At 73.5% G+C, this 43,716-nt stretch carries 40 protein-coding genes and 2 pseudogenes (1 of these 42 running past the window's edge); 23 read left to right on the top strand and 19 right to left on the bottom strand.

Going from position 1 to position 43,716, the window contains the following annotated elements:
- Positions 1 to 223 precede the first annotated feature (223 nt).
- The 5 genes from ACFWIC_RS07835 (at position 224) to ACFWIC_RS07815 (ending at position 7,130) form a co-directional block, all read left to right on the top strand.
- Complete coding sequence (locus ACFWIC_RS07835) at positions 224 to 1,747, top strand: pyridoxal phosphate-dependent decarboxylase family protein (RefSeq protein ID WP_380516774.1); 1,524 nt, start codon at positions 224 to 226, stop codon at positions 1,745 to 1,747.
- 31 nt (positions 1,748 to 1,778) lie between these two features.
- Positions 1,779 to 3,230 carry a GNAT family N-acetyltransferase gene (locus tag ACFWIC_RS07830; RefSeq protein ID WP_329947752.1) on the top strand — a complete coding sequence of 484 codons (1,452 nt, stop codon included), beginning with the start codon at positions 1,779 to 1,781 and terminating at the stop codon, positions 3,228 to 3,230.
- Between the two features lie 471 nt (positions 3,231 to 3,701).
- Positions 3,702 to 4,964 carry a MurT ligase domain-containing protein gene (locus tag ACFWIC_RS07825; protein ID WP_329885027.1) on the top strand — a complete coding sequence of 421 codons (1,263 nt, stop codon included), beginning with the start codon at positions 3,702 to 3,704 and terminating at the stop codon, positions 4,962 to 4,964.
- A gap of 52 nt (positions 4,965 to 5,016) precedes the next feature.
- Positions 5,017 to 5,745 (top strand): glutamine amidotransferase, encoded by a 729-nt coding sequence (locus ACFWIC_RS07820; protein ID WP_329885026.1) that lies wholly within the window; start codon positions 5,017 to 5,019, stop codon positions 5,743 to 5,745.
- A gap of 359 nt (positions 5,746 to 6,104) precedes the next feature.
- Positions 6,105 to 7,130, top strand: a complete 1,026-nt coding sequence (locus tag ACFWIC_RS07815) for a 6-phosphofructokinase (protein WP_329885025.1) — start codon at positions 6,105 to 6,107, stop codon at positions 7,128 to 7,130.
- Positions 7,131 to 7,240: 110 nt separating this feature from the next.
- Here ACFWIC_RS07815 and ACFWIC_RS07810 read toward each other — a convergent pair whose 3' ends face one another.
- Both ACFWIC_RS07810 and ACFWIC_RS07805 read right to left on the bottom strand, forming a co-directional pair.
- Entirely contained in the window at positions 7,241 to 8,068 is an 828-nt protein-coding gene (locus tag ACFWIC_RS07810; RefSeq protein ID WP_329885024.1) for a tyrosinase family protein, read from the bottom strand.
- 45 nt (positions 8,069 to 8,113) lie between these two features.
- On the bottom strand, positions 8,114 to 8,521 hold the full coding sequence (locus ACFWIC_RS07805) for a tyrosinase cofactor (RefSeq protein ID WP_380361155.1): 408 nt from the start codon (positions 8,519 to 8,521) through the stop codon (positions 8,114 to 8,116).
- A 320-nt stretch (positions 8,522 to 8,841) separates the two neighbouring features.
- Here ACFWIC_RS07805 and ACFWIC_RS07800 point away from each other — a divergent pair, with 320 nt between their 5' ends.
- A complete protein-coding gene (locus ACFWIC_RS07800) occupies positions 8,842 to 9,837 on the top strand; it encodes a 2-hydroxyacid dehydrogenase (RefSeq protein ID WP_380361156.1) in 996 nt (331 codons plus the stop codon).
- A 367-nt stretch (positions 9,838 to 10,204) separates the two neighbouring features.
- Here the strand turns inward: ACFWIC_RS07800 and ACFWIC_RS07795 are convergent, their stop codons facing one another.
- A complete protein-coding gene (locus ACFWIC_RS07795; protein ID WP_329885021.1) occupies positions 10,205 to 10,411 on the bottom strand; it encodes a hypothetical protein in 207 nt (68 codons plus the stop codon).
- Positions 10,412 to 11,331: 920 nt separating this feature from the next.
- On the opposite strand from ACFWIC_RS07795, the gene ACFWIC_RS07790 reads away from it, so the two are divergent.
- Together ACFWIC_RS07790 and ACFWIC_RS07785 are read left to right on the top strand one after the other, a co-directional pair.
- Positions 11,332 to 11,709, top strand: a complete 378-nt coding sequence (locus ACFWIC_RS07790; RefSeq protein WP_380516767.1) for a MerR family transcriptional regulator — start codon at positions 11,332 to 11,334, stop codon at positions 11,707 to 11,709.
- A gap of 1,250 nt (positions 11,710 to 12,959) precedes the next feature.
- Entirely contained in the window at positions 12,960 to 13,244 is a 285-nt protein-coding gene (locus ACFWIC_RS07785; protein ID WP_329948268.1) for a MerR family transcriptional regulator, read from the top strand.
- A 547-nt stretch (positions 13,245 to 13,791) separates the two neighbouring features.
- Here ACFWIC_RS07785 and ACFWIC_RS07780 read toward each other — a convergent pair.
- From ACFWIC_RS07780 to ACFWIC_RS07760, 5 genes are all read right to left on the bottom strand, one after another.
- Positions 13,792 to 14,130, bottom strand: coding sequence for an RNA polymerase-binding protein RbpA (locus ACFWIC_RS07780; protein ID WP_329885019.1), 339 nt, complete (start codon positions 14,128 to 14,130; stop codon positions 13,792 to 13,794).
- A 306-nt stretch (positions 14,131 to 14,436) separates the two neighbouring features.
- Positions 14,437 to 14,604 (bottom strand): hypothetical protein, encoded by a 168-nt coding sequence (locus ACFWIC_RS07775; RefSeq protein WP_380516764.1) that lies wholly within the window; start codon positions 14,602 to 14,604, stop codon positions 14,437 to 14,439.
- A gap of 373 nt (positions 14,605 to 14,977) precedes the next feature.
- The gene (locus ACFWIC_RS07770; protein ID WP_380361159.1) at positions 14,978 to 15,355 is read right to left on the bottom strand and encodes a CBS domain-containing protein; all 378 of its coding nucleotides are present in this window, start codon (positions 15,353 to 15,355) and stop codon (positions 14,978 to 14,980) included.
- A gap of 134 nt (positions 15,356 to 15,489) precedes the next feature.
- Positions 15,490 to 17,037 (bottom strand): DEAD/DEAH box helicase, encoded by a 1,548-nt coding sequence (locus ACFWIC_RS07765; RefSeq protein WP_380361160.1) that lies wholly within the window; start codon positions 17,035 to 17,037, stop codon positions 15,490 to 15,492.
- Between the two features lie 365 nt (positions 17,038 to 17,402).
- Positions 17,403 to 17,606: a cold-shock protein gene (locus tag ACFWIC_RS07760; protein ID WP_030918248.1), complete on the bottom strand. Its 204-nt coding sequence runs from the start codon at positions 17,604 to 17,606 to the stop codon at positions 17,403 to 17,405.
- 280 nt (positions 17,607 to 17,886) lie between these two features.
- Here ACFWIC_RS07760 and ACFWIC_RS07755 point away from each other — a divergent pair, with 280 nt between their 5' ends.
- A complete protein-coding gene (locus tag ACFWIC_RS07755; protein WP_329880038.1) occupies positions 17,887 to 18,114 on the top strand; it encodes a hypothetical protein in 228 nt (75 codons plus the stop codon).
- Positions 18,115 to 18,396: 282 nt separating this feature from the next.
- Positions 18,397 to 18,759, top strand: coding sequence for a hypothetical protein (locus ACFWIC_RS07750; RefSeq protein WP_329880041.1), 363 nt, complete (start codon positions 18,397 to 18,399; stop codon positions 18,757 to 18,759).
- A gap of 240 nt (positions 18,760 to 18,999) precedes the next feature.
- On the opposite strand, the pseudogene ACFWIC_RS07745 reads toward ACFWIC_RS07750, so the two are convergent.
- Positions 19,000 to 19,053, bottom strand: a pseudogene (locus ACFWIC_RS07745) (ABC transporter permease); the annotation flags it as partial.
- Between ACFWIC_RS07745 and ACFWIC_RS07740 the strand changes: the two are divergent.
- The 3 genes and pseudogenes from ACFWIC_RS07740 to ACFWIC_RS07730 all read left to right on the top strand — a co-directional run bounded on the left by ACFWIC_RS07740 (position 19,040) and on the right by ACFWIC_RS07730 (position 20,999).
- Positions 19,040 to 19,444, top strand: coding sequence for a hypothetical protein (locus ACFWIC_RS07740; RefSeq protein ID WP_380516759.1), 405 nt, complete (start codon positions 19,040 to 19,042; stop codon positions 19,442 to 19,444). The pseudogene ACFWIC_RS07745 and the gene ACFWIC_RS07740 overlap by 14 nt on opposite strands.
- A 48-nt stretch (positions 19,445 to 19,492) precedes the next feature.
- Positions 19,493 to 19,864: pseudogene (locus ACFWIC_RS07735) on the top strand (NAD(P)-dependent oxidoreductase); the annotation flags it as partial.
- A 160-nt stretch (positions 19,865 to 20,024) separates the two neighbouring features.
- The gene (locus ACFWIC_RS07730) at positions 20,025 to 20,999 is read left to right on the top strand and encodes a cytochrome c oxidase assembly protein (RefSeq protein WP_329880121.1); all 975 of its coding nucleotides are present in this window, start codon (positions 20,025 to 20,027) and stop codon (positions 20,997 to 20,999) included.
- A gap of 129 nt (positions 21,000 to 21,128) precedes the next feature.
- Here ACFWIC_RS07730 and ACFWIC_RS07725 read toward each other — a convergent pair whose 3' ends face one another.
- Positions 21,129 to 21,836 (bottom strand): TetR/AcrR family transcriptional regulator, encoded by a 708-nt coding sequence (locus ACFWIC_RS07725; RefSeq protein ID WP_329951021.1) that lies wholly within the window; start codon positions 21,834 to 21,836, stop codon positions 21,129 to 21,131.
- A 140-nt stretch (positions 21,837 to 21,976) separates the two neighbouring features.
- On the opposite strand from ACFWIC_RS07725, the gene ACFWIC_RS07720 reads away from it, so the two are divergent.
- Positions 21,977 to 23,449 (top strand): MFS transporter, encoded by a 1,473-nt coding sequence (locus tag ACFWIC_RS07720; RefSeq protein WP_380516756.1) that lies wholly within the window; start codon positions 21,977 to 21,979, stop codon positions 23,447 to 23,449.
- Positions 23,450 to 23,556: 107 nt separating this feature from the next.
- On the opposite strand, the gene ACFWIC_RS07715 is transcribed toward ACFWIC_RS07720, so the two are convergent.
- The 3 genes from ACFWIC_RS07715 to ACFWIC_RS07705 form a co-directional block, all read right to left on the bottom strand.
- Positions 23,557 to 25,776 carry an NADP-dependent isocitrate dehydrogenase gene (locus tag ACFWIC_RS07715; protein ID WP_329880047.1) on the bottom strand — a complete coding sequence of 740 codons (2,220 nt, stop codon included), beginning with the start codon at positions 25,774 to 25,776 and terminating at the stop codon, positions 23,557 to 23,559.
- A 187-nt stretch (positions 25,777 to 25,963) separates the two neighbouring features.
- A complete protein-coding gene (locus tag ACFWIC_RS07710; RefSeq protein WP_329951018.1) occupies positions 25,964 to 26,344 on the bottom strand; it encodes a DUF4180 domain-containing protein in 381 nt (126 codons plus the stop codon).
- The gene (locus tag ACFWIC_RS07705; protein WP_380516752.1) at positions 26,337 to 26,774 is read right to left on the bottom strand and encodes a helix-turn-helix domain-containing protein; all 438 of its coding nucleotides are present in this window, start codon (positions 26,772 to 26,774) and stop codon (positions 26,337 to 26,339) included. The genes ACFWIC_RS07710 and ACFWIC_RS07705 overlap by 8 nt, the downstream gene beginning before the upstream one ends.
- A gap of 233 nt (positions 26,775 to 27,007) precedes the next feature.
- On the opposite strand from ACFWIC_RS07705, the gene ACFWIC_RS07700 reads away from it, so the two are divergent.
- Positions 27,008 to 27,328 carry an SAV_915 family protein gene (locus tag ACFWIC_RS07700; RefSeq protein WP_355409266.1) on the top strand — a complete coding sequence of 107 codons (321 nt, stop codon included), beginning with the start codon at positions 27,008 to 27,010 and terminating at the stop codon, positions 27,326 to 27,328.
- Positions 27,325 to 27,636, top strand: coding sequence for a hypothetical protein (locus ACFWIC_RS07695; RefSeq protein WP_329951016.1), 312 nt, complete (start codon positions 27,325 to 27,327; stop codon positions 27,634 to 27,636). The genes ACFWIC_RS07700 and ACFWIC_RS07695 overlap by 4 nt, the downstream gene beginning before the upstream one ends.
- Positions 27,637 to 27,722: 86 nt before the next feature.
- On the opposite strand, the gene ACFWIC_RS07690 is transcribed toward ACFWIC_RS07695, so the two are convergent.
- A complete protein-coding gene (locus ACFWIC_RS07690; RefSeq protein ID WP_380516747.1) occupies positions 27,723 to 28,607 on the bottom strand; it encodes a DMT family transporter in 885 nt (294 codons plus the stop codon).
- Positions 28,608 to 29,017: 410 nt separating this feature from the next.
- Positions 29,018 to 30,643 carry an FAD-dependent monooxygenase gene (locus ACFWIC_RS07685; protein ID WP_329951014.1) on the bottom strand — a complete coding sequence of 542 codons (1,626 nt, stop codon included), beginning with the start codon at positions 30,641 to 30,643 and terminating at the stop codon, positions 29,018 to 29,020.
- Positions 30,644 to 30,960: 317 nt separating this feature from the next.
- Here ACFWIC_RS07685 and ACFWIC_RS07680 point away from each other — a divergent pair, with 317 nt between their 5' ends.
- The 7 genes from ACFWIC_RS07680 (at position 30,961) to ACFWIC_RS07650 (ending at position 36,316) form a co-directional block, all read left to right on the top strand.
- The gene (locus tag ACFWIC_RS07680; protein ID WP_329951013.1) at positions 30,961 to 32,127 is read left to right on the top strand and encodes a SchA/CurD-like domain-containing protein; all 1,167 of its coding nucleotides are present in this window, start codon (positions 30,961 to 30,963) and stop codon (positions 32,125 to 32,127) included.
- A gap of 62 nt (positions 32,128 to 32,189) precedes the next feature.
- The gene (locus ACFWIC_RS07675; RefSeq protein ID WP_329880056.1) at positions 32,190 to 32,624 is read left to right on the top strand and encodes a cupin domain-containing protein; all 435 of its coding nucleotides are present in this window, start codon (positions 32,190 to 32,192) and stop codon (positions 32,622 to 32,624) included.
- On the top strand, positions 32,621 to 33,880 hold the full coding sequence (locus ACFWIC_RS07670; RefSeq protein WP_329880057.1) for a beta-ketoacyl-[acyl-carrier-protein] synthase family protein: 1,260 nt from the start codon (positions 32,621 to 32,623) through the stop codon (positions 33,878 to 33,880). The genes ACFWIC_RS07675 and ACFWIC_RS07670 overlap by 4 nt, the downstream gene beginning before the upstream one ends.
- A gap of 5 nt (positions 33,881 to 33,885) precedes the next feature.
- Positions 33,886 to 35,130: a beta-ketoacyl synthase N-terminal-like domain-containing protein gene (locus ACFWIC_RS07665; RefSeq protein ID WP_329951012.1), complete on the top strand. Its 1,245-nt coding sequence runs from the start codon at positions 33,886 to 33,888 to the stop codon at positions 35,128 to 35,130.
- A gap of 115 nt (positions 35,131 to 35,245) precedes the next feature.
- On the top strand, positions 35,246 to 35,506 hold the full coding sequence (locus ACFWIC_RS07660; protein ID WP_329951011.1) for an acyl carrier protein: 261 nt from the start codon (positions 35,246 to 35,248) through the stop codon (positions 35,504 to 35,506).
- Between the two features lies 1 nt (position 35,507).
- Entirely contained in the window at positions 35,508 to 35,963 is a 456-nt protein-coding gene (locus ACFWIC_RS07655; RefSeq protein WP_329880061.1) for an SRPBCC family protein, read from the top strand.
- Complete coding sequence (locus ACFWIC_RS07650) at positions 35,960 to 36,316, top strand: TcmI family type II polyketide cyclase (protein ID WP_329880062.1); 357 nt, start codon at positions 35,960 to 35,962, stop codon at positions 36,314 to 36,316. The genes ACFWIC_RS07655 and ACFWIC_RS07650 overlap by 4 nt, the downstream gene beginning before the upstream one ends.
- A 69-nt stretch (positions 36,317 to 36,385) precedes the next feature.
- On the opposite strand, the gene ACFWIC_RS07645 is transcribed toward ACFWIC_RS07650, so the two are convergent.
- The 4 genes from ACFWIC_RS07645 to ACFWIC_RS07630 form a co-directional block, all read right to left on the bottom strand.
- The gene (locus ACFWIC_RS07645; RefSeq protein ID WP_380516740.1) at positions 36,386 to 39,433 is read right to left on the bottom strand and encodes a condensation domain-containing protein; all 3,048 of its coding nucleotides are present in this window, start codon (positions 39,431 to 39,433) and stop codon (positions 36,386 to 36,388) included.
- Positions 39,430 to 41,382, bottom strand: a complete 1,953-nt coding sequence (locus ACFWIC_RS07640; RefSeq protein ID WP_380516737.1) for an amino acid adenylation domain-containing protein — start codon at positions 41,380 to 41,382, stop codon at positions 39,430 to 39,432. The genes ACFWIC_RS07645 and ACFWIC_RS07640 overlap by 4 nt, the downstream gene beginning before the upstream one ends.
- Positions 41,383 to 41,458: 76 nt before the next feature.
- Complete coding sequence (locus ACFWIC_RS07635) at positions 41,459 to 43,342, bottom strand: non-ribosomal peptide synthetase (RefSeq protein ID WP_380516734.1); 1,884 nt, start codon at positions 43,340 to 43,342, stop codon at positions 41,459 to 41,461.
- Between the two features lie 41 nt (positions 43,343 to 43,383).
- Positions 43,384 to 43,716, bottom strand: partial view of an acyl-CoA dehydrogenase family protein gene (locus ACFWIC_RS07630; protein WP_380362278.1) — the end only. The gene runs 849 nt beyond the window's last position; only the last 333 of its 1,182 coding nucleotides appear in the window; its start codon lies beyond the right edge, outside the window; it ends in the stop codon at positions 43,384 to 43,386.

The raw sequence follows: 43,716 nt of genomic DNA, 5'->3' as shown, positions 1-43,716 counted from the left end.
TTTTGGGGGGTGTGGGGGGGCGGGGGGGGCTGGACCTCCTCGACGCCGGCGGGCCGCGGGCGTCCCCGCGCCCCGACGGGGCGCGCGGGCCCCCCCCCCCCCCCCGGCGACCCGGTGCTCCCTGACCCGCCGACCCGGTGCCCCGCCGGCCCGCCGGAACCGTTCCGTCCCAGGTGGTGGGCCCGCGCCGCACGGCGCGGGCCTTTCTCGTACGATCGGCCCGTTGATCCCAGGTGCGCCGAGGACGCCGCGCCACCAGGCCTCCTCCCCCACCCGCTGGAGCACCGCCGTGACCCCCGAGGACTTCCGCGCCGCCGCCCACACCGCCGCCGACCTCGTCGCCGACCACCTCGCCGAACTGCCCGGCCGCCCGGTCTGGCAGCCGATGGACGACGACGCCCGCCGCACCCTGCTGGACGCCCCGCTGCCGCGGGACGGGCGTCCGCTGGCCGAGCTGCTGGCGGACGTCGGCCGGGACGTGCTGCCGTACCCGATGGGCAACGGGAACCCGCGGTTCTTCGGCTGGGTCAACTCGGCCCCGGCCCCGGCCGGCGTGCTCGCCACCTTCGCCGCCGCCGCGATGAACCCCAGCTCCGCCGGCGGCGACCACGCCGACGTCCACCTGGAGCGGGCCGTGGTGCGCTGGATAGCCGAGCTGGTCGGGTTCCCGCACCCGGCCGGCGGCGGGCTGCTCACCTCCGGCACCTCGATGGCGACCATCGTCTGCCTGGCCGCGGCCCGCAACCGGGCCGCCCGCGAGGCGGGCCGGGACGTCCGCGCGGACGGACTGGCCGGGATGCCCCCGCTGGTCGGCTACGTCACCGGCGAGACCCACTCGTGCGTCCGCAAGGCCGCCGAGCTGCTCGGCCTCGGCAGCCGGCACCTGCGGACCGTGGCCACCGGCCCGGACGGCCTGCTGGACATCGCCGACCTGCGGGCCGCCGTCGCCCGCGACCGGGCCGCCGGGCTGCTGCCGTTCCTGGTGGTGGCCTCCGCCGGGACGGTCGGCACCGGCGCGGTGGACGCCTTCGAGCCGATCGCCGACCTCTGTGCCGAGGAGCGCCTCTGGCTGCACGTGGACGGCGCGTACGGCGCGTTCGGCGTGCTCGACCCGGCGATCGCGCACCGCTACGCGGGGTTGGAGCGGGCCGACTCGCTCGCCCTCGACCCGCACAAGTGGCTCGGCGTCCCGGTCGACTGCGGCTGCGCGCTGGTCCGCGACACCGACGAGCTCCGCGCCGCCTTCAGCCTCGTCCCCTCCTACCTGCGGGACGAGGCGGCCGGCGAGCTCGGCTGGTTCTCCGAGTACGGCACCGAGCAGACCCGCCCGTTCCGCGCGCTCAAGGTGTGGGCGACCATCGCCCACCGGGGCCGCGACGGCGTGGCCGCGGACATCGCCCGGTGCACCGCCCTGGCCCGGCGGCTCGGCGAACTGGTCGCGGCGGACGAGGAGTTCGAGCTACTGGCCGAGGTGCAGACGTCGATCGTGGCGTTCCGCCTCCGCCCCCCGGGGCTGGACGAGGCCGCGCTCGACGAGCTCAACCACCGGTTGCCGGCCGCCGTCCAGCGGCGCGGCCGGGTCTTCGTCACCGGCGCGCGCCTCGGCGAGCGCGAGATGCTCCGCGCCTGCCTCCTCAACGCGGGCACCACGGAGGAGGACCTGCTCCTGCTCCTCGACGAGGTCCGGGCCGCCGCCCGTGAGAGGTCGGTCGGCACCATTAACCGTCAGGTCACGGGGGATTCGTGACCGTGAAACACCCAGGCGGCAGATTGATGGCATGGAGCACACGGAGCAGCTGACGACCGAAACCGCCCAGGACCGGAACCCGACCCCCTCCCGTGCCCAACGGCGCGGCGCCCGCACGCACCGCTGGCGCCGCGACACGGTGGAACTCGCCGCCGTCTTCCTCTCGGTGACCGCCGCCGACCTGGTCGCCAAGTTCGTGCTGCACGGCCCGGACGGCCCGGTGATGCTCGCCGCCTCGGCGGTCGTCCTGCTCGCCACGGCGCTGTTCCACACCTGGTGGTCACACCGTCACCACCTGCACGGCCCACCGGCGCCGGACGCGCCCGCGCCTCCGCGGGCCACGGCCGGGCAGGCGACGGGATCCCCGGCGGAACCGGCGGGAGACACCCTGCGGGGCCCGCTGCACGACTTCGAGGAGACGGCGCTCTGGCGGGTCCGCACCACGGTGCAGGACTCCCCCGGCAGCCTGGCGCGGGTGTGCACGGCCTTCGCCGGGCGGCAGGTGAACATCGTCTCGATGCAGTCCCACCCCCTGCCGACCGGGGCCGTCGACGAGTTCTTCGTCCGCGCGCCGCGCTCACTGGGCCGCACCGAGCTCGTCGCCCTCGTCGCGGCGGCCGGCGGGCACGACATCTGGACGGGCCCGGCGGACGCGCACGACCTGGTGGACGTCCCCACCCACGTGCTGGCGCTGGCCACCCGGACCGCGCTCGACGCGGCCGAGCTGCCGATCGCGCTGCGGCAGCTGTTCGGACAGTGCAGCATCCGGCAGTACCCGCGGGCGGCCGAACGGTCACCCGCCGGGGTGGACGGGCACGTGATGCGCCTGCCGGTGCCGTCCGGGGACCTGATCGAGCTCACCCGCCCGCACCTGCCGTTCACCCCGACCGAGTTCGCCCGGGCCCAGGCCCTGGTCGAGCTGGACACCCTGCTCGGCCCCCGGGTGCCGGACGTCCGGGCCCGGCTCACCGTGCCGACCGGAGCCGACGTGACCGTGCGGCGCGCGGACGCCGACGACAAGGCGGCGGCGCTGGCGATGCACCACCGCTGCTCCCCCGACACCCTGCGCAAGCGGTACCACGGACCGGTCCGGGACGCCGACCGCTACCTGGACCACCTGCTGGACCCCCGGCACGGCCAGACGCTGGCGGTGGAGTCGGCGGACGGGCGGATCGTCGCCCTAGGGCACCTGATGTGGGACGACGACAGCGCCGAGGTGGCCGTGCTGGTCGAGGACGCCTGGCAGCGGCGCGGGCTGGGCCTGGACCTGATGCGGCGGATGTCGGCGCTGGCGCTGGAGGCCGGGGTGGAGACGGTGTACGCCGTCACGCACTCCTCCAACACCGGGCTGATCGCCACCATGCGCAAGCTGGCGGCGCCGCTGGACTACCAGGTCGACGAGGGCACCCTGGTGATCACCGCGCACCTGGCGGAGGCCGCCGAGGAGCTTCCGGTGCCCTGGCAGACCAGGCCGGGACGGTAGGGCTGGACAGGAGGGTTGGACGGTAGGACGGGGCGGTGGGACGGGGCCGCCCGTTCCGCCGGACCCGCGCCCGGACGGGCCGGAGCGCCGGCCCCGGTGCGCGGATCCGGCGCCCAAGCGGTCATCGGAAGGTCATTTTTTCACCACATCCTCACCAAGGACCACACCCGCCCCGGGCCGGACGGCACCCCCGCCGTCCGGCCCGGGGCGGTCGTGCCCGGCCACCGGACGCCCGGGAACCGCCGGGCCCGGGAACCGCGTCCCCGACGGCGAACGGCCCCTCCGTACACCGTCGACCCTGACGTCGCGTCAGGACGTCCCGACCGGGTCCTCCGGGGGCGTCGCAGCAGGCGGCGCGGGGTCCGGAGCACCGACCCGGGTGGCGGAGTCGGTAGGCTGATCCCGTCCCCGCCGCCCGACGACCCGTTGTCCGGTCCCGGGCGGTGCCGCAGCAAGGAGGAACCACTGAGCATGGCAGGCACCGAATCGGAGCCCACAGGCGCACGCGACGCCTCGCTGCCCGCCCGCGCCAAGATCGCGGTCACGGCCGGCAAGGTGGCCGCCGCCCTCTCCCAGAAGGCGGGCCGAGGCAGCGGCTCGGTGATCGGCGGCAAGATCGCGCTGAGGCTCGACCCCGATCTGCTCGCCACCCTCGCCGACCACCTGGACGTGGTCCTGGTCAGCGCCACCAACGGCAAGACCACCACCACCCGGCTGATCGCCGAGGCGCTGCGCGCCGCCGGCCCGGTGGTCTCCAACGCTCTGGGCGCCAACATGCCGGCCGGCATCACCTCCGCCCTGGCCGGCGGCTCGGAGGCCCGCTTCGGCGTCATCGAGGTCGACGAGAAGTACCTGGCCGGTGTCGCCCGGGACACCCGTCCCAAGGCCATCGCCCTGCTCAACCTCTCCCGCGACCAGCTCGACCGTGCCGCCGAGACGCGGATGATGGCCGAGAAGTGGCGCGAGGGGCTGCAGGACACCGAGGCCGTGGTGATCGCCAACGCGGACGACCCGCTGGTGACCTGGGCCGCGTCCTCCTGCAAGAAGGTGGTCTGGGTGGCCGCCGGACAGGCGTGGAAGGAGGACGCCTGGTCCTGCCCCGCCTGCGGCGGCGTGATGCAGCGCCCCGGCGACGACTGGTTCTGCCAGGAGTGCGGCTTCCGGCGCCCCAACCCGCACTGGGCGCTCCAGGGCACCCACGTCATCGACCCGCAGCGCGGCGCCTGGCCGATCCGGCTCCAGCTGCCCGGCCGGGCGAACCTCGCCAACGCCACCAGCTCGGCCGCCGTCGCCGCCGTCTTCGGCGTCTCCCCGCAGGTCGCGCTGGAGCGGATGCAGTCCGTCACCGCGGTGGCCGGCCGCTACGACGTCGTCCAGTACCAGGGCCGCGACATCAGGCTCCTGCTGGCCAAGAACCCGGCCGGCTGGCTGGAGACGTTCTCGCTGATCGACGGCCCGCCCGCGCCGGTCATCCTCTCCGTCAACGCGCTCGACGCGGACGGCACCGACACCTCCTGGCTCTGGGACGTCGACTACGAGCGCCTCGCGGGGCACCCGGTGTTCGTGATGGGCCAGCGCAAGCTGGACCTGGCCGTCCGCCTGGAGGTCGCCGGGCTGCAGTTCCACGTGGTGGACTCGCTGGAGCAGGCCGTCCGGATGGCCCCGCCCGGCCGGATCGAGGCGATCGCCAACTACACCGCCTTCCAGCAGCTGCGGAAGGTCGTGGCCGGCTGATGCCGGTCCAGCAGCCCACAGCACGCACGTCACGCACGGAAGGCCTTCGAGGATGAGTGAGAGCAGCCTGCGCGTGGTCTGGGTCTACCCGGACCTGCTCAGCACGTACGGCGACCGGGGCAACGCCCTGGTCGTGGAGCGCCGGGCCCGCCAGCGCCACCTCAACGTGACCCGGATCGACGTCCGCTCCGACCAGGCGGTCCCCACCAGCGGGGACATCTACCTGATCGGCGGCGGCGAGGACCGACCGCAGCGACTGGCCGCCGAGCGGCTGCGCAACGACAGCGGCCTGGTCCGGGCCTCGGAGAACGGCGCGATCATCTTCGCCGTCTGCGCCGGCTACCAGATCCTCGGCCACGAGTTCGTCAACGACCTGGGGCAGCGCGAGCCGGGCCTCGGCCTGCTCGACGTCTGGACCGCCCGCGGCGAGGGCGCCCGGTGCGTCGGCGACGTGCTCGCCGACGTGGACCCGCGGCTCGGACTGCCGCAGCTGACCGGGTTCGAGAACCACCAGGGCGTCACCCACCTCGGCCAGGGCGTCCAGCCGCTGGCGCGGGTCACCGCGGGCCGGGGCAACGGCACCGGTGACGGCACCGAGGGCGCCTGGCGGGACACCGTCTTCGGCACCTACCTGCACGGCCCCGTGATGGCGCGGAACCCCGCCGTCGCGGACATGCTGATCAAGCTGGCACTGGACGTCAACGCCCTGCCGCCGGCCGACACCACCTGGTACGACGCGCTGCGCACCGAGCGCATCGCGGCCACTTCGCGCCCCGCGTAGTACGTCCACGGTCCGTTCGCGACGGACCGGGTGCCCGCCATGCGGGCACCCGGTCCACAGGCGGGCCCGAACGTACGACAATGGGGCTGCCGGCTGCACACCCTCCTCGGCAGCAGGCTGCACTTCCGCGCGGGGGCGCCGACGGCGCCGCTCCCGCGTCGGCTCCTGCCCGGCCGGACGCAGGGGTCGTATGCTCGACTGCACGGCCGGTTTCGGATGTTCTGTCCGGATCGGCCGGTCCTTCACCCCACGGCCATCTCCCCGTCGATCCGGCGTGGGAGGCGGCGGTTACGGTGGCGGTTCGTCGTACCAGCCTGTAGTCCGGCCGTTCCTCGGTTCTGCTCGGGAGTTGCAAAGCAATGCGTATTGGAGTGCTGACCAGCGGCGGTGACTGCCCCGGCCTGAACGCGGTGATCCGATCCGTGGTCCACCGGGGGGTGGTCGACCACGGCGACGAGATCATCGGGTTCGAGGACGGCTGGCGCGGTTTCCTTGAGGGCCACCACCGTCCCCTGACCCTCGACTCGGTGAGCGGCATCCTCGCCCAGGGCGGCACGATCCTCGGTTCCTCCCGGGTGCAGCCGAGCCACCTGCGCGACGGCGTCGAGCGCGCCAAGCAGTACTGCGCGGACCTCGGCCTGGACGCGGTGATCCCCATCGGCGGCGAGGGCACCCTGAAGGCCGCCAAGCTGATGAGCGACGCGGGCCTGCCGATCGTGGGCGTGCCGAAGACCATCGACAACGACATCGCCTGCACCGACGTCACCTTCGGTTTCGACACCGCCGTCTCGGTCGCCACCGAGGCGCTGGACCGGCTGAAGACCACCGCCGAGTCGCACCAGCGCGTCATGGTGGTCGAGGTCATGGGGCGGCACACCGGCTGGATCGCGCTCAACGCGGGCATGGCGGCCGGCGCGCACGCGATCGTCGTCCCGGAGCGCCCGTTCCACATCGACAAGCTGACCGCGGTCGTCCGCGAGCGCTTCGACCGGCAGAAGAAGTTCGCCATCGTGGTCTGCGCCGAGGGCGCCAAGCCCGAGGCCGGCACCATGCACTGGGAGGAGGGCAGCCGTGACATCTACGGCCACGAGCGGTTCACCGGGATCGCCACCCAGCTCTCCCGCGAGCTGGAGCACCGGCTCGGCAAGGAGGCCCGCCCGGTGATCCTCGGCCACACCCAGCGCGGCGGCACCCCGACCGCGTACGACCGGGTGCTCGCCACCCGCTTCGGCTGGCACGCGATCGAGGCCGTGCACAAGGGCGCGTTCGGGCACATCACCGCCCTCCAGGGCACCAGCATCAACCTGGTGCCGCTGGGCGAGGCGGTCGCCGAGCTGAAGACCGTGCCGGCCGACCGCTACCTGGAGGCCGAGACGGTCATCTGACCGCTCCGCCCGTCCGGCCGCTCCGCCCGCGGACCGGTGCCCCGGCCCCCGAGTGCATGCTCGGGGGCCGGGGCCTTCGCGTTCCCGGCAGCCGCCCTACCGGGAGCGGATCAGAAGCCGGTGTCGTACGTGTACAGGCTGCTGTGGTCGAGCAGTCCGGCCGGCGTGACGGTGTTCCACGGCTTCATGGTCTCGTTCAGGTCGACCACGTCGGGCGTGCCGGCCGTCGGCAGGTAGGTCGCCCCGGGGTGGCGCTTCTGCCACTCCGACCAGAGCTTGTCGACGAAGCAGTGGTGCAGCCAGAACACCGGGTCGTTGGGCGACATCCCGGTGGCCATCTGGCCGCCCACCCAGACGTGCACCCGGTTGTGCAGGTTGACGCCGCGCCAGCCCTCCAGGTTGTTGCGGAAGCCGGACGAGGAGCTGTTCCACGGCGCGGCGTCGTAGGTGGTGATGGCGAGCACCGACTCGGCGTCGGCCCTGGTCGGCAGCTGGGCCACCCCGGCGCCGAGCTGGCGCCGCAGGTAGGTCCGGCTGTCGATGTTGACGTTGAGCGGCCAGCTGCCCCCGGAGAAGGCGAACGCGCCGGTGGTCACCTGGTTGTCGCCGCTCCTCCCGTTGCCGCCCAGGAAGTCCGCGCCCCAGAGGGACGAGGTGGTCGAGCGGTCGGCCGTCCAGTCCCAGTACGGCAGGTTCACGCTCGGGTCGATGGCCTGGAGCGCCCGCTCGAACTGGAGCAGGTACTGGCGGTGCCACGGCAGGAAGGACGGCGAGCGGTGGCCCGTCCGCTCGCCGTTGTCCACGTCGCTGACGATGAACTGGTTGTGGGTGGTGACGAACGGGTCGTAGCCGCCGGACGCCTTGAGTGCGAGCACGGCGTTGACGAAGGCCCGCTTCTCCTGGGCCGTCAGGGTCGCCTGGTTCTTTCGGACTGCCATGAGTCCCCCCTCGATGATGGTGTGCGGTACGGGTGGCGGACGGACTCAGGCGGTCACGATCGGGACGAGCGTGGCGCCCTGAAGATCGCTGACGGCGGCCCGGGCGAGCGAACGCGGCGTCACGAAGGTCTGGTAGTGGTTGACGACGCTGATCCAGGTGCCGTCGGCGTTGCGCATCATGTGCAGCTCGTCGCCGTCGATCCGCACCTCGTAGCCGGTGCCGGTGCCCCCGTGCTGGTGACCGCCCCCGGTGACGGGGCGGCCCTGGATGCGGCGCCCCTGGAAGACCTCGTCGAAGGTGTCGGACGCGCCGGGGTCGGCGGCCGTGGCCGACCCGCCGCCCGGGCCGGCCACCCCGATCACGACGGTGCCGGCGGCGACCGTCAGCGCGGCCGCGGCCCCCTGCAGCATCCGACGACGCGTGAGCTCCGACGCATGGGTCTCTTCGGACATGGTGATACCCCCCTCAGGTGCCCTGCATTGTTGTTAGGGCACCGTTCACGAACGATTGTTTAATCGTTAATCAGAGGCGATTTCGTGATCGCACTCCCTGTTTCGATGCTCGCAAGGCTTTTTGACCTAGGGAACAGCCACTCGGCGGGGGTGCGGATGGTTGCGTACGAATCCAGTCAAATTTCGGTCGCGACCGAACGGACCTCGAACCGGAACGGACGGACACCGGCGGGCCGCACGGTGCGACGCCCGTCACGTCCGGCTAGCGTGACGATGCGCCGGACCACCGCCGGCGCAGGCCACCCGGGAAGGAAACAGCGATGAAGATCCTCGCGTACGGCGTCCAGGCGGACGAGCGGCCGCTCCTGGAGGAGGCGTTCGCGGACCGGCACGAACTGCGCTGCCTGGACCTCTTCCTCAACCGCGACACCGCCCCGCTGGCCGCCGGCCACCCTGCGGTGAGCAGCAGCGTCAACGCCGAGCTGGACGCCGAGACGCTCGCCCTGCTCGCCGCCGGCGGGACCGAGCTGATCGCCCAGCGCTCCACCGGTTTCAACAACATCGACCTGGAGGCCGCCGCCGAGCTGGGACTGACGGTCGCCCGCGTCTCCTTCTACAGCCCCTACGCGGTCGCCGAGCACGCCTGGACGCTGGCCCTGGCCGTCAACCGCCGCCTCACCCGCGCCGCGAGCCGCTCGCGCGAGTTCGACTTCCGGCTGGACGGCCTGCTCGGCCGGGACGTGCACGGCATGACGGTCGGCGTGATCGGCACCGGCAAGATCGGCGAGTGCTTCGCCCGGATCGCGCACGGCTTCGGCACCGAGCTGCTCGGCTGGGACATCGCCCCCAACCCGGCCTGTCTGGATCTCGGCATGACCTACACCGAACTGCCCGAGCTCCTCTCCCGCGCCGACCTCATCAGCCTGCACGTCCCGCTGCTGCCGGCCACCCACCACCTGATCGACGCCGCCGCGCTGGCCCGGATGAAGGACGACGCCATCCTGGTCAACTCCAGCCGCGGCGGTCTGGTCGACAGCGCGGCCCTGGTCGAGACGCTGCGGGCCGGCCGGCTCTCCGGCGTCGGCCTGGACGTCTACGAGGAGGAGACCGGCGTCTTCTTCACCGACCGCTCGATCCAGGGGATCGCCGACGACACCCTCGCCCGCCTGGTCACCTTCCCCCAGGTGCTGGTCACCTCGCACCAGGCCTACTTCACCCGCACCGCGGTCGGCCAGATCATCGACGCCACCGTCCGCAACGTGGACGACTACGCCGCCGGGCGCCGCGGCGAGAACGTCCTCGTCCCGAAGAAATGACCCCACAGGCGTTGCTCAACTGCGGTGAAAACATGGGACGTTGACGCTCATCGTGAAGATCCAGGGTCGATCGGACTCGAACCCGATCGATACCCAGTCGGGTTCACGTTCGTACATAGATGCCCGCCCGAGCACGCCTTCGCGGCGGCCGACTCGGAGCCCCCGCCTTGGCCGCAGCCTGGTCCTCACGAAGGCGACGCAAAGCGGCACCCCGCCCTGGTGGGCAAGTGACGGGGGTCGGCGCCGTGACGCACGCCTCGCCCGAGTGGGCAACCTGCGGCAAGGACTTCCCTGCTTTGCGGCCCCGGCCGATGGCGAGTCCCGTGTCTCCGTTCCCGAGGTCCCCGACTCGGGGTGGGGTGGGGTTCTATCGCTTGCCATCACGGGTGCGGGGCTGGAGGGCTCGGCGCAGGGCGGGGAGGTCGGCGAGGGTGGCCTGCTCGGCGAAGCGGGCCAGGAGCCTGCGCAGCGCACGTTCGTCGCGGTCGTGGACGGCCTCGGCCAGGGCGGTCAGTAGGGATGCTTGCGTGTGGACGGGTGTGCGAGCCGTCGCCACATTCTGTGCGTCTTCCATGGTCACCCGCCTGCTCGTTGCCCCTGGTCGGCCGGGGCGTGGTTCGCTTCTACGTGCGGGCCGCAGGCTACCTCCCCTTCGAACATCGAAAAATCTATGCCGGACAGAGTAGACATTGGCGAAGGGTCTGGTTAGTGTTTCTCTCGTAGCAAGCAGTCAGCGGGGCCCGCCAGACACGAACTGGCGTGAGCAGTACGGAAGTTCGCAAGTCTCGGTGCGGTTGCGGAGTCCTGAAGCCAGGGTTGGTGCAGTACGGCGGCAGGGCTGGCGGCCGGGCCGGGTGGCCCGCAGTGATCAGGGGCCACCGCCAGCCGGTACCGCAGGACACGAAGTAGTGCATGACGAGTAGGTGAAGTTGACGTTGCGTCGCAGTCACCGATGGTTGAGGTGTGCGAGGTCTCAGCAAAGGCGCCGGCTGCGGGCGCGCGTGCTGGGAGGTCCGGCAGTGGGGTTCTAAGCCAAGCAGGTTGAGCAGGGCAGGCGACGGGGCTGGCTGCCGGACAGGTGGTGGGCCTTCAGGGACACCACAGCGGTACCAATGCAGTTCGCAGCACCAAGCAGTACAGGTGTGAATCACGTAGGACCAGCAGGTGCAGTACCAGCAGTTCGCAGGATGTGCAGTGCTGTAGAGGAAGAGACGGAGGGCGCTAGCGCCATCAGGATCGCCCGGGCGTGGAGTTGAGCAGTTACTGTCCGGGCGGACACCGCAGACCCCTCAAGGTACGAAGGTTGGTGGTTTCCGGTCACGCATTTGCGATCCCCGCGATCCTCCTCCCCCGAGGAGTTGCGGACACAAGGACCGGCTCAGGGCCGGTAGATGGTGAAGTTTCCCTTCGGGGCCCCGGAGCCGATACGGCACCGGGGCCCCTCCCGCGTCCCCGCCCACCCATATGAACCCGACTCCCATATGAAGAGGTGCAGTGACCACAACCATCCACCACCCCCTCACCCCCGCAGCCGCAGCCGCAGCCGCAGCCCACGATCCGGCCGGCCGCCTCGACGATGACGACTACCCCGCCTACACCACGGGCTGCGCCGCCGAGATGACCGGCACCACCGCGGGCTTCCTGCGCTCCCTCGGCGAGCACGGCCTGATCACCCCTGCGCGCTCCGGCGGCGGCCATCGCCGCTTCTCTCGCCGCCAACTGCGGATCGTGATGCGCGCCCGCGACCTCGTCGACCAGGGCACCGCCGTCGACGCCGCCTGCCGCATCATCATCCTCGAAGACCAACTCGACAGGGCCCGGCGCACCAGCGAACAACTCGACCGTTCCCGCAGGCAGCACAGCAGCGCCTGAACAGCACCGGCGCCGCCGCAGAGGCGGTGGCGCCGACCCCACCGGCGCGGCACGGCGACCCGCTCAGCTGCGCCGACCGAGTATCGGACTGGAGCGGCGCCAACCGGAGCAAAGAGTGGCGCGCCCCTCCGAGGCTCTGCTGATCCGCCTGGACGTGGTCGGCGTCGACCACGTCCTTTGAACATCCGCCACGAACGCCCGCCCCACGGTCCCGGAACAAGCCGCCGGCCACCGTCGTGCAGCCGACCAGGAGCAGCCCCGCCTGCCCCCGCAACGCCACCTCCCGCCCCCAAGGGAGCTGGGACGTGTGTGCGGACTGCTGTCGCCTCAGGCGGTTCCCGTCTTCACCCGGCTGCGCGTTGCCCCTGGTGCGGTGGGTCGAGTTCACTCCTGCGTGTGAGCCGGAAGGCTACCTGCGCTTCGAACACGGCAAAATCTATGCTGCCCGGAGTAGACATTGGCGCAGGGTGTGGTTAGTGTTTCTCCCGTAGCAAGCAGTCAGCGAGGCCCGCCAGACACGAACTGGCGGGAGAGAGTTCGCAACTCTCGGTGCGGTTGCGGAGTTCCGAAGCCAGGGTTGGCGCAGTACGGCGACGGGACTGGTAGCCGGGCCGGGTGGCCCGCAGTGATCAGGGGCCACCACCGAGCAGTACCGAAGTAGGCGCAGTACAGCAGGTGAAGTTGGATCGCAGTCACCGGTGGTTGAGGTGCGCAGGATCTCGGTAAAGGCGCCGTGCTGCGGGCGCGCGTGCCGAGCTGTCCGGCAGCGGGGTTCCAAGCCACGAAGGTTGAGCAGGATCGGCGACGGGGCTGGCTGCCGGTGTAGGTGGGCCGGTACGGACACCACAGCAGTGCCAGCAGGTGGCAGTACGCAGTACCAGCAGTTGTCAGTGATGCAGAGGATGAAACGGAGGGCACAAGCGCCATCAGGATCGCCCGGCCCGTCAGATGAGCAGTCCTCGTCCGGGCGGACACCGCAGACCCCACGGTATGAAAGATGGTGGTTTCCGGTCACGCATACGCGATCCCCGCACGCTCCATCCGATGGGGCAGTGCGGACACAAGGACCGGCCCAGGGCCGGTAGATGGTGCTGTTCCCCTTCGGGGCCCCGGAGCCGCAATGGCGCCGGGGCCCCTCCACGCGTTCCCAGAACCGGATTCGAAGAGGTGCAGTGACCACGACCATCAACCGACCCACCACCCCCGACGCCGTCAGCTCGTTCGATGACGACGACTACCCCGCCTACACCATGGGCCGCGCCGCCGAGATGACCGGCACCACAGCCGGCTTCCTACGCGCCCTCGGCGAGCAGGGCCTCATCACCCCCCTACGCTCCGACGGGGGGCACCGCCGCTTCTCCCGCTACCAACTGCGGATCGCGATGCGCGCCCGCGACCTCGTCGACCAGGGCACCGCCGTCGACGCCGCCTGCCGCATCATCATCCTCGAAGACCAACTCGAAGAAGCCCTGCGCATCAACGAACAGCTCCGCGGAGGCCGCCCGACCGGGCAGCCTCCCGCCGCCGACACCTGACCCCCAGCCCGGCCCGCCGGCGGGGAGCGGTCAGCGGTGAACGCCAAGCCCTCACCGCCACGCACACCGCTCGCGAGGACCACTCCGGGGCTGCCCGGCGGCGCGGCCTGGGCGCTCCCCTATGTTCACTCGGGGCCGTTCATCGGCTACCGTTCTGCCCGAGTTCATGACGCGTGCCCCGCGGTGTGGGCCCGGCCCCGGCTTTTTGCCGTCGGCCGGCCCACGCCCCGCGCTCCCACCGGCCGGGCAGCCGTCCCATTGAGGGCCGGATCGGTTGGGCCGACAGCAGAACCCAGCGATGCCAGCCTGTGCAGATCCTCGCCCTCACAGCCCCCGACAGGATCGCTGTCGCGCCCGCCGCAGCGTCCACACCGCGGTTCGACACACTGCCGAGCCACCAGAGCCGCGCCGCGCCCTGACCGGGGAGGGGAGGAGCGGCGTCGCCGCATCCCGAGCACGTTCGGGCCTCGCCGTCAGGCTGTGCCCGCTGGCGAGGCCGGATGGTGGTGGCTGTTCACTGGCTGGTGCGGCGGTCAGCGGTCAGCGGTCAGAACGTGCCGCGGAGTTTGGCCAGTGCCTCGTTGAGGAGTATTTCGCCGTCTTCGCGGGTGCGGCGTTGGAGCACGTAGGCGAAGTGGGTCTTGAAAGGCGTGCTGCCGGGCGCTTCCGGGGTGTTGTCGGGGTCGGTGCCGGCGGGCAGGCCGCACCGGCGGCAGTCCCACAGCTCCGGGGCCTCGACCCCGACCGCGAAGCGGGGCCGGCTGTGGTGGCCGTTGCCGCACCAGAACGACACCGCAACGCGGGGCGCCAGGTCACCACGCTCGGACTCACCCATCGGGCCCGACCCGATCCGTGCACCCCTCAGACCGCCATGTCCCTGCGCCACGTTCGCTCTCCTCGCCACCGTACCCACCCCTCCCGGACACCCCGCGAGGAACGCTCAGCGTACGACGACCACTCCTCCGCGCAGCAGAGCGCCGGCACCGCCGAGGACAACCACGCCTCACTGGACATCCAGAGACGAAGCAGCCGGCAGCGTAGGCGGGGTTCGGCGGCCGGCAACGCAGCCTTGGTCTACCGGGCGAGAAAGGCTGTTACAGCCTTTCCGCCGAACGGGCGGCGGGTCACCCTGGTCTTCCGCCGGCGCCCACTCGCCCCACTGGGCGCAGCGCGAGCACATCCTGCCGATCGTCTAGGCGTTCAGCGGGACCTGCGCCGTCGTGGTGTCCCGGGCGCGGAACTGGGGGCAATCCGTGCCGGCGCGGAGCTTGGCGCTCTTGCTCCGGGCGGAGTGCACGGTGATGGTCGCGCCGAGGAAGTCACCGAGCGGGACATCGGCGGCGAGCGGGCTTTCGAGCACGTCACTCCCCTATCGGTCTCGGCTTGTGAGCCTGGACCGGCCCTCTGACAACGGCCGCGACCGAGCTCCGACGATGGGTGTCGGCAGCTGCGGTGACCGCCTCGCCGTTCTGGATCGCGCCCAGCCGCTCAGCAGGCCGGCCGAACTGAGACTCATGGACGGGTCGACGCCCTGCCCGATCCGGTCCTGCGGGACCGGTCACTGCGCGAGGCCGCGCGAACGGGCAGTCAGTCGTCCCGGGTCGCGTTCTGCGACTCCAGCGGTCCCAACGCCCTCATCCGGGCCTACCAGAAGGCCCGTGAAGCGGGCACGGAACTCCGTTTGCTGAGCCCGACCGCACCGGTCGCGGCCCTCCTGCGCCGACAGGCCGGTTCTAGACACTGAGCAGGCCGATGGCGTGGCCGTCGTGGTCGACGACCGGCCACACGGCCAGGCCCCGGGCGCGCATGGCGGCCGCCGCAGTGGCCGCGGGCATGGCGGCGGTGGCGAACGGGGCCCGGTCGAGGACGATGTCGCGTACCGGGGTTCGTGCGGTGGTCCGGGAGTGGGCCTGGAACGGGGCGAGGTGCCGCCGGGTCAGGAGGCCCGCGCAGCGGCCGTCGTCGTCGCGGACCAGGAGGTGGTCGGCGCCGGAGCCGTGGAGGATGTGGATCGCCACGTCGAGCATGACGTCGTCGCTGATCTGGAGCTCGGGGTGGGTCATCAGGTCGCGGACCGTGGTGGCGGCGGGGCGGTCGAGGGTGAGGGTCATGGGCGGACTCCTTTGGGGTCGCTTCCGCCGAGGCCGGCGGTGGTCGTGGCACTGACGACGGTGGGACGGCCGGCGGGGTCCGCCGGGGCGGGCCCGGACCTCGGTGGCGGTCCGGGCCCACACGACGTCTACTGCTAAGCGGCGAGGGCGACGCGTCGGGGTGCCCGGCGGCGGCCGGAGGAACCCTGGCCGGCTCGGCTCGTGGTGGCAGCTGCGGTGTCGCTGCCGGCGCGGGTGGGGCGGCTGCGGCGGTTGCGGCTCGTGGACGCGCTGCGGCGGGGGCGTTCGACGACGGGGGCGGCGATCACGGTGGGGATGCCGGTGGGCGTGCGGGCCCCGGTGATGCGGGCGAGGTCCTCGTCGCCGGCGCTGACACGGGTGGTGACAGGGGTGATGGCGGCCGTGTTCATCATGCGGGCCATCTCGCGGCGCTGGTTCGGCAGCACGAGGGTGACGACGGTACCGGACTCGCCGGCCCGGGCGGTGCGTCCGCCCCGGTGGAGGTAGTCCTTGTGGTCGGCCGGCGGGTCCAGGTTGACGACGAGGTCGAGCCCGTCGACGTGGATGCCGCGGGCGGCGACGTTGGTCGCGATGAGCGCGGTGACCTGGCCGGTGCGGAACTGCTCCAGGGTGCGGGTGCGCTGGGGCTGGGACTTGCCGCCGTGCAGGGCGGCGGCCTTCACGCCGTTGGCGAGGAGGTCCTCGACCAGGCGGTCCGCGCCGTGCTTGGTGTCGGTGAACATGATCACGCCGCCGTCACGGGAGGCGATGTGGGCGATCGTGGCGTTCTTGTCGAAGTTCTGCACGTGCAGCACGTGGTGCTCCATGGTGCTGACCGCCCCGGCGGACGGGTCCACCGAGTGGGTGACCGGGTCCTTGAGGAAGCGGCGCACCAGGCGGTCGACGTTGCGGTCCAGGGTGGCGGAGAACAGCATCGTCTGGCAGCCCTCGGCGACCTGGTCGAGCAGTTCGGTGACCTGCGGCAGGAAGCCCATGTCGGCCATCTGATCGGCCTCGTCGAGGACCGTGATGCCGACCCCGTCGAGCTGGCAGTCGCCGCGCTGGATCAGGTCCTTGAGCCGGCCGGGGGTGGCGACCACGACCTCGGCCCCGTGGTTCAGGGCGTGGGCCTGGCGGCCGATCGACATCCCGCCGACCACGGTCGCCATGCGCAGTCGCACCGCGTGGGCGTAGGGGGTGAGGGCGTCGGTGACCTGCTGGGCGAGTTCGCGGGTGGGGACCAGTACCAGGGCCAGCGGGCGGCGGGGTTCGGCCTTCCGGCCGGCGGTGCGGGCGAGCACGGCCAGACCGAACGCGATGGTCTTGCCGGAGCCGGTGCGGCCTCGTCCGAGGACGTCGCGGCCGGCGAGCGAGTTCGGGAGCGTGGCGGCCTGGATCGGGAACGGCGTGGTGACGCCCTGGCGGGTCAGCACCGACAGCAGCGCCTTCGGCATGTCCAGCTCGTCGAACGCTTCGACGGCGGGCAGCGCCGGGGTGGTGCTGACCGGCATCGCGAACTCACCCTGGGAAGAGGAGCCCTGACGGGAGCTCCGGCCGCCGGCGGGCCGGTCGCCGTAGAAGGAGCCGCCGCCGGAGCGGGATCCGTAGGAGCTGCCGGAACGGGCGGAGGCCGAGGAGCGGGAGTTGGTGTTCTGGTACGGGGAGCGACTGGAGCGGTTCATGCGAAACCTTCCTGGGTCGGCACGTCGCGAGGAGGCTCCGCAGCGCGGGGCGCCGGCAGGAGGCCGCAAGGGAACGGACCGAAATGTGGAGAGCGGGGCGTGGACGGTGAAACCGTGCGGCACGTCACCTGCGGTCGGCGCTCACCGACAGTGCGGGAGCGAAGATCCTCGAACCGTGGGATGTCACGGCAGGGCGGCGATCCGGACGCGGCGCTGTGCGTCTCGCGTGGGGACGGCCGCCGGTGGCGGAGCCAGGGGGCCTGAACGGGCCGGGGAATGCGCGTGGCGCAATGCGGAGGGGCCCGCACCGGGCATCATGTACGCGGTGCGGGCCCCTCGCTACCAGGCGGGTGCCGTGGCAGAAACTACAGCGGACGAATGTTCTCGGCCTGCGGGCCCTTCTGGCCCTGCGTGACGTCGAACTCGACCTTCTGGCCCTCGAGCAGCTCACGGAAGCCGTTGGCGTTGATGTTCGAGTAGTGGGCGAACACGTCAGGACCGCCACCCTCCTGCTCGATGAAGCCGAAGCCCTTTTCCGCGTTGAACCACTTCACAGTGCCATTAGCCATAAAGAAATCTCCTTCAAGGGGCTGTCCGGAAGCCGCACAGCGCGGGATCCGAGTCGCCGCGATGAGCACCCACCCGGGGAAGAGCCGGGAAACAAAAAGGCGCCTGCGATACATCAGCAGGCGCACACCAAGTTCATGGGAACCACTACTGCAACTAAGGAGACTCTAGCAGGCCCAGTCGCACCGCGGGCGGACATTTCACCCCCGGTTCTGCGGGACCCCCTCCCAAGGGGGCATCGGAAAGACCCGCTCCCGCGATTTTCGGCGCATACTGCGGGGAATGTCGAAATCTGCAGCAGTTCGCCGCGCCCTGCCCACCAGCCCCTTCAAGGCCCGGATCGAGGCGCCGCGCAAGCACTTCGCCGTCGGCGACCGCGTCACCCACGACACCTACGGCCTCGGCCGCGCCATCGGGGTCGAAGGCGACAGCGACATCGCGGTACTCGTCGACTTCGGATCGCGACGGGAGCGCATCACCCAGCCCTACGCCGCGATGTTCAAACTCTGACCCGGGACGCACGCGGTTCTCGGCTCAGGAGGGGACGCGCAAATCCTCCACGCAGCGGGCTTCACCGTCACCGCCCTCGGAACCGACCTGATCGTGACCGCCGGACCGGACGATCCCGGCGCCGCCCAGGGCCCCACGGCTGCTTCCGGCTGCCCCGCGCCGCGGCGCAGCCGACCCGCGCGCCAGGTCGCCGCCGCGCAGTAGCCGGCGCGGGGCCCGTGACCGCCATGGCCGCTGCCCCAGACGCGTGGGCGCCGGAGGCCGTGTCCTATCCTGGGATTCATGTCGAACCCTGACGGGCTGCTCGTCGACATCGCCGCGATGGTCGAATCCGAGCACAGCAATCAGATGTCCTTGACCGTGGTGGTCCCAGGCGCGGTCATCACCGGACGGCTCGCGCCAGTGACCCTCTGGTGGGAGCGGGTGGCGGAGGTCCTCCAGGCCTCGGAGCACGTGAAGCCGTTCGCCGCCCTCTTCGTCCCGCCCCCGGGCGGCCTGCCTGCACGGCCCACCCATCTTCATCTCCACCGGGCGAGGATTCTGCAGGGCGACTTCGCGCTGCCGCACACCGGCGGCATGTACCGCATCGCGATCGAGGACATCAGCAGCTGGACGGTCGGGGACTTCAGCTACTCCGACATCTGACGGCCACGACAGGCCGCACGGGCGCATTCCTGCCCTCGGAGTCCAGCACCACGTAGTGGCAGCGGGTCCTGCCGATGTCCGCGCCCGTTGCGGTGCGTGCCAGACGTCCTTCATGTACGCGGGGAAGTCGATCACGCCGACGTGGTCCACGACGAGGCGATGGGCGCCGAGTCCGGCGACCGAGGTCACCGTCATCAGGATCACCTGCCGGGGCGTCATTCCGATGGACTTGAGCATGCCCAGGTCCCTGCGCCGTTCGCGGGTGTTGAGGAGGACGGTGTTGAAGACGCCCAGCGAGGCGACGAGGGTCAGCAGCGCGGTGAACACGGTGGAGAAGGTGATGACGGTGGCAGTACCTGCGTTGCCCGGGTCCAGTACGGAAGCGTGCACGGCCGGGTCGAGTTTCCCGGCCGCCCCCGCTCATCGACAAGATCGCCTTCGCCGGGCTGCCCGGGTGATCATGCTGACCACCTTCGACCTCGACAAATACGTCTACGCCGCCCTCACCGCCGGAGCCAGCGGCTTCCTCCTCAAGGACGTCACCCCCGCGCACCTGGCCGCCGCCGTACGCCTCGTCGACACCGGCGACGCACCACTCTCGCCCGGCACTCGACGACCTGCACCGATGTCCTCCGCGTTTCCCACGACGGCGGAGGGCGTTCCGGAGCATCCACAGCACACATAGGCTGACCTGCGGAGACTCGGTTCCACGCAAGGCCCGGTACGCGGCGCTCTGCCCGCCGCCCACCACCTGATCGACGCCGCCGCGCCGGCCCGGATGAAGGACGACGCCATCCTGGTCAACTCCAGCCGCGGCGGTCTGGTCGACAGCGCGGCCCTGGTCGAGACGCTGCGGGCCGGCCGGCTCTCCGGCGTCGGCCTGGACGTCTACGAGGAGGAGACCGGCGTCTTCTTCACCGACCGCTCGATCCAGGGGATCGCCGACGACACCCTCGCCCGCCTGGTCACCTTCCCCCAGGTGCTGGTCACCTCGCACCACGCCCACTTCACCCGCACCGCGGTCGGCCAGATCATCGACGCCACCGTCCGCAACGTGGACGACTACGCCGCCGGGCGCCGCGGCGAGAACGTCCTCGTCCCGCGCGGCCGAACCGCTCGCGCGGAACCCTGCACCGGGGGGCGGCGGAGGCACCGGAGTAAGGCCCGCCTAGGCTGTACGACGAAGCAAAACGGGCGAACCGGACCCACCCAGGGGCCGCGAGGATGGAAAGCAGGACCCGCCGATGGGTGACGGAATGCCAGGAATGCACCACCACGGCGGGATGACCGAACTCGGACCCTTCTCGCTCTCCAACGTGCTGACCTGGTCCCCCGACTGGGTGTTCCTGATCGGCAGCCTGGCGGCGCTGGCCCTGTACCTCACCGGCGTGGTCCGGCTGCACAGGCGCGGCGACCGCTGGCCGGTCGGGCGCACGGCGGCCTGGGCGGCGGGCACCGGGACGGTGATCCTGGTCACCTGCACCGGGTTGAACGACTACGGCATGGTGCTGTTCAGCGCGCACATGATGCAGCACATGGTGCTCTCCATGCTGTCGCCGATCCTGCTGCTGCTCGGGGCACCGATCACGCTGGCGCTGCGCGCCCTGCGACCGGCCGGCAAGGGCAATCCGCGGGGGCCGCGCGAGCTGCTGGTGGCCCTGCTGCACAGCACCTATGTGAAGGTGATCTCGCACCCGGCGTTCACCATCCCGCTGTTCATCGCGAGCCTGTACGGGGTCTACTTCACCCCGCTGTTCGACTTCCTCATGGAGTACCGGCTCGGGCACATCTTCATGATGGTGCACTTCCTGGCCACCGGGCTGGCGTTCTTCTGGCCGATCATGGGCGTGGACCCCGGTCCGAACCGGTCGGGCCACGTGATGCGGATCATCGAGCTGTTCATGGGCATGCCGTTCCACGCCTTCTTCGGCGTGGCGGTGATGATGGGGAGCCAGCCGCTGGTGAAGACCTTCACCACCGAGGGCGCGCCGCCCGGGACGGACCTGCTGGCCGACCAGAAGCTGGCCGGCGGCATCACCTGGGCGTTCGGCGAGATCCCGACGGCGATCGTGCTGATCGCGCTGGTCTACCAGTGGATGCGCTCCGAGGAGCGCCTCTCCCGCCGCCGGGACCGCGCCGAGGACCGCAGCGGCGACGCCGAGCTGGCGGCGTACAACGCGTACCTGGCGTCGCTGGACAAGCGCAACCAGCGGCCCGCGCCGGCGGCCGACGCCGGCTGAGCCCGGCCCCACCGCTCCGGAACCCCCGCCCTCGGGCGGGGGTTCCGTCGTTTCCGGAGCCGGGAACGGAACCGGAGCCTTGGCCTGCCGGGGGCCTGCCGGGGGCCGACCGGCGGCGGCCCCGGGGGGTCAGCCCGCCGTGCCGGACTGCCGGGCCAGGCCGGCGACCAGGATGTCCAACCCGAACTCGAACCGCTCGTCCCCGACGTCGCGGGTGAGCGCGACCGCCATGGAGGTGATCATCGGGTAGCGGTCGGTCGGGACGGTGTCGAAGTAGTTCCGGATCCGCTCGGTGAACTCCTCGCTGTTCCCGCCGCCGCGGGTGGACGCCTCGAAGGCGGTCGCCGTCGTGTAGAGCCCGAGCAGGTCGACCCCGTAGGCGGCGGTCTGCTCGTCGAGGCCGCCTGCGCGCAGCATGCCGAGCATGGCCTCGGCGATGTCCATCGCGTGCGGGGTCACCGGGACGTTGGCGACGACGGCGGCCCTGGCCAGATCCCGGTGCGAGAGCAGCACCTGGCGGGAGCGGCGCAGCAGCCGCTTCACCTGCTCCTGCCACGTGGCCGGGTCGGGCCGCTCCAGCTCGATCTCGGTGTAGGCGAGGTCGAGGACGAGCTCGACCAGCTCCTCCTTGCTGCCGACGTGGGCGTACAGGCTGGCGGCGCCCGTGCCGAGCTCCTGTCCGACCCGGCGCATGCTGAGCGCGTCCATGCCCTCGGCGTCGACGATCCTCAGCGCGGCCTCGACGATCCGCTCCCGGCTCAGCGGCTGCCGTCTGGGCGGAGCCTTCTCCTTCTGCCAGTGCTCGGACCAGCCGGAGCGCGGGGCGGCACTGGTCATGGGGGCTCCTTCGTGGTCGGTGACGGCTCCCAGATTACTTGACACGAACACCGTTCCATGGGAGAACACTGTTCGTTCAAAAAAACAGTGTTCGTCCCGACGAACGACGTTCGCCCCGTGGAATCCGGAGAGCACCCCCCATGACCGACCAGATCGCCCCTCCCGACCCCTCGCCGACGGCGGTGGCCGAGAGCCCCCCGACCGGCTACCGGCTGCGCTGGGCCGGTCTCGCCGTCATCCTGGCCGCCGAGGTGATGGACCTCCTCGACACCACGATCGTCGGCGTCGCCTCGCCCTCCGTCCGCCAGGACCTCGGCGGCAGCGACGCCCAGATCCAGTGGATCTCCGCCTCCTACACGCTCGCCTTCGCCGTCCTGCTGATCACCGGAGCCCGGCTCGGCGACTTCTTCGGACGCAGGCGCCTCTTCACGCTCGGCGCGGCCGGCTTCACCCTCGCCTCGGTGCTCTGCGCGGCGGCACCCGGCGCCGGCACCCTGATCGCCGCCCGGACCCTCCAGGGCCTGTTCGCCGCGCTGCTCATCCCGCAGGGCCTCGGACTGATCAAGTCGATGTTCCCGCCCAGGGAGATGGGGGCCGCGTTCGGCCTCTTCGGCCCCGTCCTCGGGCTCTCCTCCGTCCTCGGCCCCACCCTCGGCGGCTACCTCACCGACGCCGACTGGTTCGGCCTCGGCTGGCGGACCGTGTTCCTGATCAACCTGCCGCTCGGCCTGCTCACCGTCCTCATGGCCGGCCGGATCCTGCCCGCCGACCGCGTGACCGCTACCGCCCGCACCGGCCGGCTCGACCCGGTGGGCGTGCTGCTGCTCAGCCTCGCCGTGCTGCTGCTGGTCTACCCGCTGGTCCAGGGGCGCGAGCTCGACTGGCCGCTCTGGGTCTTCGTGGCGATGGCCGCGTCCCTGCCGGTGCTCCGGCTCTTCACCCTCCACCAGCGCCGTGTCCTGCGGCGCGGCGGCACCCCGCTGATCGAGCCCTCACTGTTCGGCAGGCGGGCCTTCGTCTCGGCGCTCGCCACCGGGCTGGTCTTCTTCGCCGCGCTCTCCGGCCTGCTGCTGGTCCTCACCCTCCACCTGCAGCTCGGTCTCGGCTGGACCCCGCTGCACGCCGGGCTCTCGATGATCCCGCTGTCGCTCGGCGTGGTCGCCGGCGCCGTCCTCTCCGGCGCGCTCCTGGCCCCGCGCCACGGCCGCCGGGTCCTGCACGGCGGCATGGTGGTCGCCGCCTGCGGTGCGCTCGGCCTCTGGTACTCGGTCGAGCACTGGGCCGCCGGCCTCACCAGCTGGGAGCTGCTCCCCGCGCTGGCCCTCACCGGTTTCGGTCTGGGCCTGATCATGGCGCCGTTCTTCGACATCGCCCTGGCCGGCGTCGAGGAGGCGGAGACCGGCTCGGCCTCCGGCGTCCTCAACGCCCAGCAGCAGCTCGGCGGCTCGGTGGGCGTCGCCCTGCTCGGCACCGCGTTCTTCGGCTGGGCCGGCACCGACGGCTTCCAGCACGCGGCCGGGCGGACGTACGGCCTCGCCGCCGCCCTGCTGGCGCTGGCCTTCCTGGTCGCCTTCCTGCTCCCCCGCCGGGCGCGCCCCGAGGGCGAGCACTGAGCGCGGCGCGCACCGCCGCCGCACCGGCCGGTGGCGGCGGGAACGCCGGGAGGCCCCGGGATCCGCTAGTGGTCTTCCGGGGGCCTCCCGGTTCACTTCGCCTGCGGTCAGCCGAGGTTGGCCAGCGCGTCGTTGAAGGTCTTCGACGGACGCATCGCGGCCGCGGCCTTGGCCGGGTCCGGCTGGTAGTAGCCACCGAGCTCGACCGGCGTGCCCTGGACGGCGGCCAGCTCCTCGACGATGGCCTGCTCCTGCTCGCCCAGCGACTCGGCGAGGCCGGCGAAGGCCTGCGCCAGCTCGGCGTCCGCGGTCTGGCCGGCCAGCTCCTGGGCCCAGTACAGGGCCAGGTAGAAGTGGCTGCCGCGGTTGTCGATGCCGCCGAGGCGACGGCTCGGCGACTTGTCCTCGTTGAGGAAGGTGCCGGTCGCGCGGTCCAGGGTGTCGGCCAGCACCTGGGCGCGGGCGTTCTCCGTGGTGCGGGCCAGGTGCTCGAAGCTCGCGGCCAGCGCGAAGAACTCGCCCAGGCTGTCCCAGCGCAGGTAGTTCTCCTTGACCAGCTGCTGGACGTGCTTCGGGGCGGAGCCGCCGGCACCGGTCTCGAACAGGCCGCCGCCGTTGATCAGCGGCACGACCGACAGCATCTTGGCGCTGGTGCCCAGCTCCAGGATCGGGAAGAGGTCGGTCAGGTAGTCGCGCAGCACGTTGCCGGTGACCGAGATGGTGTTCTCGCCGCGGCGGATGCGCTCCAGCGAGAACGTGGTGGCGTCGACCGGGGCCTTGATCTCGATCTGCAGGCCGGTGGTGTCGTGCTCCGGCAGGTAGGCCTTGACCTTCTCGATCAGGACGGCGTCGTGCGCACGGGTCTCGTCCAGCCAGAAGACGGCCGGGTCGCCCGAGACACGGGCGCGGGTGACGGCCAGCTTGACCCAGTCGCGGATCGGCAGGTCCTTGGTCTGGCAGGAGCGGAAGATGTCGCCCGGCTCGACGGCCTGCTCCAGGACGACGTTGCCCTCGGTGTCGACCAGGCGGACGGTGCCCGCGGCGGCGATCTCGAAGGTCTTGTCGTGGCTGCCGTACTCCTCGGCGGCCTGGGCCATCAGGCCGACGTTCGGGACGGAGCCGATGGTGGCCGGGTTCAGGGCGCCGTGGGCGCGGCAGTCGTCGAGGACGGCCTGGTAGACACCGGAGTAGCTGCTGTCGGGCAGCACGGCGAGGGTGTCGGCCTCCTGGCCGTCCGGGCCCCACATGTGGCCGGAGGTGCGGATCATGGCCGGCATCGAGGCGTCGACGATGACGTCGCTCGGGACGTGCAGGTTGGTGATGCCCTTGTCCGAGTCGACCATGGCCAGGGCCGGGCCGTCGGCCAGCTCGGCGTCGAACGAGGCCTTGATCTCGGCGCCGTTCTCCAGCGCGTCGAGGCCGGCGAGGATGCCGCCGAGGCCGTTGTTCGGGTTCAGGCCGGCGGCGACGAGCGCCGGGCCGTACGCGGCGAAGGTCTTCGGGAAGAAGGCGCGGACCACGTGGCCGAAGATGATCGGGTCGGAGACCTTCATCATGGTGGCCTTGAGGTGGACCGAGAACAGCACGCCCTCGGCCTTGGCCCGGGCGACCTGGGCGGCCAGGAACTCGTGCAGGGCGGCGACGTGCAGCACGGAGGCGTCGACGACCTCGCCGGCCTGGACCGGGACCGACTCGCGGAGCACCGTGGTGGTGCCGTCCGCGGCGAGCAGCTCGATGCGCAGCGAACCGGCCTCGGCGATCACGGTGGACTTCTCGGTGGAGCGGAAGTCGTTCTCGCCCATGGTGGCGACGTTGGTCTTGGAGTCGGCCGACCACGCGCCCATGCGGTGCGGGTGCGTCTTGGCGTAGTTCTTGACCGACGCGGGGGCCCGGCGGTCCGAGTTGCCCTCGCGCAGGACCGGGTTGACGGCGCTGCCCTTGACCTTGTCGTAACGGGCGCGGACGTCCTTGTCCTCGTCGGTCTGCGGGTCGTCCGGGTAGTCCGGCAGCGCGTAGCCCTGCGCCTGCAGCTCGGCGACGGCCGCCTTCAGCTGCGGGATGGACGCCGAGATGTTCGGCAGCTTGATGATGTTGGCGCCCGGGGTCTTGGCGAGCGCGCCCAGCTCGGCGAGGGCGTCGCCGATCTGCTGGCCCTCCTCCAGACGCTCCGGGAAGCTCGCGATGATCCGCCCGGCGAGGGAGATGTCGCGCGTCTCCACCTTCACGCCCGCCGTCGAGGCATACGCCTGCACGACCGGCAGGAACGAGTACGTTGCCAGGGCCGGCGCCTCGTCGGTGTGCGTATAGATGATGGTCGAGTCAGTCATCGGTACTCCGCTTCGCGTCTCCAACGTCTTGACGTCAAGATATCTCGTGATCGCCCCTTCGCTCCACCTCCCCCCGGTTCGGATGTGCGGGGGGAGGCGTCCGGGGCACCGGGGCGACGGTCAGCTCCACGGTGGTCCCGGCGCGGGCGCGCGGCAAGCGGAGCGCCCGGAGGACCGCCGGAGGGGGCTACCGGAGGGCGCCGGAGCGGGCCGCCAGCCGCGCCTCGAACTCGGCCAGGTCGGCCAGGAACCAGAGCTGCCCGCCCCGGTTGGACTCCCGGACGAAGTCCCGCAGGGCGCCGCTGGCCAGGGTGTGCCGGGAGATGTCGCCGAGGACGGCGAGCCCGACCCGGTAGGTGGCGAACTTCTGCACGATCCCGCCGGCGATCCGGGTGCTCAGGGTGAAGAACTCGTCCGGGAAGCGCTCGGCCGGGACGAGCACCCAGGCGGCGTCGCGACCCAGGGCGTCGCCGATGACGTCCATCGCCGCGGACTCGTCGCGGATGGCCGGGCCCTCGGCGGGCAGCCGCAGGACACCGGACGGGGCGGTGGGGCTGTGCTCAGACATGACGGTTCTCCGTGGTCATGGAGTGGATGACGGCGAGCAGCTCGGCCGTGTCGGCCGGGTCGCCGAGGATGATCACCTTGAGGGTCGCGCGCTCCTCGTTGTGGAGGGACTCCACCCGCGTCGGGACGGTGTTCCCGCGCGGGCCCGAGACCAGTGCCACGAGGGTGTTCGACAGCCGGACGGCCTCCCGCACTCCGACGCCGTCGATCTGGACGACGGCGGAGACCTCGACGTGCAGCGGACCGGGCTCCGGCGGCGCCGACGCCTCGGGGTCCGCGCCGGCGAAGGACTCGAAGTCGCGGCGGGCGATCCGGTACTGCTTCCCGATCCTGGTGGCCCGCAGCCGGCCGTCGCGGACGTAGCCGCGGACCGTCCGCACGTGCAGCCCCAGCAGCTCGGCCACCTGTTCCACCGAGTAGTACTCCGGCACCGGACACCCTTCGCGCGATGACTCCTTACGGTCGGAAACTACCATGAGAATAGGTTGGATAGGGAAGGATAGGGAGTGCTGTCCGATGAGCGGTACAGCCGACCGTCAGAACTTCGTCAACGCAGCGCGGCATTCGGTCAACGCTGCGTCAGGACGGCGTCCGACTGCCCGGCGCCGCCCTAGCGTCGAAGGAGCAGTTCCGGCAGGCCCCTCCACCACTCGGGAGCACCCGCATGGCCCGCGTCGTCTGGCACGTCCCGGTCACCGTCACCGGCAGGACCACCGCTCTCCGCCTCTTCCGCCTTCGGGACGGCCGCCGCTGCGCGGTCGGCTTCAGCTCCGCCGGCGCGCTGGCCGGCCTGCTCGGCGCCGGGCAGGCCGCCGTCGAGCTCGGCGAACCCGCCCTGCGCGCCCTGACCGCCCCGCTCGGCGTCGACGAGCTGGTCCTGGACCCGCGCCTGGTCGCGCAGCCCGTCGCGGGCGGCGCGGACCGCCCGACCGGCCGCCCGGCGGCGGGCACCGGCCTCCCGGCCGCCCGGCTGCAACACCGGTGAGCGCCCTCCACCTCGTGCCCGGCGCGCCCGGGCCCGAGGAGGCCCGGCCGCTGCAGGCCCTCGCCCGGGTGAGCTACGGTCCGGTCCCGCTCGACTTCGACCGGCTGGCCGCCGAGTTCCCGGCCGTCCAGAGCGGCCTCGCCCTGGCCGGCGACGCCGACCTCGAACTCCGGCTCGCCTGCACCGGGCCGGAGGAGTTACGGGCCGTCTCCGTCGCCCTGCTGCGCGCCGGGGCCGCCCACGTCCGCATCGACCTCGTCCTGCGGGCGCTGATCCCGGGTCAGCCCGCGCTCCGGTCCGTGCCCTGACGGCCCGTGCCCCGCTGTCCGGAGGGGAGCACGGGCCGGGCGCAGGCCGGGCGCGGGCCGGGCGCAGGCGCAGACGCCGGGAGGGCCTACACCCCCTGGCGGGTGAGGGCCGCGACGGCAGTCAGCAGCAGCGCCGAACCCGCCACCAGGGCCGGGGTGAGCGGCTCGCCGAAGCACACGACGCCGAGCACCGCGGCCGTCGCCGGTTCGAGCAGCACCAGGACGGCGGCCGTCACCCCCGGCACCACGGTCAGACCGGCGAAGTACCACCGGTAGGCGAACAGGGTGGGCACGGTGCCGAGGAAGAGCAGCGCACCGGCCGTCGCCAGCGGCTCCCCGCCGGACGGCAGGACCCCGCCCTCCGCCACCGCGAGCGGCAGCAGGCAGAGCAGCCCGGTGGTGAACGCCCCGGTCGAGGCGCGCGCCGAACCGCCACCGCGCGCCCAGAGCGTCAGCCCGCTCTGCCCGGCCCCGGCCAGCACCGCGAGCGCCGCCCCGAGCAGCGGACGCGGACCGGCCGCCGGGGCGGCCACCAGCAGCGCCAGCCCGCCGAGCGCGAGGGCGAGCGCGACCGACGCCCGGGCCGTCAGGCGCTCACCGAGCAGCAGGTGGGCACCGAGGCTGGTGAGCACCGGACCGGCGCCGATGGTGATCAAGGTGCCGAGGCCGAGACCCGCGTACTGGACCGAGCTGAAGTAGGCGCACTGGCTGACGGCCAGTGCGAGCCCGGTCAGGACGGCCGCGCGGCGCGGGGCACCGCAGGCCCGCCCCCCGGCCGTCCGCCGGAGGGCGGGCAGCAGCGCGAGGCAGCCGGCCGCGACGGCGAACCGCCAGGCACAGACGGCCACCGGGCCGAGCCCTCCGGTGCGCAGCAGCAGGGCGGCGACGGCTCCGCCCGCGCCCCAGGCCACGGCGGCGGCCGAGATGGACAGCAGGCCGTGCCGGACCGGCACGGCGACATGAGTGGTCATGCGTTCGTTCTCCACGACGGGGTGCCGGGCGGGGCCCGGCCGGATGAGGTCCACCGGTGGCGCGGGCGGCACTCATCGGCCCGGTGGCGGGGGGCCGCCGGGCGGGGTGTGCGTGGAGGGGCCGCCCGCTAGCGGACGGGCGGCGGCAGGATCACGAAGCGCATGGGGCCACCCTAGCGCCGGCCGGCGGGCGGGCGGGCGGGCCGCGGCGAGATCGGACTGATCGGCCCGACGTGGGCCTCCGTCGGCTCGACCATCGGCTCGGGACGGCGGTACGGCGCGAAGAACGACGTCGTCGTCGCCGGGTCGACGCGGGCGGTCACCGGGACCGCGTCACCCCTCGCGCCACGGGGCGGGCCCGCCGGTTCACCAACCCGGCGGGCCCGCCCCGTTCCCTCGCGGACCGCTGTCTACAGCGACAGCACCGCGCGCAGCGCCCGCTCCACCTCCGCCTCCGGGTCGTCGGCCGCCCCCTCGGCCCGCCAGGCCACGAACCCGTCGGGCCGCACCAGCACCGCACCGTCCGGGCGCACGCCGTGCGACGCGGCGAAGTCGCCGCCGGGCTCGGGCGCCAGGTCGTCCTCCGCCCCGTCACCGATCCGGTACGCGTCGAGCGGGACGGCCAGCCGGTCCGCGGCCCGCCGCGCCGCCACGTGCCAGGCCGCGCCCTCCGGGCCGGTCAGCAGCACCATCGCCTGCTCGTACAGGTCGAGGGTGGAGAGCCGGACCCCGGCGCGCAGCAGCCACTGGTGCGGCGCCCGGCTGCCGGGCTCACCGGCCGACTCGAACGCCTCCGGCACCACCGGACCGGCCGGATCGGTCCCGGTCACGGCGCCCGACCGGTACCGGTAGCCGAGCGCCACCGACAGCACACCGGCCTGCCGGCCGACGCCGGGCACCACCGCGTACCCCGGGTGGCTGTGCTCGGCCGACCGCGCCGACGCCCGCTCCCCGGTCACCTGGGCCACCGGCCGCCGCTCGCTCCCGTACGTCTCCAGCAGCCCCGGACCGGCCCAGCCGCACAGCGCCGCGGCCAGCTTCCAGGCCAGGTTGTGGGCGTCCTGGATGCCGGTGTTGGAGCCGAACGCCCCGGTCGGGGACATCTCGTGCGCCGAGTCCCCGGCCAGGAACACCCGCCCGGCGGAGTAGCCGTCGGCCACCCGCTCGGCCGCGTGCCAGGGGGCCCTCCCCGTGATCTCGACATCGAGGTCCGGCATGCCGACCGCGGCCCGGATGTGCCGCACGCAGCGCTCGTCGGTGAACGCCTCCAGGGGCTCGCCGCGCTCCGGGTGCCAGGGCGCGTGGAACACCCACTCCTCGTGGTTGTCCACCGGCAGCAGGGCGCCGTCCGCCTCCGGAGCGGTCAGGTAGCAGGCGATGAAGTGACGGTCGCCCACCACCTCGGCCAGCCGCTTCGCCCGGAAGGTGATGCTGACGTTGTGGAACAGCTCGCCCTTGCCGCTCTGGCCGATCCCCAGGGCCTCCCGGACCGGGCTTCGCGGACCGTCCGCCGCGACCAGGTAGTCGGCCCGCACCCGGCGCTCCTCGCCGGTCTCCCGGCTGCGCAGCAGCGCCGTCACGCCCTCGTCGTCCTGCTCGAAGGAGAGCAGCTCGGTCGAGAACCGGATGTCCGCGCCCAGCTCCCGGGAGGACCGCAGCAGCACCGGTTCCAGGTCGTTCTGGCTGCACAGGCACCACGAGCTGGGGCTGAAGCGGGCGAGCCGCCCGCCCGGGTCGATCTCCCGGAACAGCCACTCCTGCTCCTCGCCGGTCAGCGAGGGGGCCTGAAGGATGCCGTGGTTCGGCGCGAGCACCGAGGCCGCCTCGCGGATCGCCGGCTCGATCCCGGCCACCCGGTACAGCTCCATCGTGCGGACGTTGTTGCCTCGGCCACGCGGGTGATGCGAGGTGTCGGCGTGCTTCTCGACCAGCAGGTGTCTGACACCCAGTCGGCCCAGGAAGAGCGAGGCGGACAGCCCGACCAGCGAGCCGCCGACGATCAGGACCGGCACCCGGTCGTCAACCTTCGGATTCATCAATTGCTCCAGCCTGTACGGAGGTTCGGGGCCCTGATGCGGGCTCGGAGCCGCCCTCGACGGGGCTCTCGGACACAGCGGCCCCGTTCTTCCATCCCCCGCGCCGGGGGGCTTCTGCCGCCGCTTCGCCCGGATGGCCCGCATATCTCGCGCCGCCCGTGCCCGCCGCGCACGATCGACCTCAGACCTGGCGCCGACCCCGACCGGCCGACCGCCACCGCACCGCCCTCCCCCCGCCGGAGGCCACCCGGCCCCTCCGGCCCGGCGCCGCCGCACGCGGCCCCCGACGCGTACGGCCCAGAAGCAGAAAGTGGATCATGACGACCCTGTCCGAACCCCCCGCGCGGCAGCACTCCGAATCCGAGACCCGCCTGCGGGTGGTGCTGATGCTGGAGATCCAGGACGGCGCCCAGCAGCGCTTCATGGACGTGTACGAGCAGCTCCGCCACCAGGTGGCCACCGTCCCCGGCCACGTCAGTGACCAGCTCTGCCAGTCCATCAACGACCCCCGCCAGTGGCTCATCACCAGCGAGTGGGAGGACCAGGAGACCTTCCTGGAGTGGGTGGACAGCCCGGCCCACCGGGAGATGGTCAAGCCGATGCACGGCTGCGTCAGCGACACCTTCCGCTCGCTGCGCTACACCATCCTCCGCGAGACCTCCGCCGCCGGCGTCACCGGCACCCGGGCCCCGCAGGAGGTGCCCGAGGGCCTGCCGCGCACCACCCCCTCCGGACAGGCCGGCCCGCCCAAGGCCGACCCCGGGCCCGACGGCGTGGTCCGGCACGCCCTGACCTTCACCGTCAAGCCCGGCAGCGAGCCGGAGGTCGCCCGGATCCTCTCCGGCTACACCTCGCCCCGCGCCGAGGTCGACGACACCACCCGGCTGCGCCGCACCTCGCTGTTCATGCACGGCAACCGGGTGGTCCGGGCGGTCGAGGTGGTCGGCAACCTCGGCGACGCGCTGCGGCACGTCGCCATGCAGCCCGAGGTACGGGCCGTCGAGGAGGCCATCAACCCGTACCTGGAGGAGGCCCGCCAGCTGGGCGACCCGCAGGCGGCCCGCGCCTTCTTCGCCCGGGCCGCACTGCCGGCCGAGCACCAGGCGATCGCCGGCTCCCCCGCCTCCGGCCGGCTGCACCGGCACGCGGTGCTCTACCCGGTCAAGCCCGGCAACGGCCAGGCCGTCGCCGACCTGCTCGCCGACTACGACAACCTGGCCACCGTCGACCCGACCGGGCCCGTGGTCACCAGCACCGTCTTCCACCGGGACGACGTCGTGGTCCGCCTGGTGGACCTGCGGGTCCCCGCCGAGGCGGACCCGGCGGCAGGACTCGGCGTCGCCGGCGAGCGCGAGGCCGCCCTCCTCGGCCGGCTGCTCGACCTCGGCCCGGAGGGCGACCTGCGGACCGTCGGCGGGCTCAGCGCCGTCCTCGCCGCCCGCGCCATGAACCCGGTCACCGACCGCACCTCCCAGCCCGCCTGACGCTCCGCCGCCTCCCCGGCCGGGCCACCACCACCGATCCCGACATCCGTAAGGAAGAAACCATGTCCACGCAGTACCCACGGATCGTGCACGTCTCCGAGGCGCCGGAGAACCGCAGGCGCGGCGGCGACCTGCGCGCCATCCTCACCCCGACCACCTGCGGCGCCACCAGCGGGTTCATGGGGCTGGCCATCGTGCAGCCCGGCGAGCGGATCGGCGAGCACTACCACCCGTACTCCGAGGAGTTCGTCTTCGTCGTCGCCGGCGACCTGGAGGTGGACCTGGACGGCGAGACCCGGGTGCTCAAGCCCGAGCAGGGTCTGATGATCCCCATCGACATGCGCCACCGGTTCCGCAACGTCGGCGACACCGAGGCCCGGATGGTCTTCCACCTCGGCCCGCTGGCACCCCGCCCCGAACTCGGCCACGTCGACACCGAGGAGACGGAGCCGGTGGGCACCTCCGCCCCGCCGGAACACGCCAAGGTGGCCTCGTGAGCCGGCGACGGGTCGCCGTCACCGGAATCGGCGTGGTCGCGCCCGGCGGAGTCGGTGTCCCCGCGTTCTGGGAACTCCTCACCTCCGGGCGGACGGCGACCCGGGGCATCACGCTCTTCGACCCCACCGGGTTCCGCTCCCGGATCGCCGCCGAGTGCGACTTCGACCCGGCCGCCCACGGGCTCGGCCCCGACGAAGTCCAACGGGCCGACCGTTACGTCCAGTTCGCCATGGTGGCCACCGACGAGGCGCTCGCCGACTCCGGGCTGGACCTGGCCGCCGAGGACCCGTGGCGGATCGGCGTCTCGCTCGGCACCGCCGTCGGCGGCACCACCCGGCTGGAGCACGACTACGCCCTGGTCAGCGCCGGCGGCGCCCGCTGGGACGTCGACCACCGGCGGGCCGAACCGCAGCTGCACCGGGCCTTCGCGCCCTCGACGCTCGCCTCGGCGGTCGCCGAGCGGACCGGGGCGCGCGGCCCGGTGCAGACCGTCTCCACCGGCTGCACCTCCGGCCTCGACGCCATCGGGTACGCCTTCCAGAGCGTCGAGGAGGGCCGCGCCGACATCTGTCTCGCCGGCGCCTCCGACTCCCCGATCTCGCCGATCACCGTCGCCTGCTTCGACGCCATCAAGGCCACCAGCGAGCGCAACGACGACCCGGCGCACGCCTCCCGGCCGTTCGACGCCCACCGTGACGGCTTCGTGCTCGGCGAGGGCGGCGCCGTCCTCGTCCTGGAGGAACTGGAACACGCCCGGCGGCGCGGCGCCCGGATCTACGGCGAGATCGGCGGCTTCGCCACCTTCGGCAACGCCTACCACATGACCGGCCTCACCCAGGAGGGGCTGGAGATGTCCCGGTCGATCGACCACGCGCTCGCCCACGCCAGGGTCGACCGCGGCGACGTCGACTACGTCAACGCACACGGCTCGGGCACCAAGCAGAACGACCGGCACGAGACGGCGGCCGTCAAACGCTCGCTCGGCGAGCACGCCTACCGGACGCCGATGAGTTCGATCAAGTCGATGGTCGGGCACTCGCTCGGCGCGATCGGCGCGATCGAGGTGGTCGCCTGCACCCTCGCGCTCGACCGCGGCGTCGTCCCGCCGACCGCCAACTACGAGACACCCGACCCGGAGTGCGACCTCGACTACGTACCGCGCACCGCGCGGGAGATGCCGCTGCGCCACATCCTCTCGGTCGGCAGCGGGTTCGGTGGATTCCAGTCCGCCGTCGTGCTCACAAGAACGGGGTGAGATCCATGACGTCACGTCAGCAGAACCGCCGGGCGGTGATCACCGGCCTCGGCGTGGTGGCGCCGAACGGCGTGGGGGCCGACGCCTTCTGGAAGGCCACCAGGCAGGGCGTGAGCGTCCTCGACCGGATATCCCGTGAGGGCTGCGCGGACTTCCCCCTGCGCATCGCGGGCCAGGTGAGGGACTTCGACCCGGCCGCCGCCATCGACAGCCGCCACCTGGTGCAGACCGACCGGTTCACGCACTACGCGATGGCCGCCGCCGACCAGGCGGTGGCGGACGCCGGATACGTCCCCGACCCCGACGACCCGTACGCGGTCGGCGTGGTCACCGCGGCCGGCTCCGGCGGCGGCGAGTTCGGCCAGGGCGAACTCCAGCAACTCTGGGGCAAGGGACCGCAGTTCGTCGGCCCCTACCAGTCCATCGCCTGGTTCTACGCCGCCAGCACCGGCCAGGTCTCCATCCGCGGCGGCTACAAGGGCCCGTGCGGGGTGGTCGCCAGCGACGAGGCCGGCGGCCTGGACGCCCTGGCCCACGCCGCCCGCGCCATCGAACGCGGCACCGACGCGGTGGTGGCCGGCGCCGCCGAGGCCCCGCTCGCGCCGTACTCGATGGTCTGCCAGCTCGGCTACCCCGAGGTCAGCCTCGCCGACCGGGCCGACCGGGCCTACCTGCCCTTCTCCCCCGCGGCCTGCGGCTTCGCCCCCGCCGAGGGCGGCGCGATGCTCCTCCTGGAGGACGAGCGGACCGCCCTCGGGCGCGGCGCCACCGTCCGGGCGTACCTGGCCGGGCACGGCGCCACCTTCACCGGTGCCTCCCGCTGGGAGGAGTCCCGGGAGGGCCTGGCCGCCGCCATCCGGATCGCCCTCGACCAGGCCAGGATCTCGCCGGAGGAGGTCGACGTGGTCTTCGCCGACGCCCTCGGCGTCCCCGCCGCCGACCGCGCCGAGGCGCTCGCCCTGGCCGACGCGCTCGGCCCGTACGCCGAACGCGTCCCGGTCACCGCCCCGAAGGCCGGCACCGGCCGGGCCTACTGCGGCGCGCCGGTGCTCGACACCGCCGCCGCCGTGCTCGCCATGGAGGACGGCGTCCTGCCGCCCACCCCGAACGTCACCGAGGTCGGACACGACCTGGCCCTGGTGACCGGGCGCGCCCGGCCGGCCGAGCTGCGCACCGCGCTGGTGCTCAGCCGCGGGCTGATGGGCTCCAACTCGGCCCTGGTGCTCCGGCGTGGCGACCGGGAGGCCTGATCCACGCCCCGCCCGTGCCGTCGTTCCACCGCTCCACCGGTCGCCCGTCGCCCGCCCCGCCGGCTCGACCGTCCGGCCGCTCAACCGCAACTCGCACGCTATGAAGGGACATCCCGTGAGCAACACCCTCAGCTATCCCGAACTCGCGACGCTCATCCAGGCCCGGGCCGGCGTCGCCGTCGACCCCCTCGACCTGGAGCGCCCCGGCGTCAGCTTCGACGACTTCGGCGTGGACTCCCTCGGCCTGCTCGGCGTGGTCGGCGAGCTGGAGAACCGGCACGGCGTGAAGGTCACCAACGGCGCGGAGTCGGCGAAGACCCCCGCCGAGTTCCTCGACCTGGTCAACTCCGCCGTCACCGCGAAGGCGGGTGCCTGAGATGGCCGGACACACCGACAACGAGATCGTCATCGCGGCACCGCTCGACCTGGTCTGGGAGATCACCAACGACCTGGAGAACTGGCCCCAGCTGTTCAGCGAGTACGCCTCGGTCGAGGTGCTGGAGCGGGACGGCGACCGGGTCACCTTCCGGCTGACCATGCACCCCGACGACGACGGGAAGGTGTGGAGCTGGGTCTCCGAGCGCACCACCGACCGGTCCTCGCTCGCGGTCCGGGCCCGGCGGGTCGAACCCGGCCCGTTCGAGTTCATGGACATCCAGTGGGAGTACGCGGAGGTCCCGGCCGGCACCAGGATGCGCTGGGTGCAGGACTTCTCGATGAAGCCCACCGCGCCGGTCGACGACGACGGCATGGTCAACCACATCAACCGCAACTCGCGGATCCAGCTGCAGCTGATCCGCGAGAAGGTCGAGAAGAAGGCCGCGGAGCTGTGAGCACGACGTCCCCCCTCACCACGCAGACCCACCGCGCGCTGATCGTCGCCCGGATGAAGCCGGACGCGGCCCGGGGCATCGCCGACGTGTTCGCCGAGTCCGACCGGGGCGAGCTGCCCCAGCTGATCGGCGTCACCGGGCGGAGCCTCTTCCAGTTCGGCGACGTCTACCTCCACCTGATCGAGGCGGACCGGCCGCCCGGCCCGGCCGTCGCCCAGGTCGTCGGGCACCCGGAGTTCCGGGCGGTCAGCGACGCGCTCACCGCGTACGTCCAGGCGTACGACCCGGCCACCTGGCGCGGGCCGAAGGACGCCATGGCGCACGAGTTCTACCGCTGGGAGCGCACCGGCTGAGGGCCGGTGCCGGTCCGTCGAGCGGACACCCCGTCGGCCTGCGGCCTGCGGGGTGTCCGCTCGTGCGGGTCAGCCGGCCGGCCCGGTCATCGCGGCGAGGACGGCGCGCCAGTCCTCCCCGGGCTCCGGGCGGAGCAGCTCGGCGAGCGCGTCGGCCCGGTAGCGCCACGGGCGGCGCAGCTCGGGGTCCGCGTCCTCCGTGGCGGTGACGGCGCCGGCCGAGCCGAGCAGGCGGACCAGCTCGGTGGCGAAGTCCGTCCAGGAGACGTGGCCGGTCACCGCGTTGACCACCCGGCCCGGTGCCCGGGTGAGGCCGCCCGCCAGGGCGCGGGCGAGGGCCGCCGAGTGCACCCAGCTCGCGCCGTACCAGTCGGCGCCGCCCTCCGGCGCGGACCGCGGCAGGGTGATCGGCCGGCCCGCCAGGGCGTCCTGGTAGAGCGCGCCGGTGGCGCCCCAGCGGAGCTGGTCGCGCAGCCGCCGGTTCGGCCCCCAGACCAGCGGCGAGCGGACCACCGTCCAGGGTCCCCGACCGTCGGCGGACTCGCGGAGGATCCGCTCGCACTCCGCCTTGGCCCGCCCGTACGGGCTGACCGGCCCGGTGGCCGGGGCGCCCTCGGCGACCTCGCCCGGCGCGGGGCGCCCGTAGGCGTCGACGCTGCTGACGAAGACGAAGCCGGCCCCGCCGCGCCAACCGTCCACCAGGGCGCGCATCGCGGCGACGTCGACGGCGTGCTCGGTGAACGTGCACGCGGAGTGGATGACGGCGTCCACGCCCTCGACGGACCGGCGCAGGCTGTCGAGGTCGGCGAGGTCCCCCTCCGCGACCTCGACGCCGCTGCGGGCCACCAGGTGCGCCGACTCGGGGCGGACCAGGGCGCGGACCGGTCGGCCCTGGGCGACGAGCTCCTGGAGGACGGCCGCGCCGACACCGCCGGTGGCCCCCGTGAGCAGCACGGTGCCGGCCCGGGTGGCCGTGCTCCGGCCGGTCCCGGTCCGCACGCCCGCGGCGGCGGACGCGGTCGCGGTGGAGCGCCGTTCCGCGGCGCGGGTGGTGAGGAGGCCGGCCAGCGCCCGGGGCGTGCGCTGTTCGAGAACGTCCAGCCCGGTCAGCGGCAGACCCGTGCCGGTCCGGAGCCGCTCCGCCAGCTGGACCGCCACCAGCGAGTGGCCGCCCAGCCCGAAGAAGTCCCCGTCCGGCGACGGGCGTCCGCCCAGCAGGTCCCCGAACGCCGCCAGCACCGCGTCGAGGTGGGCGGACGGGGCGGCGGCGGGCGCGCCGGGGAGGCGGGCCGGGTCGAGGGTGCCGTCGGGGTGGCGGGGCAGGGTGTCCATGAGGGTGACGGCGGCGGGGAGCCGGTCGGGCGGCAGTTGTCGGCGGAGGCCCGCGCGCAGGTCGGTGCCGCCCGGGGCGGACGGGCCGCGGACCACCGCGTAGGCGAGCGCCGGACCGTCGTCCGGGGCGAGCACGGCGGCGTCGGCGACCCGGGGGTCGGCGAGCAGGGCGGCGACCGCGGGGTGCTCCGGTCCGACGGACCCGGCGGGCGACGGCGGGGCGGCGAGGCGGCTGCCGGGGAGCTCGGAGAGCGGGCGGTCGGCGTCGGCGGCGACGGCCACGAGCAGCTCGGCGAAGGCGGCGTGCAGACGGCGGGCGGTGGGCTCGTCGAGGGCGGCCGGGTCGTGCTGGAGCAGGCAGCGCGGCTGCGGGCCGTCCTCGACCAGCAGGGTGAGGCCGAACTTCGCGAGACCGAGGTCGATGTCGACGGCCTCGGCGGCGAGACCGGGCAGGGTCAGCGGCTCCGACGGGCCGACCAGGTCGCAGCTGACGGCGAGCAGCGAGGTGCCGTCCGCGCCCCGGGCGGCGGGGCCGAGCCGCTCGACGACCAGGTCGAACGGGACGTCGTGGTGGACCTGCGCGTCGAGCAGGGCGGTCCGGACGGCGGCCAGGACGTCGGTGAAGACCGGGTCGCGGCCGGGGAGTTCGGCGCGGACCGGCAGGGTGTTGACCTGGAGGCCGACCAGTCGGCGCAGTTCCGGGCGGGCCCGGTGGCCGCCGGCGCAGCCGAGGACGAGGTCGGGCTCGCCGGTGGCGGTGCGCAGGGCGGCGAAGGCGGCGGCCAGGACGACGGCGAAGAGCGTGGCCCCGTGCCGGGCGCCGAGCCTGCGCAGGTCGTCGAGGGTGCCCGCGGCGAGCGGGGAGCCGTGCAGGGCGGCCCGCCGGTCGGGGGTGCCGGGCGGGACGGGGCGCAGCAGCGGCAGCGGCCGGGCGCCGGTGAGCGCGGCGGCCCGGTCGGCCGCCGTGGCGGCGAGCTCGTCGTCGCGGCCCCGCTCCCAGCGGGCGTAGTCGGCGTACGGGAGTCCCGGCTCGGGGAGGTCCTCCGGTCGGAGCCCGGCGGCGTCCGCGTACAGGGCCGCGAGGTCGGCGGCGAGGATCGGCAGGGACCCTCCGTCGACGGCGATGTGGTGGATCGTCAGGAGGACGGTGTGGTCGTCGGGGGCGTGCCGGAGGGCGAGTGCGCGGAGCACGGGGCCGGTGGCGAGGTCGAACGGGCGGGCCGCTTCGGCGTGCAGCAGCGCGGTGCCGTCGGGGTCGGTGCTGCCGGGGTCGGTGCTGCCGGGATCGGTGCCTTCCGGGGCGGCGGGCCGCACGGGGACCGGGATCGGGACGACCGGCCCGGTCTCCTGGTAGGGCCGCTCGTCGCGCTGTCCGTAGCGGGTACGGAGGATCGCATGGCGGGCGGTCAGGCCGGTGAGGGCCGTCGCGAGGGCGTCGAGGTCCAACGGACCGCGCAGCCTGGTGGCGAGCGGGACGTGGTAGCGCGCGCCGCCCTGGCCGAGCCGCTCCATCAGCCACATCCGCTGCTGGGCGTGGGAGAGCGGGGCCGCGCCGGTGGCGGAGGTCCGCGGGACCGGCCCGGCGCCGCGGGCGGGGCTCACGGCGCGACCGGGGCCGGCGGCGGAGCCCGAGGTCACGGGGGTGGCGGAGGGGCCGGGAACGGCGGCCGGGGGGCCGCCCGCCCGGTCGGCGGACCCGTCCGCGACCCGGCGGCGGGCGCGGCGGAGCAGGGCGGCCTGGTCGACGGGGGCGGCCTGACCTGCCTGGTCGGCGGGGGCGGTCATCGGGTGGGCTCCTGGTGGTGTGCGGCGGGCCGGACGGCGTCGCCGTCCGCGGGTTCGGCGGGTTCGGCGGGTTCGGCGGGTTCGGCGGGTTCGGCGGAGGCGTCCGGCGCGGCGGACTCGGCCGCGAGGAGGGCGCGTTCGATCAGCGCCGCCTGGCCCGCCACGGTGGGGTGGTCGAGGAAGTCGCCGAGCGGCAGGTCGACGCCGAGGTCCTCGCGGAGGTCGTCGACGACCCACATCGCGAGCAGCGAGTGGCCGCCCTCGGCGAAGAAGTCCGCTTCGGGAGCGGTCACTTCGTGCTCCAGGGCCCGCGACCAGGCCGCGGCGACGACCTGCTGGATCGGGGTGAGCGCGGCGCCGGCGCCCGGCCCGGCGGCGGCCCCGGGCGCGGGCCGGTCGTCGGACGCCAGGGCCCGGCGGTCGACCTTCCCGCTGCCGGTGAGCGGGAGGGCGTCCAGCACGGTCCAGGCGGTGGGCACCAGGTGCGCCGGGAGGCGCTCGGCGAGCTGCCGGCGGAGCGCGTCGGGGACGGGGCGGGTGCCCTCGGCGGGGACGACGTACGCGGCCAGCGCGGCGTCCTCGTGCCCCGCCCGGCGGACCACGACCGCCGTCTCGGCGACCTCGGGCAGGCTGCGCAGCGCGTGCTCGACCTCGCCGGGTTCGATCCGGAAGCCGCGGACCTTCACCTGGTCGTCCAGCCGGCCGTGGAACTCCAGCGTGCCGTCGGGGCGCCGCGCGGCGCGGTCGCCCGTGCGGTACGCCCGGCCGAGGCCGGGGAGGTCCGCGAACCGCTCGGCGGTCAGCTCCGGTCGGCCGAGGTAGCCGAGGGCCAACCGGGCCCCGCCGATCCAGAGTTCGCCGCGGGTGCCGTCCGCGACGGGCCGCCGCTCCTCGTCGAGGACGAAGGTGCGGGCGCCGCCGAAGGGGCGGCCGATCGGGATCGGGCCCGTGCAGTCGGCCGGCCGGATGCGGTGCAGGGTGGTGTAGGTGGTGGCCTCGGTGGGCCCGTAGGCGTTGACCAGGTCGAGCCAGGGGAAGGCGCGCAGGACCGCGTCCGCGTGCTCGACGGAGAGCGCCTCGCCACCGACGATCAGGGTCCGCAGGACACCGAAGATCCGCGAGCGGCGGGCCGCCAGCTGGTGGAAGAGCGCGGTGGTGAGGAACGCCGTCGTGACGCCGAACCGCTCGATGTCGCGCGCGAGCTCCTCGGGGGTCGGCCGTTCGGCGGGCGAGACGGCGACGGCGGCCCCGCGGACCAGCGGGGCCCACAGCTCGAAGGTGGCGGCGTCGAAGGCGGCGGGCGAGTGGAGCAGGACGCGGTCGCCGGGGCCCAGCGCGATCCCGTCGGGGGCGGTCACCAGGTCGGCGACGGCGCTGTGCGGCACCTGGACGCCCTTCGGCTGCCCGGTGGAGCCGGAGGTGTAGTAAACGAGGGCGACGCCGGCCGGGTCCGGGTGCACCGGGTCGGCGCCCTCGGCGGTCTCCACCGTGCCGGCCGCGGCGCGACCGGACTCGGTGAGCGCCAGCGAGCGGTCCGCGGGGAGGCCGGCGTCGGCGAGCAGCGCCTTGTCCCCGAGGGTGAGCCGGACGCCGGCGTCGTCGAGCATGCCGGTGAGGCGCGGACGCGGGTAGGCCGGGTCGAGCGGCACCACGTGGCCGCCGGCCCACCAGACGGCGAGCTGGGCCACGGCCTGGCGGGTCGCGCGGGCGCAGAGCAGGCCGACGGCGGTGCCGGGGCCGACCCCTCGGGCGGCCAGGTCGGCGGCCAGCCGGCCCGCGGTGGTGACGAGTTCGCGGTAGGTCAGGGCGGTGGAGCCGTCGGTGACGGCGAGGGCGCGGGGGCGCAGCGCCGCCTGCCCGGCGATGAGCGCCGGAACGGTGGCGGCTTCGGGCGCGCCGGCGGGCGGGGCGTCACCGGTGGCAGGGGTGTGCGCGGCGGTGGAGGTCATGGGGTGGTTCCCTTCCGGGCACCCCGGCGGCGTACCGGGGTGCCCTGCGGCGGCGGTCGGGAGGTGCGGCGGCCCGTCAGCCGGTGGCGGCGCTCGTGAGCCGCTCGTCGATCAGCCGGGCGATGGCCCGCAGGTCGGGCTGGCGCAGCAGCAGCGGGGCGCGCAGCCGTACTCCGTACGCGTCCTCCAGTGCGGCGAGCAGTCGGGCGGCGGTGACCGACGTCCCGCCCGAGTCGAGGAAGTTGTCCGCCGGTTCGAGGTCCGTGCGGCCGAGCAGCTCGTGGCAGAGCCGGAGCACGGTCCGCTCGGTGGCGGTGGCGGCCGTCTCGGGCGCGGGTCCGGCCGGGCGGCCGGCGTCCTCGGCCTTGAGCAGCGCGGCCCGGTCGATCTTCCCGTTGGCGTCCAGCGGGAAGGTGTCGACCAGCCGCAGGGTGCCCGGCACGGCCTGCTCGGGCAGCCAGGGCCGGACGGCGTCCAGCAGGTCGGCCGCCGCGGGTGCGGGTTCCTCCGGCGCGGGCTGGACGAAGGCGAGCAGGTGGGCACCGCCGGCCGTGCCCGGGCGGGCGACGACGGCGGCGCGGCGGACCCGGGGGTCGCGTTCGAGGGCGGCCTCGACCTCGGCCGGTTCGATCCGCACCCCGCTGACCTTGACCTGGTCGTCGAGCCGGCCGAGGAACTCGACCACGCCGTCGGGGCGCATCAGCACGCGGTCGCCGCTGCGGTAGACCCGGTCGGTGCCCTCGATCTCGTCGGGCGCCGAGACGAAGCGTCGGGCGGTGAGCTCGGCGTCGAGGTAGCCGATGGCCAGGCCCCGCCCGCCGATCCGCAGTTCGCCCGCGTGGCCGTGCGGCACCGGGCGGCCGTCCTCGTCGGTGACCAGGACGACGGCGCCGGGGATCGGGCGGCCGATCGGCGGCGCGCCCGCTCCGTGGTCCGCGCCGGGCGCCATGCTGTGGACCGTCGTGACGACGGTGGCCTCGGCGGGACCGTAGGCGTTGTGGACGGTCGCGGTGACGTCCGGCCCCGGGGCGCGCCGCAGCCGGTCCCCGCCGACGCAGAGGTGCCGCAGGGTTAGTCCGGCGGGCCAGGGGCGGTCGAGGACGGGCTCGGCCAGCGGGGTGGGCAGCACGCCGACGGTGATGCCGGCCGTGCGCCACCAGTCGGTGAGCGCGGTCGGGTCCCAGCGGACGGCGTCGGGGGCGACGACGAGCGCGGCGCCGGAGGTGAGGGTGGCCCAGAGCTCCATCAGGTGCGGGTCGAAGGCGACCCCGATGAGCAGGCTGTGCCGGTCGCCGGGGCCGAGGCCGGTCAGCTCGCGGTACCACTGCAGCATCGCGCCGAGCGCGGACTCGGTGACCGCGACGGCCTTGGGGGTGCCGGTGGAGCCCGAGGTGAGCACGGTGTACAGGGTGCCGGCGGGGATGCGGACCCCCGCCGCGCGGTCGGCGGCGAAGGCGGCGACCGCGCCGGCCGCGCCGGGGGCGGTCAGCGGCCGGTGGAGCCCGTCCCGGTGGGACGGCGGCAGCAGTGCCGGGTCACCGACCAGGCACGCGGGCCGCAGCTGTTCGGCGACGGCCTGGAGCCGGCGCTCGCCGGGACGCGGGCCGAGCGGCAGGTGGACGGCGCCGAGTCTGGCGACGGCGACGGTGGCCGCGACCAGGGCCGCGGAGTGGTCCAGGCAGAGGCCGACCAGGTCGCCGGGGCGGACGCGGTCGGCCAGGACGTCGGCGAACTCCGACGCGAGGGCGTCGAGTTCCGCGTAGCTCAGGGTCTGCTCGCCGTCGATCAGCGCCGGGGCGTGCGGGGTCCGGTGGGCCCAGCTGGTGAAGAGGTCGAGCACCGCGCCGTCCTGGTGCGGACGCCCGTACGCGATGCTGGCCCCGGCCGGGGTGGTGTCGTGCCGGCGGGTGTCGGTCTGGCGGGTGTCGGTCTGGGGGATGTCGGACTGGGGGTTCGTCATGGCTGCTCCTCCGTGGATCGATCGGGCGGTCGTCGTGGGTCTCACCCCAGGCCCATGGCCTTGGCGACGATCACCTTCTGGACCTCGGAGGTCCCCTCGATGATGGTCGTCATCCGGACGTAGCGGTAGAGGAACTCCAGGGGATGGCCGCGCACCCAGCCGGTGGCGCCGTGCACCTGGAGCGAGCGGTCGACCGCCCGGACGGCCGTCTCGGAGGCGGTGAGCTTGGCGAGCGCGGCGTTCTCGGGGGCCTCGGTGCCGTCGTCGACCAGCCGGGCGCAGGCCAGGGTGAGCAGCTTGGACGCCTCGACCTCGGCCCGGGTGCTCACCAGGTGCTCCTGGACGTGCTGGTAGTCACCGATCCGCTGCCCGAA

Source organism: Kitasatospora sp. NPDC127035, assembly GCF_042726075.1.
In the GTDB taxonomy this organism is placed as follows: Bacteria; Actinomycetota; Actinomycetes; order Streptomycetales; family Streptomycetaceae; genus Kitasatospora.
This window is presented reverse-complemented; position numbering and strand designations above follow the sequence as displayed.

Coding starts and splice junctions, on each gene's coding strand:
- ACFWIC_RS07645 (WP_380516740.1), bottom strand. CDS start 39,433: ATGACCGCCCCCGCCGACCAGGCAGGTCAGGCCGCCCCCGTCGACCAG.
- ACFWIC_RS07685 (WP_329951014.1), bottom strand. CDS start 30,643: ATGAATCCGAAGGTTGACGACCGGGTGCCGGTCCTGATCGTCGGCGGC.
- ACFWIC_RS07635 (WP_380516734.1), bottom strand. CDS start 43,342: ATGACGAACCCCCAGTCCGACATCCCCCAGACCGACACCCGCCAGACC.
- ACFWIC_RS07710 (WP_329951018.1), bottom strand. CDS start 26,344: ATGTCTGAGCACAGCCCCACCGCCCCGTCCGGTGTCCTGCGGCTGCCC.
- ACFWIC_RS07765 (WP_380361160.1), bottom strand. CDS start 17,037: ATGAACCGCTCCAGTCGCTCCCCGTACCAGAACACCAACTCCCGCTCC.
- ACFWIC_RS07830 (WP_329947752.1), top strand. CDS start 1,779: ATGGAGCACACGGAGCAGCTGACGACCGAAACCGCCCAGGACCGGAAC.
- ACFWIC_RS07655 (WP_329880061.1), top strand. CDS start 35,508: ATGGCCGGACACACCGACAACGAGATCGTCATCGCGGCACCGCTCGAC.
- ACFWIC_RS07785 (WP_329948268.1), top strand. CDS start 12,960: ATGGGCCGCGCCGCCGAGATGACCGGCACCACAGCCGGCTTCCTACGC.
- ACFWIC_RS07820 (WP_329885026.1), top strand. CDS start 5,017: ATGAGTGAGAGCAGCCTGCGCGTGGTCTGGGTCTACCCGGACCTGCTC.
- ACFWIC_RS07715 (WP_329880047.1), bottom strand. CDS start 25,776: ATGACTGACTCGACCATCATCTATACGCACACCGACGAGGCGCCGGCC.
- ACFWIC_RS07725 (WP_329951021.1), bottom strand. CDS start 21,836: ATGACCAGTGCCGCCCCGCGCTCCGGCTGGTCCGAGCACTGGCAGAAG.
- ACFWIC_RS07665 (WP_329951012.1), top strand. CDS start 33,886: ATGACGTCACGTCAGCAGAACCGCCGGGCGGTGATCACCGGCCTCGGC.
- ACFWIC_RS07750 (WP_329880041.1), top strand. CDS start 18,397: ATGTCGAACCCTGACGGGCTGCTCGTCGACATCGCCGCGATGGTCGAA.
- ACFWIC_RS07640 (WP_380516737.1), bottom strand. CDS start 41,382: ATGACCTCCACCGCCGCGCACACCCCTGCCACCGGTGACGCCCCGCCC.
- ACFWIC_RS07815 (WP_329885025.1), top strand. CDS start 6,105: ATGCGTATTGGAGTGCTGACCAGCGGCGGTGACTGCCCCGGCCTGAAC.
- ACFWIC_RS07675 (WP_329880056.1), top strand. CDS start 32,190: ATGTCCACGCAGTACCCACGGATCGTGCACGTCTCCGAGGCGCCGGAG.
- ACFWIC_RS07825 (WP_329885027.1), top strand. CDS start 3,702: ATGGCAGGCACCGAATCGGAGCCCACAGGCGCACGCGACGCCTCGCTG.
- ACFWIC_RS07720 (WP_380516756.1), top strand. CDS start 21,977: ATGACCGACCAGATCGCCCCTCCCGACCCCTCGCCGACGGCGGTGGCC.
- ACFWIC_RS07805 (WP_380361155.1), bottom strand. CDS start 8,521: ATGTCCGAAGAGACCCATGCGTCGGAGCTCACGCGTCGTCGGATGCTG.
- ACFWIC_RS07690 (WP_380516747.1), bottom strand. CDS start 28,607: ATGACCACTCATGTCGCCGTGCCGGTCCGGCACGGCCTGCTGTCCATC.
- ACFWIC_RS07810 (WP_329885024.1), bottom strand. CDS start 8,068: ATGGCAGTCCGAAAGAACCAGGCGACCCTGACGGCCCAGGAGAAGCGG.
- ACFWIC_RS07730 (WP_329880121.1), top strand. CDS start 20,025: ATGCACCACCACGGCGGGATGACCGAACTCGGACCCTTCTCGCTCTCC.
- ACFWIC_RS07700 (WP_355409266.1), top strand. CDS start 27,008: ATGGCCCGCGTCGTCTGGCACGTCCCGGTCACCGTCACCGGCAGGACC.
- ACFWIC_RS07755 (WP_329880038.1), top strand. CDS start 17,887: ATGTCGAAATCTGCAGCAGTTCGCCGCGCCCTGCCCACCAGCCCCTTC.
- ACFWIC_RS07760 (WP_030918248.1), bottom strand. CDS start 17,606: ATGGCTAATGGCACTGTGAAGTGGTTCAACGCGGAAAAGGGCTTCGGC.
- ACFWIC_RS07800 (WP_380361156.1), top strand. CDS start 8,842: ATGAAGATCCTCGCGTACGGCGTCCAGGCGGACGAGCGGCCGCTCCTG.
- ACFWIC_RS07680 (WP_329951013.1), top strand. CDS start 30,961: ATGACGACCCTGTCCGAACCCCCCGCGCGGCAGCACTCCGAATCCGAG.
- ACFWIC_RS07795 (WP_329885021.1), bottom strand. CDS start 10,411: ATGGAAGACGCACAGAATGTGGCGACGGCTCGCACACCCGTCCACACG.
- ACFWIC_RS07770 (WP_380361159.1), bottom strand. CDS start 15,355: ATGACCCTCACCCTCGACCGCCCCGCCGCCACCACGGTCCGCGACCTG.